A 56,306-nucleotide genomic window follows, 5' to 3' on the forward strand; every position below is an offset into this window, starting at 1 on the left:
AACTGCTCAGCAGCGGGAGGCCGTAAATATCTACCCCAGACCCCAGGGTCAACACCCGATCATAAAAAAATCCGCCAGCACCAACACAGCGCAGCCTTCCAGCCCAGCAGGGCAGGAGATTATTGTTCTGTTTACGCTCTGTAGGCAGGCATAGCTGTCCACCGGAGAGCCAGAACAGGCGGGAGCTTGGCGTGGCTTGACCTTAGCAAAACGCCCTACCTCCTACTGTGCAGCCTTGCTAATGCCCCAGAAGACCGGGACTGTCGTGGGCCGGATACCCCGCAGGTTCGAACGGAAGGCCGCGCGGGTACGGAACTGCCCTGAGGGTGCGTAAGGCACACTCTGATAGGCCTGCCGCTGAATGTCATCGACCAGTTCGCGACGCTTGCCGGGATCCTGCTCCTGATACCAGGCGCGTCGCAGCTCCTCCAGCTTCTCGTCGCATGGCCAGCCACTCAGACCACCCTGGCACGGGGAAGCCAGATAGAGGCTGGAGAGCGGGTCGCCGCCATCCAGCACATTGCCCACGGTGATGAAGAGGTTCCAGCCCCCCTGCTCCACCGGCTCACGCTTGTTGCGGCGGGCGGTCAGGGTCGCGAAGTCAGTCGTCACCACATCCACATTGATGCCGATCTTGCGGAAGGCTTCTGCCATCACAAGCGTCGCGGCATGGTTGGTGAAGAGGTCGGCCGCGTCCAGGAAGACCACGCGCCGGCCGTCATAGCCGGATTCTTTCAGAAGGGCGCGGGCGGCGTCGAAGTCAGGGCTCTCCAGGCCTTCGGTCCCCGCCCGGCTCTCCAGAGGGGTGCCGCAATAGAAGAAGGCGTTGCACTGCTCCACCCGGTCCTCCGGCGGCATACCGGCGGCATCCAGCACATCCTTCTGGCTGATGGCGCGCAGCAACGCCCGGCGGGCACGTGGGTCGTTGAAGGGGGGCTGCTGGTGGTTCATGCGCAGCCAGACCTGCGAGCCGACCGGGTCGATCGGCTCCAGACGCACATTCGGCATGGTCTCCAGCACCGGAACGAGGTCAGGCGGCGGCAGCTCCCAAAAGTCGATCTCGCCCGAGGACAAGGCGCCCATGGCCGTCGCCGGATCTGGGATGGAGAGCCATTCGATGCGGTCCACGCTCGCGACCTTGGCGCCCGCCAGGCCATCGGGGGCTTCCTCACGCGGCTTGTAATCGGGGTTACGCCGATAGGTGGCGCGGTCGCCCACCCGCCATTGGTCGCGCTCAAAGATGAAGGGGCCAGAGCCGACGGCGCTGGTAATCTGCTCGGTGGCCGGGGTTTGCGCCACAGCCTCGGGCATCACGAACAACGCACTCGCGGTGGGGCGGGCCAGGGCCTGCTTCACCAGCGCGAAGGGGCGCGACAGCTCAATGATAAAGGTCTGGTCGTCCACCACCTCCATCTTCGCGGTCGCGGCGGCCAGGGCGCGGCCCACCACGTCGCGCTGCGCCCAGCGGCGGATGGAGGCAACGGCATCCGCAGCACGGACAGGGGCACCGTCATGGAAGCGCAGGCCAGGCCGAAGCGTGAAGCGCCACTGCCGCCCATCGGCCGAGACTTCCTCGCTGCCGATCATCTGCCGACGAGGCTCACCCTTGGAATCCAGGGCATAGAGCTGGTCATAGACCAGAAAGCCGTGGTTACGGGCGAAGGTTGCCGTCGAGGACACCGGGTCGATGGTTGCCAGATCGTTCCGCAACACCATCCGCAGGGTGGTTTCCGCCTGTGCGGAAGCCGTGCCAGCCAACAGCGGGAGTGCCAGCAAGGCAGCCGCCAGCCTGAACCTGAAGCCACCGCGGGCAATCTGGTCCGTCTGCTGCATCGACATGAAAATAATGTCCTCCCGTCTTGAAGGGGCGAAAGCTTGCGCCAAAGGCCGTTATGAAGAACAATTTGACATGTCCTGACGGCGGAGCAAGGCATGTCCCTGCATAGCTCCCTCCCCCTCTTCGCCGTCCGGTAACCGCGGCCAGAGGGTACCAGCAGGTTCTCTCCCCTGCGGAGGCCATTCCCTTCGATGGCGGAATCATCCCATCCTGGCGGCGCAGCTTGCTGCCAAAACAGCCCCGCGTCCCAGGAGGATCCACCGGATGAGTGCCAACAGCTTCCACGTCTGCGTCGTAGGTCTGGGGTCCATGGGCATGGGGGCGGCCCGCTCCTGCCTCGCCGCCGGCCTCAAGACCTATGGCGCCGACCTCAACCCTGCTGCCCGCGAGGCTCTGCAGGCGGCGGGCGCGGAGGCTGTGGCTGAGAGCGCGGCGGCTTTCGCGGACAAGCTGGATGCGGTGCTGTTGCTGGTGGTGAACGCCGCCCAATGCAACGCCGTGCTTTTCGGAGAGAACGGCCTGGCCGCGAGGCTGCGCCCCGGCACAGGCGTCATGGTCTCCGCCACCATCTCGGCCGCCGATTCACAGGCGATCGCTTCCGGGCTGGCCCAACACGGCCTGATGATGCTGGATGCCCCAGTCTCCGGCGGCGCGGCCAAGGCCGCCGAGGGGCAGATCACCGTGATGGCCGCCGGCTCCCGCGCCGCCTTCGACAAGCTGCGGCCTGTCCTGGATGCGGTGGCTGGCAAGGTCTACGAGGTTGGGGAGGAGATTGGCCAGGGCGCGACGGTCAAGATCATCCACCAGTTGCTGGCGGGTGTACACATCGCGGCAGGGGCCGAGGCCATGGCCCTGGCGGCCCGAGCCGGCATCCCTCTGGACACCATGTATGATGTCGTCACCCACGCCGCCGGCAATAGCTGGATGTTCGAGAACCGTATGCGGCATGTGGTCGACGGCGACTACACGCCGCATTCCGCTGTCGATATCTTCGTGAAGGATCTGAGGCTGGTTACAGAGACCGCGCTCTCCCTGAACTTCCCGCTGCCTCTCGCCACCACCGCCTATACGATGTTCGCCAATGCCAGCAATGCCGGCTTCGGGCGCGAGGACGATGCGGCGGTGATCAAGACCTTCGCCGGCATCTCCCTGCCGGAGAAAAAGGCAGTCTAGTCCCGCCGCGCACCGGAGGATGCCGTTACCGGCGTGCCGCCTCAGCCACACGCCGGTTCAAGCCACCACAGCGATCCGTCGCCACGCGGAGCCATGAAGGCGCCGCGGTGGCACCGTCAGATCCGCTTGCCCGTCTCCGCGTCGAACACATGGATCGAATGCGTGAAGGAGACGGGCATGGAGCCACCATTCACCGGGGCTGCGCCCTGCACCCGCACCGCCATGGCCTCGCCACTAGGCAGGGTGCCATGCAGGACAGTCTCAGAACCCAGCGGCTCGACCAGCTCGATGGCCACCGGCAGTTCGCCGCCCAGGGTAACATGTTCAGGGCGGATGCCGATGATCACCGCTTGCCCGGCAGGGCCAGGACGAGGCTCGTCGAAGCTGACGCTGCCACCGGCGGCAAGGGTCGCACTCCGCCCGCCGTCGTCCAGCGTCGCCCGCAACAGGTTCATGGACGGGCTGCCGATGAAGGCGGCGACATAGGTATCGGCGGGCTTGGCGAAGATCTCCATCGGCGTGGCGATCTGCGCCGCGCGGCCCTGGTTCATCACCACCAGCCGGTCACCCAGCGTCATGGCCTCGACCTGATCATGCGTGACGAAGAGTGAGGTGACGCCCAGGCGGCGCTGCAGGCGGCGGATCTCCGCCCGCATCTGCACGCGCAACTTTGCATCGAGGTTCGACAGCGGCTCATCGAACAGGAAGAGCTTGGGCTCCCGCACGATGGCGCGCCCCATGGCGACGCGCTGCCGCTGGCCACCGGAGAGTTCACGCGGCCGCCGGCTCAGCAGCGGCGTGATGCCCAGCAGGCCCGCCGCTTCCTCCACGCGCTGCCGGATGGCGTCGCGCGTCATGCCGCGGATCTTCAGGCCATAGGCCATGTTATCGAAGACCGTCATATGCGGATAGAGCGCGTAGTTCTGGAACACCATGGCGATGTCCCGGTCCGCCGGCTCCAACTCCGTCACGTCCCGGTCGGCAATGCGCACGGTGCCGCTGGTTGGCGTCTCCAGCCCTGCCGCGATGCGCAGCAGGGTGGATTTGCCGCAGCCGGAGGCACCGACAATGACCACCATCTCCCCTTCGGCGATATCGAGGTTGATACCGTGCAGCACGGTCGTGCTGCCGAAGGACTTACGGATGTCGTTGAGCGTGAGGGTGGCCATTATTTCTCCGTCTCGGTCAGGCCCTTGACGAACCAGCGCTGCATCAGGACGACGACGGCGACAGGCGGCAGCAAGGCCAGGATGGCCGTGGCCATGATGGCGTTCCATTCGTTCTGCGCGTCGCCACGGCCGATCATCTTGGACAGGCCGACCACGATGGTCTCGAGCGACGTGTCGGTGATGATCAGCAAGGGCCAGAGGTACTGGTTCCAGCCGTAGATGAACAGGATGACGAAGAGGGCCGCGATATTCGTGCGCGACAGCGGCAGGACCACGTCACGGAAGAAGCGCAGTGGCCCGGCGCCGTCGATCTTCGCTGCTTCGACATATTCATCGGGAATGGTCAGGAAGAACTGCCGGAACAGCAGGGTCGCGGTGGCACTGGCGATCACGGGGATCACCAGCCCGGCCATGCTGTCGGTCAGATGCAGGTCCACCATGACCTGGAAGGTCGGGATGATACGCACCTCGATGGGCAGCATCAGGGTGATGAAGATCATCCAGAAGAAGAGCATGCGCCCGGGAAAGGCAAAGAACACCACGGCATAGGCGGAAAGGATGGAAATGGTGATCTTGCCGACGGCGATGAGCGTCGCCATCACCATCGAGTTCCAGAGCATGGTGCCAGCCGGCACCGCGCGCGTGTTGCGCAACGCCGCGCTGCCACGCGACCAGGCGGCCAGATAGTTCTCGATGCCATGGGCGCCGAACCAGAGCGGCACATCGCCACGGCCAATGGTGTTCACGTCATGCGTGGAGCCGACCAGGGTGATCCAGATTGGCAGGGCGAAAATCAGGACGCCGAGCAGCAGGGCGCCATGGGCGAACCAGCGGCTGCGCCGCTGCCGCGCCCGGCTGGCACGGAGCGCGGGGTCCGTCATTGGCCCGCGCCTCCCTGCCCGAGCGGTGGATGCATCCGCATCATCAGTAATGCACCTTGCGTTCGATGAAGCGGAACTGCACCACGGTCATGGCGATGACGATCAGCATCAGGATGACGCTCTGCGCCGCCGAGGAACCGAGGTTGAGGTTCTCAACACCGTCGATATAGACCTTGTAGATCAGCGTCTCCGTCGCCTTGGCCGGCCCGCCCTGGGTCAGGGCATGGATCACGCCGAAGGTATCAAAGAAGGCGTAAACCAGGTTCACCGTCAGCAGGAAGAAGCTGGTGGGCGACAGCAGCGGGAAGACCACCGTCCAGAAGCGCCGCACCGGGCGCGCACCATCGATGGCCGCCGCCTCCAGCACCGACTTCGGGATGGATTGCAGCCCGGCCAGGAAGAAGATGAAGTTGTAGGATACCTGCTTCCAGGCACTGGCGACGATGACCAGCAGCATCGCCTGGCCGCCATTGAGGCGGTAGTCCCAGGCGATCTGCGCGGTGCTCAGCGCCCGGCCGATCAGGCCGATCTGCGGATGGAACAGGAACAGCCACAGCACCGCCGCGACAGCCGGAGCCACCGCATAGGGCCAGATCAGCAGCGTCTTGTAGAGGCTGCTGCCCCGGATCGCCTTGTCCGCCTGCACCGCCAGCAGCAGCGCCACGGAAAGTGCCAGGATGGCGACCGAGAAGGCGAAGACGGCGGTGGTGCCGGCCGCCGCCCTCCAGGTCGGGTCCAGGATGACATCGGTGAAGTTCTCCAGCCCCACGAAATTGCTGCTGAGGCCAAAGGCATCCTCACGCAGCATCGAGGACCAGATCGCCTGCCCCGCCGGCCAGAAGAAGAACAGGCCGGTGATGACAAGCTGGGGCAGCAACAACAACAGCGGCAACAGCTTGCCCCGGAAGATAACGTTCTTGCGCATACCCTCGCCTAGTCTGCTTTCATTTGTCCAAACCGCATCGGCTGCCTCAGCGGATCAGCCGTTGCGGTTGGCACGCTCGAAGTTGCGCAGCACCACATTGCCGCGGCGGGTCGCATTCTCCAGCAACGTCTTCGCGTCCTGCTGGCCCTGGAAGGCCTTCTCCATTTCTTCCTGGATGATGTTGCGGATCTCCGCGAAGCCACCCAGGCGGACGCCGCGTGAGTTCTCGGTCAGCGTGCCGCCGCCGCGCAGCATCTGCTCGATGGGAATATCGGCGCCGACATTCTCCTTGTAGAAGCCGCTCGCCTTGACGCGCTCGTAGCCCGAGCGGGTCAGCGGCAGGTAGCCAGTATCGGTATGCCACTTGGCGGCGACATCCGGCTTGGCCAGCCAGGCGAGGAACTCGGCGATGCCTTTCCACTCCGCGTCGCTGCGGCCGGTGGAAGCGCCCTTGTTCATCGACCAGAGCGAAGCACCGCCGATGATGGAATTGAGCGGCGCCTTCGGCACGTCGTCATAGTAGGGCAGCATGGCGGTGCCCCACTCGAAGCGCGCCTCCTTCTTGATGCGCGCGCGTGTGCCGGAGGAGGCGAAGGTCATGGCGCATTCGCCCGCCGACAGCATCCCGTCGGCCGCGCTGTCGCGCCCGCCATAGCGGAAGAGGCCTTCCTTGTGCCAGTCGATCAGGTTCTGCATGTGCCGGACCATCAGCGGGTTGTTGATGGTCAGTTCCGTGTCCAGGCCGCTGAAGCCATTGCCCTTGGTGGCCAGCGGGATGTCATGGATCGCGCTGAACTGCTCCACCATCAGCCATGTGGGCCAGGAGGTGGTCATCGGGTTCGCGATGCCGGCGGCCTTCAGCTTGCGGGCGGCCTCGGCCACGGCGGGCCAGGTGGTCGGGAACTTCTCCGCGTCCAGCCCCGCCTTGCGGAACATGTCCTTGTTGTAGAAGCTGACGGAGGTCGAGCTGTTGAAAGGCATCGAGGCCATGCGGCCGTCCGGCAGGCTGTAGTAGCCGCGGATGCCGGCCAGGACGTCGTCGAAGTTGATGTTGACGCCGGTCTGCTGCAGCAGCTCCCACAGCGGCTTAGTGGCGCGGCTGGCCGCCATCATGGTGGCGGTGCCGACCTCGAACATCTGCACGATATGCGGCGCGTTGTTGGCGCGGAAAGCCGCGATGGCCGCGACCATCGTCTCGCCATAGCCACCGCGATAGGTGGCATTGACGCGGTAGCGCTGCTGGCTGGCGTTGAAGTCGGCGACGACCTGCTCCAGCATCCCGCCCAGCGGCTGGGTCAGCCCATGCCAGAACTGGATTTCGACAGGGTCCTGCTGGGCCACTGCCTGCCGGCCGCCGATGACGCCTGCTGTGGTCAGCGCAACCGCGCCCTTAGCCAGTGTGCGACGCAACATGCCAGTGATCCTCCCTGAGAGACGACGATGCTCATTTTTTGCGGCAGCCGTGTCACAGCCCCCCACCGATTCGGCCTGGGGGCTCGAAGGACCGTCGCAAATTTCGCCCCAATTAGCACAAAAAGGGTTCTTGTCAGCTTCCTGGAAGCGCTGAGACGCGCCATGCTGATGAAGCGCCGTGCCAGGGGCCGGCTGCCATTGCCGGCCCTCGATCAGGCAGCCTGTGCTTCGACCTCAAGCAGCTTGGCGCCCAACATCTCCGCCAGCCCCGGCCCGATCTCCGGCGTGGCCGCGATCACCAGATTACCGCGCGCCAGGCCGCCATCGGCCAGAAAGTCGTTCACGCAGCCACCTGCCTCCTGGACCAGCAGAAGGCCTGCCATGACGTCCCATGCATTCGTATGGAGTTCCACATAACCATCGTTCAGCCCAGCGGCAACCTCGGCCATGCCCAGGGCACCGGAGCCATGCCGGCGGAATTCCATGTTACGCGCCGTCAGCGCCTCCAGTAGCGTGAGGTACCGCTGCATCGGCACGCGGTTCGACCAGCCTGTCTCCACCACCGGCGCCGCGCCATGCGCCAGATGGCTGACCTGCATGCGCCGCCCGTTCAGGAAGGCTCCCTGCCCCCGCCGTGCCGAGAAGAGCCGGTCGTTCGTGGGATCGTAGATCACGCCGAGCTCGATCACGCCCTTTAGCATATAGGCCATGGAGACGCACCAGCGCCGGGTGCCATGGATATAGTTGGCGGTGCCATCCACCGGGTCCACCACCCAGACGCTGTCGCTGGCCTCGCCGCCGTCCTCCTCACCGATCATGCTGTCGCCGAAGGTATCCGTGACGCGGGCGCGGATCAGTTCTTCCACCGCGTGATCAGCGGCGGTGCAGAAGTCGATGGGGTTCTTCACCTCCACCGGGCCCAGCCCGTCACGCATCCTCAGCGCCAGGCTGCCGGCCTCCACGGCCAGGGCAATGGCGAAGGCCTGCCGGCGATCCAGGCCGGCGCTCATGCCGGCACCACCACGGCACCGGCTGGGTCCAGGGCGACAGCGACGGCCGCGCCCTCCTGTAGCGGTTTCGCCATGGCAGGGTCTTCCACCAGCAGCTCCGTTCCCAGTTCGTCCAACACGACCTCGTATTCCATGTGGTCGCCGAGATAGGCGGCCTTGCGGATGCGGCCCGGCAGTTCCCCCTGCCCGGGCGGCCGGGCACGAAGGGAAAGACATTGCGGCCTCACTGCCAGTTCGGCGGGGCCATCCGCCACGTCCCGATGCGGCAGGCGCAGGCTGGCACTGCCGACGCGGACCTCCGCCATCACCGCGTCCGTCCGGCGAATGGTGACAGGCAGCAGATTCGCGTTGCCGATGAAATCGGCAATGAAGCGATTGCTCGGGCGCTCATAAAGATCGCGCGGCGTGCCGTCCTGCACGATCACCCCGCTCCGCATGACGATGATGCGGTCGGACACGGCCAGCGCCTCCTCCTGGTCATGCGTGACATAGACGACCGTCAGATCCAGCTTCCGCTGCAGCTCACGGATGTCAGCCCGCACGCGTCGGCGCAGCTTCGCGTCGAGGTTGGAGAGGGGCTCGTCGAACAGCAGCACCTTGGGTTCCAGCACGATGGCACGGGCCACCGCCACGCGCTGTTGCTGGCCGCCGGAGAGTTCGGACGGGAGCCGCTTCTCGAAGCCCGCGAGGCCCACGGTGGCCAGCTTCTCCGCGGCCATAGCCTCAGCCTCGGCACGCCTGATGCCGGAGGCGCGGAGGCCGTAGCAGACATTCTCCATCACCGTCATATGCGGAAAGAGCGCATAAGACTGGAAGACCATCGAGACATCACGCTCCGCAGCGGAGAGATGCGTGACATCCTGGCCGTCGATCAGGATGCGCCCCTCGCTGGGATGCTCCAGCCCCGCCACCAGCCGCAGCGTGCTGGTCTTGCCGCATCCGGATGGCCCCAACAGCGTGACGAGCGTGCCGCGCGTGATGGAGAAGCTGACATCCTGAACCGCCTTTACGGGGCCATAGCGCTTGCTGACGGCACGGAACTCTACTGCCGCTGGGGCCTTGCTCCGGCCCGTGGCCGCCGGCTGCGGCCGGTCCTGCAGGATCTGGTTCATGCTCATGCTCCTGACACCACTGGCCGGGCGGCACCGCCGGCCTCGGTGATCCTGCGCCGGCCGATCCGGCGTTCGCCCACCAGCGCCTGGATCGCCACCAGGGCCGCGACCATGATGAGGATCAGCACGGCGGAATAGACGATGGCGATCCCATATTCCCCGAACTCCGCGCGCCCCACGATGTAGACCGTCGCGAGGTTGTACTCGCCGCTGACCAGGAAGATGACGGCGCTGACGGAGGTGATGGCCCGCACGAAAGCATAGACCATGGAGGTGGCGATGGCGGGCCGCAGGATCGGCAGGATCACCTTCCGCAGCGTGCCGGCCGAGCGGGTGCCCAGGGTCAGCGAGGCTTCATCCAGCGAGCGGTCCACCTGGCTGAGGCTGGCGATGCTGGCGCGGATGCCGACCGGCATGTTCCGGAAGACGAAGGCCACCACCATGATCAGCGCCGTGCCCGTCAGTTCCAGCGGCGGCACGTTGAAGGCCAGGATATAGCTGATGCCAATGACAGTGCCTGGGATGGCGAAGCTCATCATCGTCAGAAACTCGAAGAGGCCGCGCCCGGCGAAGCTTTGCCGGTTGAGCAGGTAGCCGGTCAGCATGCCCAGCGCAGCCGTCAGCGGCATGGCCATCACCGCCACCATCAGCGTCGTCGTCAGCGAGTTCCAGGCCGAACCTGAGAGGAACCAGCCAGCGGCACCATGCTGGATGGCGAAGGCGGTCAGGAAGTGCTGCAAGGTGAAGCTGTTGTCGTTGCCGATGGCCTTTACGAAACCGCCGGCCAGGATGATGCCATAGACTGCCGCCGTCAGCACCAGCCAGGGCAGCACCACGCCAAGGCAGGCTAGGCGCAGCCCCGGAGACAGCGGCAGCGGAATGCCGGCATCCCCCTTGCCGGAAACGGTGACGTAGGAACGACGGCCGATCCAGAACCGCTGCAGCAGGAAGGCCGAGAGGGTGAAGGCCAGCAGCACGATGGCCAACACCGCCGCCTGCCCCTGGTCATGCGCCGCCCCCACAACCGCGAAATAGATGCTGACCGAAAGGACGTGGAAGTTGCCGCCGATCATGATCGGGTTTCCAAAATCGGCGAGGCTTTCGATGAAGGCGATCAGAAAGGCATTGGCGAGGCCCGGGCGGATCAAGGGCCAGGTGACGCAGCGGAAGGTGCGCCAGCGGCCGGAGCGCAGGGTCTGCGAGGCCTCCTCCATGCTGGGACTGACGCCCTGGAGCACCCCTTGCAGCACCAGGAACGAGATCGGCGTGAAGGCCAGCAGCTGCGCGATGGTCAGGCCCGGCATGCCATAGATCCAGCGCGAGCGCGGGATGCCGAAATGCTCCAGCAGGAAGTTGGTCACCATGCCGGCGCGGCCGAAGAGCAGGATGAGCGAGAGCCCAATGACGAAGGGCGGCGTGATGACCGGCAGCACCGACATGATGCGCAGCAGGCGGGGGAAAGGAAACCGCATGCGCGTCGCCACCAGGGCGAAAGCCAGGCCCAACAGCGTACTAAGCACGCCGACCACCAGGGCCTGCACCAGCGAGTTCCAGGCCACGCCGCAGCTGCGCTCGCCGGCCAGACAGCCCAGGCCCCAGATGGAACTGTCGGTGATCTTGCGGGCGAAGAGCCGCAGGTCCATGGCGCCGTCATTGTCCTGGAAGGCCGAAACCAGCACGCAGGCCACCGGATAGCCGACAAAGACCAGGATCGAGCCGCAGACCAGCCCGATGGAGCCGACGATGAACACCTCGCCTTTGCACCAGCCCTGCCAGGCAAGGCCGTAGGCCAGCAGCATCATCGTTGCCGTGGCATAGACCATCGCGCCCCAACCCAGCGCCGGCTGCGCCGCGCTCCCTCGCCAGACCTCCGCCAGGCCTTCCAGGCGGAGGCCGTGGCTGCGCAGGCCGAAGGCCTCGAACAGTAGCCAGGCCAGCGCGGCGGCGCCGCATGCCACGAGCAGCCGGGGCGTACGGCGATGCAACGCCCAGGCCGCCGCCAGCAACGGCAACAACAGCGGCAGGAGCCAGATGCGGCCACCGGCAGTGGCCTCGACCACCGCCGGAACCGGCCATCCGCCGCGCAGCACGCCGCCTTCGACACCGTACCAGGGCAACAGCAGCACCGAGACCGCCGCCGCCCCTAGCCAGAGCCATGCGCCATGATCCGAAGCCTGGGCCGATCCCTTGCGCATGGCCCTGCCCTCAGCGCGCGTTCTTGACTTCGCGTGTCCAGCGCTGCAGCAGCCGGGACCGCTCCGCCGGCGATCCATATTTCTCAAAGTCATAGTTGATCAGCTTGATGCGGCTGACATCCGGTGCTTCGGGCGGCACCGGCGTGGCATTGTTGGAAGGCATCTGGAAGGAACCGTGCTTCGGCGCGATCGCCTGCGCGGCCGGCGTCAGCGCCCATTCGTAGAAGCGCCGCGCTTCCTCCATGTGCCGCGCGCCCTTGATGATGCTCATCGAGCCGATCTCGTAGCCGGTGCCTTCACAGGGAGAGACAACGCGGACATTCGGGTTCTGCTTGGCGGCGTCGATCACGTCATGCTGGAAGGCGATGCCGACCATGATCTCGCCCCGCGCCGTCGCCTGCGATGGAGCGGCACCGGCGCTGGTATATTGATCGACATTGGCATTGAGCTTCTTCAGGTAATCGAAGGCCGGCTCCTCCCCCATCAACTGAACCAGCGTTGCCAGCATGGTCCAGCTGGTGCCGGAGGCATTGGGATCGGCGACCTGGATCTCACCCTTGAAATCCGGCTTCAGCAGATCCGCCCAGCAGGTGGGGGCAGCGATGTTACGCCGGCGCAGCTCGGTTTCGTTATAGCCATAGCCCAGGGCGCCCATGTAGATGCCCACGGTGCGGAACTGCGAGCGCTCCGCCTGATTGCGTGCCCAGTCCCGCAACTGGCCCAGCATCTCGGAACGGTAGGATTCCGTCAGGTCTTCCGCGGCGGCCTGAAGATGCGGGTCACCAGTGCCGCCGAACCAGATGTCGCCGCGCGGGTTGTTCTTCTCGGCCCGCAGCCGGGCGTAGATCTCGCCGGCGCTCTGGCGCGTCATGTCAACGCGAACGCCGGTCTCCGCCTGGAAGCCGGTGGCGGCGGCACGGCACCATTGCTCATTGACACCGCAATACATGACGAGGCTGTTGCCCTGCGCATGCGCGTGGCCACCTGCGGCAATCAGCCCACCCAGCAGCGCCAAGGCCTTCAGTACACTGCGCTTCTTCATGATCGTTCCCTCCTCGTTGAGCCTCGTCAGCCGGGCAGACGCTTGAGCATCCATTCGTGGGCGGGGTCGTTGTGAAAGCGCCAGGCGCGCCGCGGCCCTGCCATGACATTGAGGTAGTAAAGGTCGTAGCCGTGCGGCGCGCCCACCGGGTGATATCCGCGCGGCACCAGGATGCAGTCGCCATCCTGGACCAGCAGCGCCTCGTCGATGTCGCGCTCGTCCGTGTAGACGCGTTGCAAGGCGAAGCCTTGCGGCGGATTGATGCGATGATAGTAGGTTTCCTCAAGCAAAGTCTCGGCCGGAAACGCGTCGCGGTCATGTTTGTGCGGCGGGTAGGAAGACCAGTTTCCGGCAGGAGTGATGACCTCGACCACCAGAAGGCTCTCAGCCGGCTCGCTTTCCGGCAGGATATTGTGCACGAGGCGGCGGTTACTCCCCTCCCCCCGCATCTCTGGCTGAATGGTGTCGGAGCCGATCAGGCGCGGCGACCGTCCTGGCTTCCCTGGCGCGGAACACACCGCCAGCACGACATCATCCCTGGCTTCGACGCGCCATTCGGTGCCGGCCGGCACGTAAACTGCGCTGGGCCGACCCTCAAAGGGCGAGACACGGCCGCCCAAGCCATCCGCGCGAAGAGCATCAGCCCACACCGCCACGGTGCCGCTGACAGGAACAAGGCAGAACTCACGATCCGCGGCCCCGCCCGCAACCTGTTGGGCGGCGGTAAGATGATGCAGGTCGAAGCCGACATAGGTCCAGCCAGCATTCTCCGGCGTTACATGCAGCACCCGTCCGGTCTGGCCCTCAGGGCGGCGCAACAGGCTGGAGGCGGCGCTCACGCGACCAGCCCTGCCTCTTGGGCAAAGCGTGCGAGATTGGCGCAGCCCATGGTGGCGTAATGCAGCGGGTTGGCCTTCTCCGGGTCCTGCTCCGCTTCAATGACAAGCCAGCCGCGATAATCCGGCAGTTCCGCCAGCACGGCACGAAAGTCGACCATTCCATCGCCCGGCACGGTGAAGACGCCTTCAACCACGCTGTCCAGGAAGCTCCAGTCCTGCTGTCGGGATTCAGCCATGACCGCCTGCCGGATGTCCTTGGTGTGGACATGGCCGATGCGCTCGCGATAGGCATGCGCCAGCCGCACCGGATCGGCCCCGCCGAAGGTAGCGTGGCCGGTGTCCAGCAGCAGCTTCACCTCACAGCCGGTGTGCTCCATCAGGCGGGCGATATCTTCAGCGCTCTGGACCACGGTACCCATATGGTGGTGGTACACCAGGGACAGCCCAGCATCTTCGACGGCCTTGCCGGCCTCCGTCAGCCGCGCGCCGAACTGCTTCCAGTCTCCTGCATCCAGCTTGGGCCTGCGGGAGAGCGGCACCGCGCGGTCGCCGTGAATGGCATTGGATGTCTCGGCCAGGATCAACACCTCCGCCCCGGCGCCTTTCAGCAGCTCTAGATGCGGCTGCATGGCGGCGATCTCGGCCTTGGCGTCGCGCAGCAACAGTTCGGAGGAATACCACCCGGAAACAAAGGCAAGATCATGCGCGCCGAGCACGGCGCTCAACTCTGGTGCGGTGCGCGGGAACTTGTGCCCCAGCTCGATGCCTTCAAAGCCTGCCTGCCTCGCCTCCGTCAGACAGGTTTCCAGCGGCGTGGCGCCACCCAGGCTGGGCAGGTCGTCGTTGGACCAGGCAATGGGATTCGTGCCGAGGCGAATGCGGTGGCCAATCTGGTTCATGGGCTTTATCAAACTCCCAGGCTCTGCGCGGCACGGGCGGCTTCGTAGCGCGCCCGGGCGTCGCGGACTTCCTGGCGTGCCGAAACTTCCGGGACGCCGACATCCCACCAGTGCCCACCGGCCTCGGTCGATTGCAGCGGGTCTGTCTCAATGACGATTACCGTGGTGCGCGACGCCTGCCGCGCGCGTTCCAGGGCAGCCTCGAGCCTGGCGGTGGAGCAGACCTGCTCGGCAATGGCCCCCAGGCTCTCGGCATGGGCCCGGAAGTCGATGCGCGGCAGTGCCGCATGCCTTGCGTCAGAGAGAAGATTGTTGAAGGCGGCGCCGCCGGTGGCTGCCTGCAGGCGGTTGATGCAGCCGAAGCCACCGTTATCCAGCAGCACGATCGTCAGCTTCAGCCCCAGCATCACCGATGTCGCGATTTCGGAGTTCAGCATCAGGTAGCTGCCGTCCCCGACCATGACGACCACCTCGGTCTCCGGCCGGGCCATCTTGACGCCCAGCCCGCCCGCAATCTCATAGCCCATGCAGGAGAAGCCGTACTCCATGTGGTAGCCACCCGGCATGGAAGCCCGCCAGAGCTTGTGCATTTCGCCGGGCAGGCCACCAGCGGCGCCGACCACCACGGTCCGCTGGTTCGCCTGCCGCTGCACCGCGCCGATCACCTGCGCGTCGGAGGGCCTTGGAGCATCCGTGGGGGCTGTGGCAGCCGCCGAGGCCTGCGCCCACTCGCCCTTCCGGGTAGCGGCGAGGGAAGCCCAGGCGGCGTTGGCGCGGTAATCCGCCACGGCCTCGGACAATGCTTGCAGCCCTTCCCGCGCATCCGCCACCAGGGGATGTGCCAGATGCTTCGCGGCGTCGAAAGGCTGTACGTTGAGGCCGAGGATGCGCCGGCCCTGCTGGCGGAACAATGACCAGGAGCCCGTGGTGAAATCCTGCAGCCGGGTACCCACCGCCAGCACCAGGTCCGCTTCCGCGGCCAGATGGTTCGCGGCGGCTGTGCCGGTCACGCCGATGGCACCGAGATTCAATGGATGCTCGTCGGCCAAGGCCGATTTGCCCGCCTGAGTTTCCACTACCGGAATACCGTGGTCCTCCGCGAAATTCGTGAGGACCGCCGTGGCATCAGCATAATGCACGCCGCCACCGGCAACGATCAATGGGCACTTGGCGGCCCGCAGCAGTTCCGCTGCCTGCGCCAGCTCCTGCCGGTCCGGACGTGGGCGCCGCGGCGACCAGCGGCGCGAGGCGAAGAAGGCCTCGGGGTAGTCATAGGCTTCAGTCTGCACATCCTGGCAAAGCGCCAGGGTGACGGGGCCGCATTCGGCGGGGTCGGTCAGCACCGCCATGGCGCGCGGCAGTGCCGTCAGCAGTTGCTCGGGGCGAGTAATGCGGTCGAAGAAGCGCGAAACAGGCCGGAAGCAGTCATTGGCGCTGACGGTGCCGTCGCCGAAGTCCTCCACCTGCTGCAGGACCGGGTCCGGCCGGCGGTCGGCGAAGACATCGCCCGGCAGAAGCAGGACCGGCAGGCGGTTGACATGCGCCAGCGCGGCTGCCGTCACCATATTCGTGGCGCCGGGTCCGATGGAAGTCGTGCAGGCCATCATGCGGCGCCGCTGGCTGGCCTTGGCGAAGGCGACGGCGGCATGGGCCATGGCCTGCTCGTTATGCGCCCGGAAGGTCGGCAAGGTGTCACGGATGCCGTGCAGCGCCTCGCCTAGCCCGGCCACGTTGCCATGCCCGAAGATCGCCCAGACGCCGGCGAAGAGCGGCGCGCCATCACCCGCCGCCTGTGCAGCGAGATAGCGCACCAGCGCCTGCGCCATGGTCAGCCGAATGGTGCTCATGCCGCTTCCCTCGCCCGCACGCCACGCCAGGCATCCACCAGCATGGCGAAGTTCCTCGCCAGTTGATCCGTCGCCGCATTATCCTCGACCCGGCCGGCCAGCCACTCCTCGGCAATGTCGGCGAAGATGCTGCGGCCGACAGCAAAGCCACGGACCCAAGGGTTGCGCGCGGCCGTCGTGAAGGCTTGTGCCAGCGTCGGAAGCGGCGCCTCCAGCCCCAGCAGCAGGATACCCCGGCAGAGCGGGTCATTCGCCTCGATCACCGCCGCGATCCCGGCCCAGGCCGCGTCGCTGAGCTGCGCCTCCAGCTTCCACCAGTCGGGCCGAATGCCGATCTTGTAGAGGCGGCGCAGCACGGCGGCGGTGGTGTCCTGTTCCAGCGATCCATGTCTGCTGACAATGATTTCCAGCAGGCATTCCCTGCCCGTCTTCCGGCAGGCCTCGTAATAGGTCAGCAGCGCCTCTTCCTGCTCCGCCTTCAGTTCGGCAGGGTCATCAAGATGATAGAAGCAGAGGCATTTGGCGGTCTGCGTTGCCGGCCATTCCAGCAACGTGGCGGCCGGGTTGCGGTCCAGTTCGAAGCGCAGCGGGCGCGAGCCGGGCTGCTCGATCGGACGGCAAAGCCAGAGGCCGCTGCCTTCGGCCTCGAACAGCGCCTGGCGGCCATGGGTGCCATCGAGCAGCATGCCGAATCCCGGCGCGCCATTAGCCACGCGCAGAGCCGCCCGCACCGCCAGCCGCTTGAAGTCGCTGATGCGGGCGCGGTCGGCGCCGACCTTATCCGCGATGGCCTCCAATTGCTGACGATGATCAACCGCCATGGCCATGATGCCGGGCGGCTGTGGCCGGCGCGTCGTGGCATGATGCAGGTGGTTGAGCACCGGGTCGCGGCGCAGGGCGCGATAGGGGCTGCCGCTGCTTATGAAGTGCTGCAGTTCCGTCCAGGTGGCATATTCAGGCGCGCAGAGCAGGCGGGAGACCGCAATGGCGCCGCAGCCATTGGCCCAGGTGCAACATGTCTCCCAGGGCTCATCCCGCAGCCAGCCGCGCAGGAAGCCGGCCATGAAGCCGTCCCCGGCGCCCAGCACGTTATAGACCTCGATCGGGAAGCCCTGGCCGCGCAGCCCTTCCTCCAGCCGCTCCGGGATCGCGCCGTCGAACACCGTGCAGCCCATCGGCCCCTGCTTGAGCACGATGACAGCCGTGCTGCGGGCGCGAATGGCCAGCAACGCCTCCCGCACATCCTCGGCACCGCCTGCGATGCGGATTTCTTCCTCGGTACCAACAATCAGGTCGCAGAGGAGCAGGATGTCCTGCAATCTCTCGGTGACCCGCGCGGAGGCGATATAGCGCTCCTCCCCCGCCCCCAGATGCGTCAAACCCCAGAGATTGGGGCGGTAGTCGATGTCGAGCGCAATGCGACGGCCGGCGGCACGCGCCGCGGCCATGGCAGCGCGGCTGGCGCCCTCGACGCCCGGCGTGCTGAGATGCGTGCCGGTCAGCACCAGGGCACGGGCGCGGGCGATGGCGGACGGGTCGATATCCTCGGCGCAAAGCGCCATGTCAGCGCAGTTCTCACGGTAGAAGACGAGAGGGAAGCTGTGGTCGTCCCGCACCCCGACGATGGCGAGCGCCGTCAGCCGTGAAGGGTCGGTGATGACCGATCGCGTGTCCACGCCTTCGCGTTCCAGTTGCTCGCGGATGAAACGGCCAAAGGCCTCGTCACCCACCCGCGTGATCAGGCCGGCGTGGAGCCCCAGCCGGGCTGCGCCAACTGCGATATTGGTGGGGGAGCCACCGACGGCCTTGGCGAAGCTGGCCATGTCTTCCAGCCGCCCGCCAATCTGCTGCCCATAGAGATCGACCGAGCTGCGGCCAAGCGTGACGACGTCGATCTCTGGCGCTTCTGTCATCGCCTGTCTTCCTTGATCGGCCGCGCCGTTCGGCGCTTGCCTGCTCCCTTGCGGGAACCATCGGCGTGCCATAATGGATTGTCAATTCCATTTTCCGCCGCATCCAGAACACACATATCAATACGATGGCGGAAGCGCAGAGGAAACGTCCATGCTCAGCATCGCCGTCATCGGCGCTGGCCGGATCGGCCGCATCCATGCCCGCAATATCGCGCTTCACCCGCGGGCGCGGCTCGCCGGGGTCAGTGACACCGATAGCCAAGCCGCCAGCAGCCTGGCGGAGAGCTGTGGCGCCGGTGCCATCCCGTTGGAGGAAGCCTTCAAGGCCGATGCGGTGCTGATCGGCTCCCCAACCCCGACCCATGCGGATTATATCGAGCGCGCCGCCGCCGCCGGCTGCGCGGTGTTCTGCGAGAAGCCGATCGATCTTTCCATTGCCCGCGTGCGCGATTGCCTGGCTGTTGTCGAGCGTGCCGGCACGCCGCTGATGGTCGGCTTCAACCGGCGCTTCGATCCCAGCTTTGCCAGCCTGCGGCGCCGGCTGTCCGCCGGCGAGATCGGCAACCTTGAGTTGTTGACCATCACCAGCCGCGACCCTGCCCCGCCTCCGGCCAGTTATGTGGCGCAGTCGGGCGGGCTGTTCCGCGACATGATGATCCACGATCTCGACATGGCTCGTTTCCTGCTGGGCGAAGAGCCGGTCGAACTCTACGCAGCCGCCTCCGCTTTGGTCGACAAGGCGATCGGCGAGGCGGGGGATGTGGATACGGCGGTGGTCACCCTGAAAACCGCAAGCGGCAAGCTGTGCCAGATCAGCAATTCACGGCGCGCCACCTATGGCTATGACCAGCGCATCGAGGCACATGGGTCGGAGGGGCTCCTCCGCGCCGGCAACATGACCTCCACCACGGTCGAAGCAGCAGGCAGGAACGGCTTCACCACCGAGCCCGCCCTTCCCTTCTTCCTGGAACGCTACGACGCGGCCTATCGCGCCGAACTGGATGCCTTCGTAGCCGCAGTGCTGGACGGAACCCCCGCCGGGCCAGGTGGAGAGGACGGGCTGCGCGCGCTGATCCTGGCGGATGCCGCGACGGAATCTGCCCGCAGCGGAAGGCCGGTTTCGCTTTGAGCCTCAACCACCCCGCTTCTCGGCGGCAAGCACCGCCAAGGTGAGGACCGCGGCGAAGCTGGCCGCGAGGGAGCGGAAGGCACCATTGTCAGCCTCCGCCACCTCCAGCCAGGCCTTCGCCAGCGGAACCAGGGGACTGAAGGTTGAGTCTGTGATGGCCACCACTGGCACGCCCCGGTGGGAGATAGCGCCTGCGACATCGACGGTGCTCGGGGTATAGGGCGTGAAGCTGACCACCAGCAGCGCATCGCCGGCCTGCACCAGGGCGGCCTGTTCCGCCAACATCCCGCCGGCATTGTCCAGCAGCACGGCGCGAATGCCCAGCTTGCCAAGCGCATAGGCCAGATAGCTCACCACCGCGAAGGCACGGCGCTGGCCCAGCAGGTACAAGGTCTCGGACTGCGCGAGGATATTGGCCGCTGCCTCCAGTTCCTCCTCTCCCACCGTCTCGCGGAGGCGGCTGAGCGAAGCGATGGAAGCATCGACGAAGCCGTCCAGCAGCATCGCCGGGCCACCGGTCGCCGTCGCGGTCGCGCGCAGTGTCTCAAGGCGTTCCCGGTAATCGGGCCAGCGGTCCCGCAGCCGGGTCCGGAACACCTGCTGCATGTCGGAGAAGCCGCCATAGCCGAAGGACTGGGCAAAACGGACCAGGGTCGAAGGCTGCACTTCGGCGCTCCGGGCAACCTCGGCCACGGTTCCAAGGGCCATCTCATCCGGATGGTCCAGCGCGAAGCGGGCCACCTGCTTCAGGCGGCGGGGGAGGCCGGCATGGCGCCGCGCCAGTTCCTCGCGCAGTGCCTTGAACTCCCGGACTGGCTCCGACGTCATGTACTTGCTGGTTCCTGGCCTTGGCACGCGGGGCTGATGAGGACGGCTTGCCGTCCCATACCCCAGACCGCAGCGAGTGAACAATTCCATTAAAGCGAGATCGCTGCCCGCTATAGAATTTTTATTCCAGATACCGGTCTGCATCACGTGCCAGCCCCGAAGCGGCAGAGCCTGCCGTGATGCCGCAGAACAAGCTGCTGTTTTTCTGGCATTCTGGAACTGATACGCTTCCTTGAACGCTGATAGCGGCACCTGCGCCCGGAAGGCCCTGGCAGGCCGCATCTGCCAGAGCTTGCCATTCCTGCAGGCCGGAGCCCTGAGGCTGGCGCAGCTGCTGGCAGAACCTGCTTTGGCGGCCCGCCTAGAGGGCCGCTTCGAGTATGCGGCGCGCGAGGCGGAGGTGCAGGCGCTCCACCATCTGCCCATCCAGCGAGATGACCCCCGCTTCAGGCTGGGCCGTGAAGGCTGCGGCCACCTTCCGCGCCCATTCCAGCCGCGCCGCATCCGGCGTGAAGGCCGCGGCTACCGGGCCGAGCTGGTCCGGATGGATGCACAGCTTGCCGGCGAAACCATCCCGCGCGGCCTCGGCAGCCTCGCGCACCAGGGCTTCCGGCTGGCGCGGGTCGGGAAAGGGCGTGTCCATGGCGGGCAGCCCCGCCGCGCCGGCGGCCAGCAGAAAGGCCGCGCGTGCCTGGCGTACCGGCGCGGCGTAGCGACCCTGCGGATCCCGCGCCACCACACCCAGATCGGATGAGAGATCCTCCGCCCCAAAACACAGGGCCTTCAGGCGCGGCGGCACATCGCGGTAGTCGAGCCCGTGCAGCGAGGCTGCCGTTTCCGTCACCAGCGCCAGCACGCCGATCTGCCCGGCTTCCAGGCCGGCGGCGGTCTCCAGCGCTTCCAGGTGATGATCCAGGGCCCAGACATCCTGCGGCCCCGTGCACTTCGGCAGCATCACCGCCAGGGGCGCGCCGGGCACCACGGCCGCGAGGTCACGCAGATACCAGGACGTGGTGCGCGCATTGATCCGCACCACCACCTCGCGCCTCGTCCGTCCAGGCAGCAGGGCCGCGACTTCCGCACGCGCGGCATCCTTGTTCTCGGGCCCGACCGCGTCCTCCAGGTCCAGCACTACGGCATCGGCCGCGCTGGCCAGGGCCTTGTCCCGCTTGCGCGCGGAATCGCCAGGCGCGAAGAGCAGGTTGCGCAGCCGCATCACGCCGCCTCCGCCGGGCGGCGATGCACCAGCACCGCACGTTCGCAACGGGCGACCACCTCGTCACGCTGGTTATAGGCCTCGTGCAGCAGCGTCACGATCCCTGCGTCGGGGCGGGATTTGCTGGCCCTCGCGCCGAGCACCGTGGTGCGCACCCCGAGTGTGTCACCTGCAAAGACCGGCACAGGGAAGCGCACGTCCGTCATGCCCAGGTTGGCCACGGCCGTGCCATTGGTGGTGTTGTGCACGCTCATGCCGATCATCAGCCCGAGCGTGAAAAGCGAGTTCATCAGCGGACGGCCGAACTCACTGTCCTTCATGTATTCGGCATCCAGATGCAGCCGCGCCACATTCATGGTCATGCCACAGAAGAAGGTATTGTCGGAGTCCGTCAGCGTGCGCCGCCACTCGGCATCCACCACCAGGCCCTCGACCAGTTCCTCGAACCACAGACCAGCCATGCCGGTTCTCCTTTGTTGCCAGCTCAATAGGATTTCGGCAGGCCCAGCACCTTCTCCGCGATGAAGCAGAGAATGAGCTGCGGGCTGACGGGCGCGATACGCGGGATCATTACCTCGCGCAGGAAGCGCTCCACATGGTATTCGCGGGCGTAGCCGAAGCCGCCATGGGTCATTACCGCCTGCTGGCAGGCCTTGAAGCCGGCTTCGGCAGCGAGATACTTGGCCGCATTGGCCTCGGCACCGCAGGAGAGACCACGGTCGTAGCGCCAGGCGGCTTGCAGGATCATCAGCTGCGCTGCCTGAAGCTCCATCCAGTTGGCAGCCAGGGGGTGCTGGATGGCCTGGTTCTGCCCGATGGGCCGGCCGAAGACGCGGCGCTCCTTGGCGTAGTTCGTCGCGCGCTCCAGCGCGACAAGGCCGAGCCCCACGGCCTCGGCGGCGATCAGGATGCGTTCCGGGTTCAGGCCGTGCAGGATGTATTCGAAGCCACGGCCTTCCTCGCCAATGCGGTCCTCCTCCGGCACTTCCAGGTTGTCGAAGAAAACCTCGTTGGAATCGACGGCCTTGCGGCCCATCTTGTCGATCTCGCGCACATCGACATGCCTGCGGTCGAGGTCGGTGTAAAAAAGACTCAGCCCCTCGGTGCGGCGCTTCACCTGATCGAGCGGCGTGGTGCGTGCCAGGATCAACACCTTTTCCGCCACCTGCGCCGTCGAGATCCAGATCTTCTGCCCATTCACCACGTAGCGGTCGCCACGCTTCTCGGCGCGCGTGCGCAGCTGCGTGGTGTCCAGCCCGGTATTCGGCTCGGTAACGGCGAAGCAGGCACGCTCCTGGCCCGCGATCAGCGGCGGCAGCATGCGGCGCTTCTGCTCCTCGGTGCCGAAGACCACCACCGGGTTCAGCCCGAAGATGTTCATGTGCACCGCCGAGGCCCCGGTCATGCCGGCGCCGGACTGCGCGATGGCCTGCATCATGATGGCCGCTTCGGTGATGCCGAGGCCGGCGCCGCCATATTCCTCCGGCATGCAGATGCCGAGCCAGCCATCCTTCGCCAGCGCCGCGCAGAACTCGCGCGGGAAGGCACCGTCCTTGTCGCGCTGCAGCCAGTATTCGTCGCCAAAGCCCGCGCAGATACGGACGATAGCCTCGCGGAGTGCATCCTGCTCGGGGGTGAAGGTGAAGTCCATCAAGTCGTCTCCCATGCGGCGGTGCCGGGTGCGGGCCAGGCAGGCGGTGGTCCGGGCGGCGCGGGCGGCGTCGCCGACCAGCGGCCGAAGGGCGCGGTGGTGTGAAGGGTGCGGCCATCGGGCAGCGCCACGTCCTGCCAGAAGCCGGTGGCATTCAGGTGCGGGTCCTGGCGCAGCGCGGTGATGTCATTGACCGGCGCGGCGGGGATATCGGCTTCTGAGAGAAGCTGCATCCATTCCGCCGTGTCGCGATGCGCCAGCGCCTCGGCCACCTGGGCATAGGCGTGGTCAATGCCCGCCTGCCGCGCCGCATGGGTGGCGAGGCGCGGGTCCTGCAGCGCATCCTCCCGCCCGATCAACGCGAAGAAGCGGCGCCAGTGGGCGTCGGTGTAGAGCAGCACGGCGATCCAGCCATCCCGCGTGCGGTAGGGCCGGCGCTGCGGTGACATCAGGCGCGGGTAATAGGGCTCGCCCTCGGGCGGGTCGAAGCTCATCCCGCCGAGGTGGTCGCCAGCCACCAGGCCGGCGAAAGTCTCGAACATCGGCACCTCCACCTGCTGGGCCACGCCGGTGCGTTCCCGGCAAGCGATGGCGGCGACGATGGCGAAGGCCAGATGCGTGCCGACCACGCGGTCGGCCAGGGTCAGCGGCACGTAGCGCGGCTCGCCATCGCCCGCGGCACGGCCGATGGTATCGGCCAGGCCGCTCGCCGCCTGGATCAGGTCGTCATAGGCCGGGCGGGCGGCATAAGGCCCTCCGGCGCCATAGCCATAGGCGCAGGCAACCACCAGCCGGGGGTTGAACGCCGCCAGGTCGTTCTGGCGCAGGCCGAGGCGTGCGGCCGCCTCGGGGCGCATGTTGTGCACCAGCACATCGGCTCCCGAGGCCAGGCGGCGGAATTCCGCCTGCCCTTCCGGAGCCTTCAGGTCCAGCGCCACGCTGCGCTTGCCACGGTTCAGATGCGCGAAGATCGCGCCGCCCTGCCCGGCCCGGCGCATCACGTCGCCCTCGGGCGGCTCGACCTTCAGCACCTCGGCACCGAGGTCGGCCAGCAGCCGCGTGGCATAGGGGCCCATCACCACCGTGCTGGCATCCAGCACGCGCAGGCCGGCGAGTACGGTCATTCCTTCTCGATCCCGGCGGCCTCGATCAGTTCCCGCCACTTCACCAGCTCGGCGCGGACGAAGCTGTCCAGCGTCTCCGGTGGGCCCGAGAAGGCCTCGAAGCCGATGGCAGCGAAGCGCTGCTTCACTTCCGGCCGATCAATGGCCTGGCGGATGGCTGCATTCAAGGTCGCGACGATCTCCGGCCGCATCTTCGCGGGGCCGAAGACGCCGTTCCATGAGGTGATGTCGAAGCCCTCGAGCCCGGCCTCGGCCATCGAAGGCGACTCCGGCATCAGTGCCGAGCGCTCCTTCGTGCTCATTGCCAACACGCGCAGCTTGCCGGCCTGCACATTGGCCAGGCCCGCCGCGATATCGACGAACATGCAGGTCACGCGCCCGGCCATAACATCGGTCATGGCCGGCGGGGTGCTACGGTAGGGCACATGCAGCATCTCGGCGCCGGCCATCCGCGCCATGGTGGCACCGGCGACGATGCCGGTGCTGTTGCCGCTGGCATAGCTGACCTGGCCCGGGGACTTGCGCGCCATCTCCAGCAGGTCCCGCAGGCTGCGCGCCTTCACCTCCTCGCCCACCACCAGCATGAAGGGCAGGTTGCCGACGCGGGCCACGGGCGTGAAATCCGCCACGGGGTCATAGTCGATGCGCTTCATCAGCGACGGATTGGCGGAATGGGTGGTGTTGGTGGTGACAAAGAGCGTGGTGCCATCCGGCGCCGCACGGGCCGCCTGCACGGCGGCGATGGTGCCATTGGCGCCGGCGCGGTTGTCCACCACCACCGGCACCCCGATCCGCGCACCCAGCAGTTCGGCGAGGATACGGGCCACCGCATCCGTGCCGCTGCCGCCGGCGAAGGGCACCACCAGCGTGATGGGGCGGTCCGGCTTCCATTCGGCGCCCTGCGCCCGCGCCAACCCGGGAAGGGCCGGCAGCGCCATGGCGGCGCCAAGCAGGCTGCGGCGGCGGATCATGCGTGCATGTCCCCGGCGCGGCGGACGACCTTGGCGGGGTCCTCGCCATAGGGCGGCGAATAGATGACCAGCAGCTTCACCGGCTCCGTGCCGACGACGGTGAAGATATGTTCCTCCCCGGCCGGAAAGAAGCACATCTCGCCAGGCCCAATCTCGCGGCTCTGGCCGCCGATCTCGGCGCGGGCGCGGCCGGACAGGATGTAGCAGGCCTGTTCCATGCCTGGATGCGCATGCGGCAAGGCGCCCTGCCCTGCCTCGATGCTGCCGAGCAGCACCTCCATGGTCTTGGCGCCCACCGTCTCCGGCCCGATCAGCCGCCGGTTCACCGTGCCGGTGTGGTTGGCGGGGCTATAGCCCGGCACATCCTCCGGGCGGACGAAATAGCGGCGTTCCGTTGTCGTGGACATCGGCTTCTCCCTGGGTTCCGCCTTCAAAGGGGCGATTCACCAGGGAATTCGGGGCGCCCAGACCCTATAAATCAATTGAAATAAATTGCTCATGCCATAGAAAACAATTATGTCCGTTACACTCAAAGGGCTGCGTGCCTTCAACACGGTGCTACGTTACGGCAGCTTCACCCGCGCAGCCGGGCTGCTGAACATCACGCAGCCCGCGCTGACCGTGCAGATCCGCCAGTTGGAGATGGGCCTAGGGCTCAAGCTGCTCGACCGCACGCCGCGTGGCGCCGAGCCGACAGCCGCTGGGCGGGAACTGGCGCGCTCGTTGGAGCCCCTGCTGCAGGAACTCGACCACACCATTGCCAGCCTGCAGGACCTTGCCGCGCGCCGCCGTGGCGTGGTGCGGCTGGCGGTTCTGCCTTCCGTGGCTTCCGGCCTGCTGCCGGGCGCCATCGCGCGGCTTCATGCCAGCCACCCGAACCTCCAGGTGCGGGTGCGCGAGGCGGTGACCGGCGAGGTTTATGAGCAGGTCCGGTCCGGGCAGGTGGACTTCGGCATCGCGACGGATCTGCAGCCGGGCGGCGAGCTATCGCTGCAGCGGCTGTTCCAGGACCAGATCATGGCCATGCTGCCCCCCGGCCATGCCATGGCGGCGATGCCATTGATCCCCCTTCCCGCCCTGGCGAAAGAAAGGCTGCTGCTGCTGGAGACCAATAGCTCCATCCGCCAGCTGGTGGACGATGCTTTCGCCAGGACCGGGCATATCGTCGCTCCGGCCCAGGAGGCCGTGCACACAGGTACGTTGGTCAGCATGGCACGCGCCGGGCTCGGGATCGTGCTGATCCCTTCCTCCGCCGCTGAGATCGCCATGGCGCCGGAGCTGGCGGTGCGCCCGATCGGTCATCCACACATCTGCCGCACGGTCAGCCTGATCTGCCGCAGCGACCGCTCCCTCCCGCCCTCGGCCGAAGCACTGGTTGAGACGCTGCGAGAGGTGATCGACCACTCCGCCGATGGAGGCCGAGCTGGAGCCTAGGCCTGACTACGCAGCCTTGCGGAACAGGTTAGCCTGGGCGCTGTGAAGGAAGGGGCACAGCTTGTAGGCGTCCCTCACCGCGCCGCCTTCATACCGCCCCCTAGCAGGCCGTCGCATCATAGGCGCGAAAGAAGCGGTTCCCGTAGAGCGGAACGGCCGTGCTGCCATCCAGAGGCGGCATTTTACCTGGGCGAAGGTCAACAATGACGTAGTCCAGCCCATGGGCGCGGGCATAAGCGCAACGCTCAGGCAGGCGACGAAGCGTGCGGATCTCATCCACGCGCTGCCGCCACTCGGCATAGGTTTCCGGCGCCCACATAGCGGTGGCACCTTGCTTGAAATCGACCCAGACCGAGCGTTGCGCGCCGATCCGGAAGCCGCTGGGCCACGGCGGCAGCAGAAAGCGCGCTTCAACAGGCGTGTTCTGCCTCGCCCATCGCTGCATGTCGAGCCACTCCGGGGTACCAGGGCGCGCGCCTTCGAGATCGGCTTCGTCGGGGATGGCGTCGGCGGCCAGGCTCTGGCGTAGCGAGATGCCCTGATGCAAAGCCGCGCCGAGCAAGATGACGATGCAGACCACCGGAACGGTTGTTCGCAACGGGCCAAGTGCCGGGTCAGCCGCCTTACCTGCCCTCGCTAGCCTTAGACCTGCCAGGGCTGCCGCGCTCATAAGCCAGATGCCACTGAGCAACCCTATCAGGGCCAGCAGAGCGGCCAGGGTGTGCCTGTTCCAGGCGGGCTGCAACAGCAGCGCCACAGCGGCAGCCACATATGCGGCAGACAGCATCATGAGCAGGGCATCAACGCGGAGCAGGTGCAAGTTGAGGATCAGCCGCGCACTGGCGCCGAGCCCGACCACGGCGCCCACTGCCAGCACCAGCAACAGTCCGGCCATAGGTAGCACGGCCCTGCGCCAGTTCGGCAGCATCAGCAGCGCGGCCAGCCCCGCCAGCACTGCCGAGCCGGATTCTAGAATCTCCTTCGCGCTCGACGCCTGCACGAAGAAGTGCTTACCGAAGTAGAAGTAGAGGTACTCGCGGTAGTTGAAGGGATCGCCAGCCGCCTCTCCGGCGCCGGAGCGCAGCACCCATATCGCCACCGGGAGGGCAGGCACGGCAAAGGCCAGCCCGGCCAACAGCACCCTGCGCAACCAGGAAAGCAGCCTGGGGCGTGGCTCTTCGCAGCCGGACAATGGCGCGAGCAGGCCCAGCCCCACGGGCACCAGCATCCAGATGCCGACGAAGGCATTGAGCGCGAAGGCGATGCCCGAGAGTCCAGCCGCGAGCACCAGTCGCCCCCGCAGCAGCCCGGCTATAGCCAGCAACGCGAAGGCGCCGGACAATTCACTATGGGTGAAATAATTCAGTAACAGCCCACCGCCGCCCATCGGTGAAAAGCCGTAGAGGCCCCCTGCCAGTACCAGCGCCGCCAGCGCCAACAGCAACCGCCAGCCGCCCCGTACTCCCGAGGCAGTGACGATCAGGATCAAGCCCAGGAAAGTCAGAACACGGGTGAGGATGTGGCAGGCCAGGAAAAGGCCTTCGATGTTGCCCTCGTCAGCCACGAGCGCCAGAGCAGGATAAATAGGCGAGGCGAAGCGGTTTAACGACTGGATGGCAGGGTCGCCAGCGAACTGCGCGAGGTGCTGGTATCCCAGCACAATGGGGATATGGAAAACGTTGTTGTTGATGCCAAAGGCAAAACCCTGCAGGCCGATTGAGATTGCCCCTGCCAGTGTTGCCAGCACCAGGGGATGCATCGGAAGGCGGGAACTGACGACACTTTTAACTCTGCGAAACAAGGACCACCCCAACCACGATCAGGGCAATGCCGGAGATACGAAGCATCCCGAGTCCCTCATTGAACAACAGAGCGCCGGCCACGGCCGTCAGCACGAAGCCGAGGCTGACGAAGGGATAAGCCTTGGAGAGTTCCGTGCGTGCCAGGGCGCCAAGCCAGAGCACCGCCCCGAGCCCGTAGAGCGCCAGACCGCCGATCACCAGGGGATGGAAGAGCGTGCGGAACAGCGCGGCCAGCAAAGACAGTTCCGCCCCCGGTGCCGGCCGCGCTGCCTGCACCCCGAACTTGAGCAAGACCTGCGCCGCTGCCGACATCGCGACACTGATCAGGATGAGCGCCAGAGTGGACGAATTCATGCCAGGAGACCCGTCACGACCCGAACCAGCTGACCGACTTGGCCGCCATGAGTACGATGAAGACGCAGAGGGCAACCACCCAGGATACCCAGTCGCGGGCCGCGTAGATGATCGGGTCGTCATGCATGTATCCACGCGCGGCTGACAGCCAAAGGCGGCACTGCCAGAAGAGCACCAGCGGCACCACAGCCCAGAGCAGAGCCGGCGAGGCGTAATGCTGCTGTTGCAGGGCTTCTGACTGCACGAACAGCGCCAGGACGAGGCTGGCCGCGAAGGACGAGGCGCAGCCGAAGCCGCGCAGAATGGGGGCATCCTCTGGCGTATAGCCGCGGCGGGAGATGGAGCTTTTACCTTGCCCTGCCGCGGATTGCAGCTCCTCCACCCGCTTCACCAGCGCCAAGCTGAGGAAGAGGAAGCTGGAGAAGCAGATCAGCCAGAGGGAAATGGTGTGCCCGGTCGCTTCGCCACCTGCCACGATCCGCACGGTGTAGAGCGCCGCCAGCACGAAAACATCGACCAGCGGCAATTCCTTAAGCTTCATCGAATAGGCGAGGGAAAGAACCGCGTAGAGCAACAGCACCAGCAGCGCCCCTGCCAGCGCGGCCAGCAGCAAGCCGGTGCACAGCAATGCTGCCCCTGCCAGGAAGCCTGCGGTCAGCGGCACCGCGCCGCTGGCAAAGGGGCGCATCCTCTTGCGCGGATGCCGGCGATCTGCGGCAAGATCGGTCAGGTCATTGAAGAGGTAGATCCCGGAGGCTGTGGCGCAGAAAGCCACAAAGGTGATGAGCGCGGATATCCAGTTGCTCAGGTCCGTGGCGGCATGGGCGGTGAAGACCGGAACGATCACCAGCACGTTCTTGGCCCATTGATGCGGCCGCATGGCACGTAGCAGCGCCATAGGTATTGGGGCTTCTCGCCTGAACTCGGCCTCGACCTTTGTCGCCAAGCGCGCGGCGGCGGCGGTGCGGCGGCTCGCATTGACCAGGATACCGGCTTGAGCGACACGCCAGATGGCTACGTCTGTCGCGTCATTGCCGATATAGACAAACTGCTTGGCACCGAAACGCTCCACCAATGCCTGTGCCTTGGCCTCGCCCTTGAGGTTGAGGCTGCCATCGGAGGCGAGGACTTCATCGAAGAGCCCTGCATGGTGCTCGGCCACGCTGCGTGCCACGCTGGCGTCAGCGGCCGTGACCAGCACCAGCCGGCGGCCTCTGCGCTTCTGCTCCTGCAAGTAGGTCAGCAGGTTGGTATTGTAGGGCAGCAGGGTGGCATCCATCAGGCTGACTTCCGCTACCCGCTGCTTCAGGAGCGCGCGTCCACCTTTCAGCAGGCCATGCAAGGCCCAGAACAGATGCCTGCTGCCCAAGAGCGCCAGTACGCCCTCCACCAGCGTATCGGACGGGGTGAGCGTGCCATCGAGGTCAACACAGAGCGGGGAGGCTGGCGTGATATTCCGCAGATCCTGTGGAGCCACATCAATGGGCGCATCGGCGGCTGCATGGTGGAGCACGGTATCGGCCTCGCTTTTGCCTCTGTGAACTGATCCGACCATATTCTGTCTGGTTGCGCAATTTCAGGGCAGCTGGCCTGTGTCAGCCTCGCTACCTCTGCCGACCAAATGTTGAGGCAGCGGCTTCATGAGCGAATGAGGCGGATCCATGATTTATTACCTTGAGCGTAAGTTTACCCTTGAAGGCGGTACAGATGCCGAGCGGCAGGTGGACACTTCGAGAAACCTCGCTGCTGAGACGCGAAACTGATTCACTATCGCCTACAACTTCAGCCGCCTGGCGTGGCTCAGCACCCGAACTGCGCCCGCATAACCCCACAGCGCCCAGGAAGAGCGGCACCCACCGCCCAACGCCGGCGACCCGGCTCCATCAGCAGGGGCACGTCACAGCCTGAGGCCGCGATCCTGCTCGCAGAGGATGCACCGCACCGGGCACTTCGAGGTGTCCGGATGGTGGGGAGCAAGGCGCGCTGCGGACCAGCCTCTGGCTGAACAGCGGCTGAGCCTCCGCATCGCCCTGCACGTCCGCGATGCCTACCCTCAAGGAAGATTGACCGGACCGCGTGGTAACTGGCGCCCGCGCCCCTTATGTCAAACCAGGGCACAACGATGCAGAATGGTCACCGCAACATCGCGCATCAGTACAAGGCCGGCGCCTGCAAGCGTTGACGTCGGGCATGGAAGCAGAATTTGCGCCCCGGGTGGCAGGGCTCAGCCACAGGCGCGGAGCGTGAAAGGTCCAGAAGATTGAAAGCCGACCATCTGCTGCTCCTTGCCGGCAGAGGTTGGCGGAACGAAGCTCGTGATGCACGGGCGCTAGTCTAGCTTGCGCGCCGCCGCCACATCCGCAGCGGTGATGGCAGATTGCTTACCGCCGAAATGGCCGATGACGTAGTTGGCCAACGCGGCGATCTCGGTATCCAGATAGGCATGGCCGAAAGAGGGCATGAAGACATCACCCTCGTTAGTCTTCATGTGGCTGCCATGCAGGATGACCTGCAACAGATTGGTGCCCCTCGGGTCGTTGACGGACTGGCCGCCGATCAGCGCCGCATGCGGGCGCTGCAGCCCCTCGCCATTCCAGCCATGACAACTGGCGCAGGCGCCCTGGAAAAGCGCCAGGCCCAGTGACGCCTCCTTCAACTCCTCAGGCAACGGGCTGAAGGCATTGGGGGCGCGAACGGCTGGCGGGTCCAGCATAACAGGCACATCGCCTTCACCACGCTGCGGCGGGATGCTACGCAGGTAGGTCACCATGGCGTGGATATCTTCCGGGGTCAGGAAGCGCAGACTGTATTCCACCGCCTCCGCCATGCTGCCGGAAGCGGCGCCGCGTCCTTCTGCATAGCCCTTGGAAAGGTAGTCGGCAATCTGCTGGTCCGACCAGCCACCGATGCCGAATTCCTTGTCTGAGGTCAGGTTGTAGGCTTTCCAGCCCGCAGTGATGGCACCGGAGAAGTTCTTGCTGCTATCCAGCGCGTACATCAGGTTGCGCGGCGTGTGGCATTCGCCGCAATGCCCCAACCCCTCGACCAGATAGGCACCGCGGTTCCACTCCTCCGACTGATTCGGATCTGGCTTAAAGCCGGGCGCAGGCTTGAACAGCAGGTTCCAGGCGCGCATCACGTAGCGCTGATTGAACGGAAAACTTAGTTCGGGAGCGGGCGTGACCGATTGCGCCGGCGGCAGGCTGAAGAGGTAGTCCTTCAGCGCCAGGGCATCCTCGGTGCTCATCATGGCATAGGCGGCATAAGGAAAGGCGGGATAAAGGTTCCGGCCATCGCGGCTGACGCCATGGTGCAGAGCGCGGACGAACTCTGCATCGCTCCACTCGCCAATACCGGTTTCCTTGTCGGGCGTGATATTGGTGGCATAGATGGTGCCGAAGGGCAGGTGGAACGGCAGCCCGCCCGCGTAGCGCGTGCCATTGCCCAGCGTATGGCAGGCCTCGCAATCGGCCGCGCGGGCGATGTATTCGCCCCGGCGGATGGTGGCCTCGCCCGCTGGCACGCGCGACCTTGCTTCGCTGACATCCTCCAGCCGCGCCGGCCAAAAGAAGAACGCTGCGGCACCCACAGCCACGACGACGATCACGGCCAGGATGGCCAAACCTATGCGGCGCATCGGTGCTTCTACCGCCCGGCCGGCGCGAGCGCCGCGACATCACGGCCCGGTCTGAGCGAGAGGGATGAGGTGCGCGTGCTGTTATCGGTGCGGATCAGTTCCCGCCGGTCGATCGGGTAGCGCCGAAGCCGCTTGCCGGTGGCCGCGAAGACCGCATTGGCCAGGGCCGGCGCCGCCGAGACGGTGCCATTCTCGCCGATGCCGCCTGGATTCTCGTTGTTGCGGATCTGGTGGACCTCGATCGGCGGCGTCTCATTGATGCGCATCATGCGGTAATCGTTGAAATTGCTCTGCTGTACACGGCCACCTTCAAAGGTGATGTCACTGTAGAGCGCGGCGGAAAGCCCGAAGACGAGCCCGCCCTCGATCTGCGCCGCGACGGTGTCGGGATTGACGATCTGGCCGCAGTCCACCGCCGCCACCACGCGCCGCAGCTTGACCTCGCCCAGGTCGGAGACAGCGACTTCCACCACCACCGCGAGATAGCTGCCGAAGCTGTCATGCAGCGAGACACCGCGCCCGTAGCCGGCCGGGAGTGGTGTGCCCCAGCCGGATTTCTCGGCGGCGAGGTCGAGCACCGCGCGGGCGCGTGGCAGCTTTCCCAGCAACGCCGGCGGTAATCGACGGGATCGCGGCCAGCGGCATGCGCCAGCTCGTCCATGAAGCATTCGACGACATAGACGTTATGGGCCGGCCCGACGCCGCGCCACCAGGTGATGGGCACCGGCGGGTCCTCCCGCGTCCAGTCCACATGCACGGCGGGCAGGTCGTAGGGCGGTTGCAAGGCGGCTTCGACGGCATCCGCATCTAGCTTGCCCTCCGGCAATCCGCCCGGGAAGTAGTTGCCCATCACCGAGCCGCCGATGACATGGTCGACCCAGGCAACCGGCAGCCCGTCCGGCCCTAGCCCGGCGGTCAGCCGGTCGTAATAGGCGGGGCGGTAGAAGTCGTGCTGGATATCTTCCTCGCGGCTCCAGACGATCTTCAGCGGGTAGCTGACCTGCTTGGCGATGACAGCGGCCTGTCCGATGGAATCCGCCACCAGCCGGCGGCCAAAGCCGCCGCCGATCAGCTGATTATGGATTGCGGCTTTCTCCGGCGGCAGTCCCAGCACCTTGGCGGCGATGCTCTGCGCCACGGTCGGCACCTGCATGCCGACCCAGATGTCGCAGCCGTCAGGACGGACATGGATGCTGGTATTGATCGGCTCCATTGTCGCATGGGCCAGGAAGGGCAGCTCGTAGGCAGCTTCCACGCGCTTCGTGGCGCGGGCCAGGGCACCATCGACATCGCCATCATGCCGCGCCTGCACCGCAGGGCGCTTGCCATAGGCCCCGCGCAGCTTCCCGATGAGCTCGCGGCTCGACAGCTTGGCGTTGGGGCCGTTGTCCCAGTCGATCCTCAGGGCGCGCAGGCCCTGGTTCGCCGCCCAGTAGTGGTCGCCCACCACCGCCACGGCGTCCTCGATGCGGATGATGTCCCGCACGCCCGGCGTCGCAAGGGCGGCGGCCTCGTCCAACCCCCTCAGCTTGCCGCCGAAGACCGGACAGGCGGAAACAGCCGCCACCTTCATATCCGGCAAGCGGATGTCGATGCCGAAGACGGCGCTGCCATCGGTCTTGCTCGGCGTATCCAGGCGCTTCACCGGCTTGCCGATGATCTGCCATTGTGCCGGCTCCTTCAGCGGCACGTCCTTCGGCACCGGCTGGCGCCCGGCGTCTTCCACCAGCTCGCCATAGCGCAGGCTGCGGCCGCTAGGGCCGTGGGTGATCACGCCGCGCTGCGCCGTGCATTCGGCGGCTGGCACACCCCAGCGGGCGGCAGCGGCGCCGATCAGCATGGTGCGCGCCGCGGCACCGGCCTGCCGCAGCGGCACCCAGGCGCCGCGCACGGAGGTGGAGCCGCCGGTGGATTGCGATTTCAGCAGCGGCTGCTGTAGAGTTCCTCATTGGGGGGCGAGGCTTCCAGCGTCACCTGGTCCAGCCCGACTTCCAGCTCCTCGGCCAGCAGGGTGGCCTCGGCGGTGTAGATGCCCTGGCCCATCTCGACATTCGGCATGATCAGCGTCACGCCGCCATCGGGGGCGATGCGGATGAAACCGCCGGGTGAGAAGCCCTGGAATGCATCCCCTGTCTTGCCGCCGCCAGCTTCGTTCTGCAGCGATTGCAGCCCAGGCTGCTCGCCCGCCGCATGCGCCTTCCTGCGCCCGAGGGCGGCGAAGGCCAGCACGAGGCCGGCGCCCAGCAGGCCACGTCGCGGCATCGCAGCCGGTTCCACCCGGCCATAGGATGTGCCTGTCATCATCGGCGCCATCTCCTTGCCCGCGCCCGTCATGCCTGCGACGCCTGCGACGCCTGCGACGCCTGCTTGATGGCGGCGCGGATGCGCGGAGCGCGGATGCGCGGATAGGTGCCGGAGCGGCAAATATTGCCCGACATGGCGGAATCGGTATCGGCGTCGCTGGGCTGCGGCACACGCTCCAGCAGCGCCGCCGCCGACATGACCTGGCCCGACTGGCAATAACCGCATTGCGGTACATCGAGCCCGATCCAGGCTTCCTGGATCTTCTTGCCCGCCGGGCTCTGCCCCACGGCCTCCACGGTCGTTACCGTTCGGGTGCCGACGGAACCCACCGGCAGGATGCAGGCACGGACAGGCTTGCCATCCAGATGCACCGTCCAAGCGCCGCATTGGCAATGCCACAGCCGAACTTGGTACCCGTGAGGCCAATGACGTCACGCAGAACCCACAGCAGCGGCATGTCCGGTGGGACATCGACCTCATGGTTGGACCCGTCACCGCGAGAGAGATCATGACCACCTCGTAACCAGCCGGTCCGGCGCATCACGGCGGCTAGGCGGCAGCCGGCAAGGGCCTTGCCGCGACCCGCGGCCTTGTTCTGGCTGAATGAAATAACGAGGCTTCGGCTGCGGCGGCGCAGTGCACGACTGAGTGTAATGCGGCAGACACCCCTGCCGTTACGGCAGCTGGTGCGCGGCCTGCTCAGTAGAGCATCATGCCCACTGGAATGGCGCCGGGCGGCTGGCCTGCCTTCACGCGGGCGGCGATACGAATGGCATCCCCCACCGCGCCGGGGCGAAAAGGCTTCACGACGCAGCCGATGGCCAGCCCCTGCCCCACTTCCGGCGCCGGGCAATTGCCGCTGATGAAGATACAGGGAATGTTCATCGGCTTCAGCGCCGCCGCGACATCCAGCCCGCTGTCGCCGCCCAGCAGCTTGATGTCACACAGCGCGAGGTCCGGCTGCTCACTGCTGGCGAGTTGAATGGCATCGGCCATGGTATCGGCGATGCCGGCCACCACATGCCCGATGCATTCGATGACATCGCCGATCAGCATGGCCACGATCGCCTCGTCCTCGATCACGAGGATGCGCAGGGGTCGGTCCGCGCCTGTGGTCACGCAACGTCCAATCGCTCACCTAGGGAGAGTTCGAGGATGCAGCGCTGGTCCTGGGCCGGATGCCCCGTCAGCTTCGCCCGTAGCTGGTGGATCAATGCCTTGAGCACCCGGCCCGCGGCCCTGGCCGGCGGCTGCCCGGCCGCGCTGGCGGGTGCGCTGCCTTCCAGCCGTAGGCGCAGACGGTTGTCGGACAGTTGCTCCAGCGCGCAGATGACGGGGGAAAGATCAGCCTCGGGCTGCGCAGCCAGCCGTGTCCGCAGCAGGTCATCGAAGATCAGCGCCAGCGCCACGGCGCGTTCCACCGGCAGCACGCAAGTGCCGTCGATCTCGCATTCGACAGGCACGGGGCCGCTGCCGGCGCTGGCACTGGCGGCGAGATCCCGCAGCAGGCCGCCGATCTCGATGCCTTGCAGCCGCGACCTGCCGTAAAGGCGCTGATGCACCGAGGCTATCACCAGGATCCTCTGCCGCGCCCCGGCAATGGCCATGCGGCATTCGGGCTGGGCGTCGCTCTCCTCCATGGCGAGCACGCCGATCACGAGCTGCAGCGAGTTGCGGACGCGGTGGTTCAGCTCCTGCAACAGCCCTTCCTGCACCGCCAGGGCCTGGCGGAGCTCCTGTTCCGTCCTCAACCGGTGCTTGGCCAGGGCCACGTACTGGCAGACGGTATGCAGGAAGCTGAGCTCGTCCTCGTCGAACCGTTCGGCCCAGCGGCGGCCAAAGCCCAGCGTGCCCAGCAGTTCATTGCCCTGCACCAGCGGGGTGCAGGCATAGGCATCCAGCCCGACCTGGCGGACAAAGGCGACCATGGGGTCATCGGACCTCTGCACCGCCACCGCATGGCAGGGCTTCCGGTTCCGCGCCACCTGGCCGCAGATGGCCTGGCCGATGTCCAGCGTCGCACCGGCCGCGGCCTCGTCCGGGGTCAGGCCGCCATGGGCTTCCAGTTCCAACCGCCCGTCTTCCGTGACGCGGTAGTTGAAAAAGACATCCAGCCGCAATTCCCTCTGAATCAGGCGGAAGAGGTCATCCACCATGCCCGAGGAGTCCTCGGCCGCGAGCAGTTGCGCGGCGGCCTCGGCGATCAAGGCCAGAAAGCGCAAGGGGCGGCCTTGCGTGAGGGCGGTGACCTGGCTGGCCACGGGTTCCGGGCTGGCAGCGGCCGCCGGAGGGGCTTCCATGGTCATCTCGAGCCGATTCATCCACCGATTATGGCGAAAAACAGGCCGCAGGTCCACCTTGGTCTTGGCGGAAATACGCCCTCTGTGCCTTGTAAGTTTCTGTTTCCAAATCGAAAAGAACCACCACTGCCCACCGCCCGGGCGGTTTTCCTCGCTGTGCATGGTATCCGTGCTAAGGTGTTCCATGGTTTCCGAAGCGCGGCTTATCCCTGAACCATCGGTCATCACCGCGGCCAGCCTGGCATCTTGTGACCGAGAGCCCATCCATGTTCCTGGGGCCATCCAGCCCCATGGCCTCCTCCTTGTCGCTGATGCTGCTTCCCTCGTGGTGGTGGCCGGGGCCGGGGAACTGGAAACCCGGCTCCGGCCCGAATGGCTGGGCCACGCGCTGAGCGTGGTGCTAGGCCGGGACCTGGCCCGGATGCTGGCTGAGGTGCAGCCCGGCCCTGGTGGCCTGCTGCACCTGACCGGCCTGCGCGGCCCCATGGAAACCTTCGATGCCTCGCTGCACCGCAGCGGCCCCTTTATCGTGGTGGAGTTGGAGCCGGCCTCGCCGGAGGTGATGTCGGCCACCGAGACGCTGCTGTCGCTGGACCGCGCCGCCACGGCCTTCGAGCGTGCCAGCAGCCTCGCCTCGCTCTGCGACCATGCCGCCCTGACTTTCCGCCAGATCACCGGCTTCGACCGGGTGATGATCTACCGCTTCCTCGACGATGGCAGCGGCGCGGTGATCGCCGAGGCACGGGACCCCGGGCTGCCGAGCTTCCTGAACCACCACTTCCCTGCCTCGGATGTGCCGCAGCAGGCGCGGCGGCTCTATATCCGCAACCGGGTGCGGGTGATCCCGGACGTGCATTACACGCCCGCGCCGCTGCGCACGGCCTCGGGCACCATGGCCGACCTGGACATGAGCGACCTGACGCTGCGCAGCGTCTCGCCCATCCACCTGCAATACATGAGGAACATGGGACTGGATGCCAGCGCCTCCATTTCCATCGTGCAGGATGGCGTGCTCTGGGGGCTGATCGCCTGCCACAACCGCAGGCCGCGCGGCATGAGCTATGAGGCGCGCGCCGCCTGCCGCGCCCTGGCCGGCGGGCTGGCGCGGCAGATCCGCGCCCGCGAGGAAGCCGAGATCTACCGCGAGCAGCTGCGCCTGCGCTCCGCCGAAGATGCGGTGTTGGCCCGGCTGGGCCGCCAGGGCGTCACCGCGGAGGTCATGCAGGACCTCTCCGGCGACCTGATGCAGATGCTCGGCGCCAGCGGCTTCCTGGCCCTGATGGCGGATGGCCATGCCTCGGCGGGCCATGTGCCGGACCGGCAATACTGGCCGGGGCTGGTCGAGCGGGTGCGGCACCACGGGGCCCAGACCCCGTTCCGCAGCCATGAACTGGCACGGCAGCATGCCCCGGCGCGTGATTTCACGGCGATCGGCAGCGGGCTTCTGGCCATTCCGCTGGGCGGCGCCCTGGAGGGCACGCTGCTGTGGTTCCGGGCGGAGAAGGTGGAATTGGTGAACTGGGCCGGCAATCCGCACAAGGGCGTCGATCTGCCGCCCGGCGCCATGCTGACCCCCCGCGCCTCCTTCGCGGACTGGCACGAAACCGTACGCGGCCGCTCCGAGCCCTGGAGCCTGGCGGATGTCGCGGCCGCCGTGCGGCTGCGCGACGGCATCGCGGACACTTACCGCCAGCGTGAACTGATGCGCCTCAACCAGGAGCTGGACAGCGCGTTGCGCGAGCGTGACCACCTGCTGCTGCAGAAAGACTACCTGATGCGGGAGGTCAACCACCGCGTCCAGAACAGCCTGCAGCTGGTTTCCTCCTACATGGCCCTGCAGGCGCATGAGAACGACGACGCCCGCCTGACGGCCTATCTCTCCGAGGCGCGGCGGCGGCTTGCGGCCGTCTCCCTGGTGCATCGCCGCCTTTATCGCGACGAGCAGATGGAGACGGTGGACCTGGGCCGCTACCTGAATGAGCTGTGCAACGACCTGGCGCAGTCCATGGGCGATGGCTGGGTCCGCCAGATGCGGGTGGACCTGGCGCCGGTGCTGATGTCCGCCGACCGCAGCATCCATCTCGGGCTGATCCTGACGGAGTTAGTGATCAATGCCGGCAAATATGCCTATGACGGCGCGGAGGGTCCGATCTCCATCAGCGTCGAACAGCATGGCAGCCGCATCCGACTTGTGGTGGCGGACCAGGGAACCGGGTCGGTGAAGCCGGGCAAGGGCTTCGGCAGCAGCATGATCGAGATGCTGACCTCCGGGCTGGACGGCGAGCTGGAATTCGCGCCCAACCACCCCGGCCTGCGCGCCATCGTGATGGTCCCGATCGACGCCCTGGCCTGATGGTGGCCCGGGCGCCCTGAAGCCGCCGTAACCATGTGCCCGGCTGGCCGTTAACCCCGCGACCCGGGTCGTGAAGCCTCGCATCACACGGCCGAAGGCAGGCTGTGGAGGTGACGAGATCATGGCAGACGCTGAGCCGAGAGGTACGCAGGTCCAGGTCGCGAACGCCCGACCCGAGGATGTCGGCAAGGGCATCGCCCGCATCAGCCGCAAGGTGATGCAGAACCTGGGCATGCAGCAGGGCGACGTGCTGGAAATCATTGGCCAGCGCCATACCGCCGCCATCGCCGTCGTCCCTTTCGCGGAGGACGAGGACCTCGAGATCATCCGCCTCGACGGGCTGCAACGGGCCAACGCGGGTGTCTCGGCCGGGGAGCGGATCGAGGTGCGGCGCGTGCAGGCCCGGCCGGCAGCGCGCGTGACGGTTGCGCCGGCGCAGAAGAACCTGCGGCTTTCCGGCTCAGGCGATGCCCTGCGGCGCACCTTTGTCGGCCGGCCGGTGGTGGCGGGAGATGTGGTCTCCACCTCCGTCTATCAGCGCGGCGCGCCCGGCGGGCAGCCCGATGAATTCTTCCGGCAGTTCTATGACCGCCAGGCTTTCGCCTTGCAGGAAATCCGCCTGAGCATCGTCGGCACCGCGCCCAAGGGCATCGTGCGCATCGAGCCGGAAACCGAGATCGAGCTGCTGCCGCAATATGTGGAGCCCAAGGAGACGCGCCGCGCCGATGTCACCTACGACGATATCGGCGGCCTGGGCGACGCGGTGGACCAGGTGCGGGAGATGGTGGAGCTGCCGCTGCGGCACCCCGAACTGTTCCAGCGCCTCGGCATCGATCCGCCGAAAGGCGTGATCCTGCATGGCCCGCCAGGCACCGGCAAGACGCTGCTGGCCAAGGCGGTGGCCAATGAATCAGAAGCCACCTTCTTCAGCATCGCCGGCCCCGAGATCATGGGCAGCCATTACGGGGAGTCCGAGCAGCGGCTGCGCGACATCTTCCAGGATGCCGGCAAGCGGGCGCCCTCGATCATCTTCATCGACGAGATCGACAGCATTGCCCCGAAGCGCGAGGAAGCACGCGGGGAAGTGGAGCGCCGCATCGTCGCGCAGCTGCTGACGCTGATGGATGGGCTGGAGCCGCGCCAGAACGTCGTCGTCATCGCCGCGACCAACCGCGTCGATGCCCTGGACGAGGCCCTGCGCCGCCCCGGCCGTTTCGATCGCGAGATCATCATCGGCGTGCCGGACCAGGATGGACGCCGCCAGGTGCTGGCGATCCACACGCGCGGCATGCCGCTGGGCGAGGATGTGGACCTCGATGCCCTGGCACGGATGAGCTACGGCTTCGTGGGCGCCGATATCTCCGCCCTGGCGCGGGAGGCCGCGATGGATGCGGTGCGGCGCGTGCTGCCGCAGATCAACCTGCGGGAAGGCATCCCGCCTGAGGTTCTGGCCGGAATGCGCGTCTACCGGGCCGACTTCGAGAACGCCCTGAAGCGCATCCAGCCTTCCGCGCTGCGCGAGATCATGATCCAGGTGCCGAATGTCCGCTGGGAGGATATCGGTGGCGTCGCCGCCGCGCGGGAGCAGTTGCGCGAAGGCGTCGAGCTGCCCTTGCGGCACCCGGAGGCCTTCCGCCGGCTGGGCATCCGCCCCGCCAAGGGCTTCCTGCTGTTCGGCCCGCCGGGCACGGGCAAGACGCTGATGGCCAAGGCGGTGGCACGGGAGGCGAATGCCAATTTCATCGCCACCAAGTCCTCCGATCTACTGTCCAAATGGTTCGGTGAATCGGAACAGCAGGTCAGCCGCCTCTTCGCCCGTGCGCGGCAGGTAGCGCCCACCGTCATCTTCATCGACGAGATCGACAGCCTAGTGCCCGCACGCGGCGGTGGCCTGGGCGAGCCGCAGGTGACGGAGCGGGTGGTGAATACCATCCTGGCGGAGATGGACGGGCTGGAAGAATTGCAGGGCGTGGTGGTGATCGGCGCCACCAACCGGCCCAACCTGCTGGACCCGGCGCTGCTCCGGCCCGGGCGTTTCGATGAGCTGGTCTATGTCCCGGTGCCGGATGAAGCCGGGCGGGAGCAGATCCTGCGCATCCAGACCCAGGGCATGCCGCTGGCCGAGGATGTGGACCTGGCGGAGATCGCCCGCCGCACCCATGGCTATACCGGCGCCGACCTGGGCGACGTGGTGCGCCGCGCCGGCCTCTCGGCCCTGCGACAGGATCTCGGCATACCGGCCATCCGGCAGGCGGAGTTCGAGAAGGCCCTGTCGGATTCACGTGCGTCGGTGACGGCGGAGATGGAGCAGCAATATGAGGAACTGCGCACCAGCCTGAAGCGGCAGGCGCCGATGCAGCGGCGCCGGATTGGTTTCGATATCGACGGTACGTGAGGGTATCATCGGCCAGCCCCTGACATGGGAATGGAACATACCGGCATGGCACGCCTCCGGGGCACGGTAGGATGGCAGTGGCCATGAGCGAAGAGCCCGGTTCCGCCAGCAGACAAGGTCGTCTTCTGGCACGACCAGGGTTGCAGCCGCCATGCCGCAACCCTGGAACACGCCGGCTGGGCCTGGGCCTGCGCCGGGACGGCCTGCTGATGCTGCCGGAGGTGGGGCAGCACCAGCGCCTGCCGCTTCTGGTGTTGCTGCACGGCGCGGGCGGGCACGCGCAAGGCATGCTGCGGATGTTCGAGGCGCAGGCACGGCAGGCCGATGTAGCGCTGCTGGTGCCGGAATCCCGTGGTTCCACCTGGGACGTCATCATGGGCGGCTTCGGGCCGGATGTGGCTTTCCTTGACGAAGCCTTGAGCCAGAGCTTCGGGGACCATGCTTTCGACCCGGACCGGATCGCGATCGGCGGTTTTTCCGATGGCGCTTCCTATGCGCTGTCGCTGGGGCTGGCCAATGGGGATCTCTTTCGTTGGATTCTTGCTTTCTCGCCGGGCTTTGCGGCGGCACCCAGCGCAGCCGGGAACCCGTCGATCTATATCTCGCACGGCACGGAAGACAATGTGCTGCCCATCAACCGTTGCAGCCGCCGCTTGGTGCGCGCCTGCGCGATGCTGGCTACGACCTGCGTTACAAGGAGTTCGAAGGCGGCCATTTCGTGCCCGACCATTGCATCCCTGCCGCACTGGCGCTGCTCGCATCGGGCAGTCAGGCGGGGCCTTGACAACCGCCAGTAGAATGCGAAAGGCTTTGTGCCCGCTGCGGTGGCCTGCTGAGGCTCCCTGTGCGAAGATGGCGGACAGCCCATCACAGCGACCGCGGGTTTCGCAACTCAGCGGCGCAGCACATCGGACATCCTGCCAGCGTGGCTTCGTAACATGATCTCTTCCGGTCCCGGCGTCACGCCATCAAGCAGATCCGCTTCGCACGGGCAGAACCGGTGAGCGGACTTGCCATGCAGGCCGCGGCCATCGCCGGCCAGGACACGGCCAGGCATGAAGGGCGGCTCCGTTGCTGCGATGATTGTGGGCTGATGGTGCGGATGCCGCATGTCAGCGCCGGCGTCGATTCTCGCTGCCCGCGATGCGACGCCGTTCTCCGCCGACATCGCGAGAGCCCGCTGCACACGCCGCTGGCCCTGGCGTTGACCAGCCTGATGCTGTGCATCGTCACGCTCACCACGCCTTTCCTGACGGTCCGGCTGCTGGGGCAGTCGCGGGAGAGCCACGTGGAATCAGGGGCCTGGGCCTTCGCGGATGACGGGCTCTGGATTCTGTCGCTGGTGCTGATGGCAACGGTGGCGCTGGTGCCGGTGCTGCGCCTTTCCCTGCGCCTGACGGTGCTGGGCGGCCTCCTGACGCGGCAGCCGCCACCCTGGCTGGGCGCGCCGCTGCGCTGGCACGAGCATCTCGGCGCCTGGAGCATGTTGGAAGTCTTTCTGTTCGGCGCGCTGGTTTCCTATACCCGGCTGGTGGACCTCGCCGATGTGCAGCTTGGCCCCGCCGTTTATGGGCTGGCGGCCGTGGTGGTCGCCATGGTCGCGGCCGATGCGAGTTTCGAACCGCAGGCGGTCTGGGATGCGCTGGAAAGCCGTGGCATCATGGCCCCCTCTCCCCCAATCAAGGCGCAGCGGCCTTCTGCCGCCAGGAAGCCGCAGCGCCTCATCAGTTGCCATTGCTGCCGCCGCGTGGCCCCCGCCCGGGAAGGCGAAGCCTGCCTGCGATGCGGCACACCCCTGCACCACCGCAAGCGCAACAGCACCGGGCGCAGCTGGGCGCTGATCATCGCGGCCTCCATTCTTTATGTGCCGGCCAATCTTTATCCGGTGATGAACATCGTCACCTTTGGACAGGGCGGGCCGCATACCATCATGGGCGGCGTGGTGGAGTTCATCGAGACCGGCTTCTGGCCGCTGGCGCTGATCGTCTTCACCGCCAGCATCGCGGTGCCCGTGCTCAAGCTGGTTGGGCTGGCGGTCATGCTGATCTGCATCCGGCAGGGCTCCACGCGCGGGCTGCGGCTGCGGACGCGGCTGTTCCGCTGGATCGAGATCCTGGGCCGCTGGTCCATGATCGATGTCTTCGTGGTGGCGGTGCTGATCGCGCTGGTGCGCTTCGGCATCGTGGCCTCTATCACCGCGGAGGTCGGCGCCGCCTGCTTCGGCTGCGTCGTCATCCTGACCATGCTGGCCGCCGAGGCTTTCGACCCCCGCCTGATGTGGGATGCCGCCGCGCCGCAGCCTGCCCATGCCGTGCCAGGAAACGACCGAACCGAATGAGCGAGACTGAACCCGAAATCGCCGAGGCCAAGCCGCATCGGCGACGTTTCTCATGGATCTGGCTGATACCGATCGGCGCCGCCATGGTGGCCGCCTATCTGGGCTATTCCACCTTCCGCACGCGCGGGCCGCTGATCACCATTGAATTCTCCACGGCCGACGGGCTTTCAGCCGGGCAGACGCAGGTGCGCTTCAAGTCGGTGCATATCGGCACGGTGGAATCCATCCGGCTCAGCGATGACCTGTCCCGCGTCGCCGTGCGCGTGCGCATGCAGCGGGACATAGCGGGCCGGCTGACCGCCAATGCGCGCTTCTGGGTGGTGCGGCCACGGCTGACGGCGGGTAGTGTCTCCGGCCTCGAGACCATCGTCTCCGGCGCCTATATCGAATTCGATCCCGGCGCGCCGGGCGCCGAGGAGCAAAGCGAGTTCAAGGGCCTCGATGACCCGCCCGGCATCCGCCCCGGCGAGCCGGGGCGGGTCTTCATCATCCACAGCCGCCGCCTGGGTGCGTTGGAACGTGGCTCGGTGGTCTTCTTTCGTGATGTGGCGGTGGGCGAGGTGCTGAGCTACGACCCGCCCCCGCTGGATGGCGATATATCGCTGCGGGTCTTCATCCGCGCGCCTTACGAGAGCTACCTGCGTCGCGGCTCACGCTTCTGGAATACCTCCGGCATCACCTTCGGCTTCGGCCCCAATGGCCTGAAGGTGGAGGTGGCCAGCCTGCGGGCGGCACTGGCCGGCGGCATCGCCTTCGACACCCCGCCCGAGCTGCGGAACGCGCCCCCGGCACCGGATGACACCACCTACGAACTCTACGACAACTTCGAAGCGGCGATCTCCGCTACTTCGGCCGAGCGGCTGGAATTCGTGACCTATCTGGACGGCTCGGCCAGCGGGCTCTCGGCGGGCTCGCCGGTGGAGATGCGCGGCATCCGCATCGGCAGCGTGCTGAAGGTGGAGCTGGCCTATGACCGGACATCCGATCGTTTTGTCGTGCCGGTGCGCATCGCCATCGAGCCGCGCAACATCGCCTTCCCCAACGGCCGCCCGCAGGAGGAGGTCATGACCGCCGCGAAGCGGATGGTGGCCGAGGGCTTCCGCCTGCAACTGCGCAGCGGCAACCTGCTGACGGGGCAGAAGTTGCTCTCCTTCGACCAGATCAAGGACGCGCCGCCGGCCAGCGTGACAATGGAGGACGGCACCATCGTGCTGCCCAGCACCGGCGGCGACAGCGACGACATCATGGCCGCCGTGGGCGCCGTGGCCGGCAAGCTGGAGCGATTCCCGCTGGATGAGATCGGCAGCAACCTGAATGCCGCCCTGGCCTCCATCAACGGTGTGGTCGGCGGGCCGGAGCTGAAGGATGCGCTGGGCAGCCTGTCCGGCGCCCTGGGGCAGGTGCAGGAGCTGGTGCGCAAGGCCGATGAAGGCGCCACCCCGCTGCTGCGCCGCCTGCCGGAGATCGCCAACAACCTCGATCAGGCGGTGCGGCGCGCCAATACCGCCGTGGGCTCCATCGAGCGTGGCTATGGCGGCGATTCCTCCTTCAACCGTCAGCTCGACCGCACGCTGCAACAGGTGAATGATGCGGCACGTTCCATCCGCCTGCTCGCTGATTTCCTGGACCGGCACCCGGAAGCGCTGATCCGTGGCCGGGATTGACCACGCGATGGATGGAGACCGCATGACCGCACCGACCCGCCGCCGCCTGACCGGTTGGCTCGCCCTGCTGCCTGCCCTGGCGGCCTGTTCCTCGCCGGACGCGAAGTTCTACCGGCTGGCAGCGGTGCCCGGCACGGTGCGCCCGGTGCCGCGGCTGCGGGTGGAACTGCGGCAGGTGACCCTGGCGCGTTACCTCGACCGTTCCGAGATCGCCTGGGGCACCACCTCGCTACGCCTTGAATACCGGGACGTGGAACGCTGGGCGGAACCGATCGGCGACATGGTGACCCGCGTGCTGGCCGAGGATCTGAGCCAGCGCCTGCCCCAGGCCCTGGTGGTGCCGGAGTTCAGTGCCATAGGCGGCGACCCGGATACCCTGGCGGAAGCCGATATCTCCCGCTTCGAGGCCAATGGCGCCGGGCAGGTAGTGCTGGAAGGCCGCTTCCAGGTCCGCCGCCTGGGCGGCCGCGCCGCCGAGCGCAACCGTCAGGTCACCGAGACCGTGCCGCTGGACGGCCCCGGCGCCGATGACCTGGCCCGCGCCATGAGCAAGGCGCTGGGCCTCTTCGCTGACCGGATGGCGGAGGCGCTGGCGGAACTCGGCGCCCTGCGCCGCACCGCCTAGAGCGCCGCCAGCCAGGATTTCGCCAGCGCCAGGTCCATCTGCGTCAATCCGTGGCCCGTGGGCAGCACCCGGTGCGTCACATTGGCGCCGGACAGCACCAGCACCGGCGTGCCTTCCAGCTGCGCGGGCGGTGGGGACTGGAAGGGCACCATGGGGCGCAGCAACGCCGCGCCGCGCAGCACGCCCGGGCGCCGCAGCAGCATCGCTGCCGCAATGTTCGCACCGTTGGAAAAGCCCAGTGCCACCGGTGCCGGCAGTTGGTAGGCCTCGCGCGCCGCCAGCACGAAATCGGCCAGGGCATCGGTCTGGCGGCGCAGGTCCTCCTCATCGAAGACCCCTTCCGCCAGGCGGCGGAAGAAGCGCGGCATGCCATGCTCCAGCACCTGCCCGCGCGGCGAGAGCAGCGCCGCCCCCGGCGCCACGGCCTCGCCCAGCGGCAGCAGGTCGTTCTCGTCGCCGCCCGTGCCATGCAGCAGCAGCAGCGGCGGCAAAGCGGCATCGGCGCCCGGCTGGAAGCGGTGCCGGAAGCTCAGGGTCTCGGTCGTCATGATCTGGTCCTCCATGGCGGGCTTCAGCCCAGCGCGGGCAGCGCGGCCTCGATGGTGGCGCGGTGGTCCTCCAGGAAGCGCGGCAGCTTCAGCGCCTGCCCCAGTTGCTCCGCCGGCTCATCCACCGCGAAGCCGGGAATGTCGGTCGCGATCTCGAACAGGACATGGCCCGGCTCGCGGAAATAGACCGAGCGGAAATAGTCGCGGTTCTTCTGCTCCGTGGTCTGGATGCGGTGGTTCTCCGCCAGCTTGCGCACCATCTCGGCCTGCGCGGCGTCATCGGCCGCGCGGAAGGCCAGATGGTGCACCGAGCCACGCCCCAGCCGCGCCGGCAGGAAGCCGCCGACCGAGCGCAGGTCCACGATGCCGCCCAGGCTGGTGCCCGGCACCTGGAAGCGCGTCACGCCATCCTCCTTCGCGGCCTCGGTGAAGCCGAAGACATCGGACAGGATCGCACCCGTGGCCGTGCCATCCTCCAGCATCAGGCTGACGGAGTGGAAGCCGCGGATGGCGCATTCCGCCGCAATGCCCTCGCTCTCCCAGGCCGGCTCGGACTCGATGCCGGGCAGCCCGATCAGCGCCAGGCGCATGCCATCCGGGTCGCGGAAGCTCAGCACCGTTTCGCCGAAGCGGGTGGAGCGTTCCGGCGCCTGGGCCATCAGCCGCTGCGTCCAGAAGCCCAGGGCGGCCTGGGGAATCCGGAAGACGGTTTCCTGTAGCTCACCGATGCCGGCCCGGCCGGGCGCGGCGTGTTCCCAGGGGAAGAAGGTCAGGATGGTGCCGGGGCTGCCGGCGGCGTCGCCGTAGTAGAAATGGTAGGCGCCGGGGTCGTCGAAATTCACCGTCTTCTTCACCAGCCGCAGGCCGAGGGTGCGGGTGTAGAAGTCCAGGTTGCGGCGGGCATGGCCAGCAATCGCGGTGACGTGGTGGATGCCGTTGCGGATCATGGAGCTCTCCTGTGGAGCGCGTGTGGCGCCCCGTTGGAGACAGAAAATAGGATGCGGGCCCCCGTGAGCCAGCGAAAACCGATTGCACCCGCGCAATGCCGGTCGTGCATTATCAGGAAGTAATTGCGGCGGGAGCCTTGTGCAGGCCATCGCGGCAGCGCCAAGCTGGAGCTTTCTGCCAGGGACCGAAGATCGTGAAGGATGCCGTCAAGACATTGGCTTGGGACGATTTCCGGCTGATCAAGGCCGTGGCCGAGGCCCGAAACCTGCCGGCCGCGGCCGCCAGCCTGGACGTTAACCACTCCACCGTCTTCCGCCGGCTGCGGCAGATCGAGGCGATGCTGGGCTTTCCCCTCTTCGAGCGTCACCGCAGCGGCTACGTGCTGACCCAGGCGGGGGAGGAGGTGGCGGCGCTGGCCGCGCGGGTGGATGAGGACATCACCGCCGTGACCCGCCGCCTGGCCGGCCAGGCTCCCGCCCCAGCCGGCGAGGTGCGCATCGCCACCAGCGACAGCCTGCTGACGGATCTGCTGATGCCCATGCTGGCGCGCTTCCGGCTGGCACATCCCGCCATCCGGCTGGATATCGCGACCGGCAATGCGGCGCTGAACCTGTCCCGGCGCGATGCCGATCTCGCCATCCGCGCCACGGATGCACCGCCGGAAACGTTGGTGGGGCGCCGCATGGCCCGCATCGCCTGGGCGCTGTACGGCACCGCCGCTGCGGTGCCGGCGCCGGCGGATCTGCTGGCGGAAGGCCAATGGCTCTCGCTCTTGGACAGTCTGGGCCAGTTGAAGGCGGCGCGCTTCCTGCGCAGGCAGGTGCCGCCGGAGCGCATCGCCTGCAAGTTCGATTCCGTCCATGCGCTAGGCCAGGCCGTCGAAGCCGGGCTGGGACTGGCGCACCTGCCCTGCTTCCTGGGCGATACACGCCCCGGCCTGCGGCGGCTGGCACCGCCGGAGCCCGACTTCGCCGCCGATCTCTGGCTGCTGACGCATCCCGACCTGCGCCACACGCCGCGCATCCGCACGCTGATGGATGCCCTGGCGGCCGAGATCGCCCGGATGCAGCCGCTGATCGAAGGCCAGCGGCCGCTCGTGATGGAAAGCTAGATCAGTCCCTTCAGCCGCAGCATGCCCAGCGCCGCGATGGACATGGCGTCCTTGATGGTGCCGTCGCGCACCATCTCCTCCACCTCGGCCAGCGTGAAGCTGCGGCAGATCAGGTCCTGCTCGCTCGCCTCGCGCGCCGTGTCGCCCTGCGTTAGCTCGGTGGCCAGGAAGACATGACCGCGCTGGTTGCAATAGCCGGCGCCCTGGAACATCTCGCCAGCGTAAAGCATCTTGCCGGCCACCAGCCCCGTTTCTTCCCGCAGTTCCGCCGCGGCCAGCACGGCGGGGTCGGTGCCCGGGGTATGCTCCCACATGCCCATCGGCATTTCCCAGAGGCGGGTGCGGACGGGATAGCGATACTGCTCCACCAGCGTCACGCGGCCATCCTGCAGCGGCACCACCACCACGAAGTCCGACCGCTCGACCACGCCGTAAAGGCCCTGCGAGCCATCGCGGCGGCGGATGATATCCTCCCGCACCCGCGTCCAGGGGTTCTCGTAAACAACACGGCTCGTGAGGGTAACGATATCCTCGCTCAACCCCGGCTCCTGTTCTGGTGGCGATGCCCTATTTGATCAGGCATCGCCCCAACTGTCGAATATGGCCGGGGTTGCCGGCTCAGCGGCGCCCCTTGCGGGAGCCCACCAGCTCATCCCAGCGCCGGAAGGCCAGCACCATCTGCTCCGGCTTCAGGGGCAGCTCGATCGGGTTGTCGGCGATCAGGGCGGCATATTCGGGCCGGCCGAATTCCTCGATGACCTTGCGGCTCTCCGGCGGCGCCAGGTCGAGGCCGACATTCTTCACCGCCGGGCCAGGATAGAGGTAGCCCTCGTCATAGGCATAGGCCTGCATCTTCGGCTGCAGCACGAAGGCCATCATGTCCAGCACCACGGCCAGGCGGTCCGCCGGCAGGCCCTTGGGCACCACCATGTAATTGGCGTCGGAAACCCAATGGAAGCCCTTCAGCGTGCCGATTTTCGCTTCCTTCGGCACGATGCCGAGGGCGCGCGGATTGATGTCCCAGCCGGTGGTGGAGACGATGATGTCGCGCGAGCCGTCGCCCAGCTCCTTCATCGTGATGCCGGTGCCGGAGGGATAGGTCTCGATGTACTGGCCGATCTCCTGCAGGTATTCCCAGGTCTTGTCCCAGCCGTTGATCGGGTCCTTCGGGTCCTTGTCCCCTAGCAGGTAGGGCAGGCCCATCATGAAGGTGCGGCCAGGGCCGGAATTGCTCGGGCGAGCATACATGAAGCGGTTGGGATTGGCCTTGGCCCAGGCCAGCAGTTCCTCGGCGGTGGTCGGCACCTGCTTCACGCGGTCCGGCAGGTATTCCAGCAGCGGGCCGGAAGGATAATAGGAACAGACCACGCCATAGCCCGCGCCCTGCGCGCGGTGCAGGTTCAGCGCGGCGGGTTCGTAGTTCTCCTCCAGGCCGGGAAACTTCTCGTTGTATTCAGGCAGGATCTTCTGCCACAGGTCCATCGCCATGCCGGCGGAAAGCCCGTCGCTGGCCGTCAGGATCAGGTCGAGGTCGGAGCGCCCGGCATCCTGCTGCGCCTTGATCTTGCTGGCCAGTTCCGGCGCCGGCGCCTTCACGAAGGTGATGCGCGAGACTACGTCGCGGCGCGCGGCGCGGTAGTCCTCGAAGGCGCGCTGGTGCAGCGCCAGGGCGCCGGAGACATCCATGATGCTGATGGCGACGGGGGATTTCGGCAGCGGCGGCACGGCCGCGCGCGCCGGCAGCGCACCCGCCAGGGCCGTCGCGGCGAAACCGCCGACAATGGCCCGGCGCGGCAGGGGAAGGTCACGCATCTTGGCAAGGCTCCCGTTGTTCGGTGGGTCAGTCGGTAAATCGCCGCTCGGCGGAGCCGATGCGGATACGCGTCAGGCGCAGCGCGGAAGACCACTCGGCCTCGCCATGCGGCAGTGCGATGCCATGCGCGGCCAGGGCCGGCGCCAGAAGGCCGGCTTGCACGGAGGAGGCCATGCCGAGCGCTTCCTCCGGCGTGGCGATGCCCCATTCCACCAGATTCCGCACCGCCGCGTCCATGCAAAGCGAGGAGCCGGCCAGGTAACGGCCGCCCGGCGTGCGGACGGTGCCATCGGCACTCCGCTCCACCCGCATGCCCGCGAAGGGATAAATGCCGGCCGGCACGGCGGCGGCGGCGGTGGCATCGGTGACCAGGAAGGCGCGGCCCGGCCCCTTGGCGCGGATCATCGCCTTCAGCGCGGGTGGCGGCAGATGGATGCCATCGGCGATGAAGCCGGCGCTCAGGCGGTCTTCCGCGAGCTGCGCGAAGATAGGGTTGGCCAGCTTCGGCATCACCTGCGGCAAGCCATTGCCAAGATGAGTGGACAGGCTGGCACCGGCGGCCACCGCCTGCGCGACATGCCGGAAGGTCACGTTACTATGGCCGATCGCCACCAGCTTGCCGGCCGCATGCGCGGCTTGGATGCAGGCCTCGGCGCCCGGCAGTTCGGCGGCAAGCGTGAGCAGCAGGATGGGGCGGCTCAGCCCGGCTTCCAGGCTTTCCAGCAGCGCGTAATCCGGCGGGATCATGGCTTCCGGCGGATGGCAGCCGGCGAAGCCATCCGTGGCATTCAGGAAGGGGCCTTCCAGGTGGTAGCCGGGGCACATCAGCGGCCCGAGCCGGCTGCCGGCCACTGCGGCATCCAGCGCCTGCAGGCGGGCCCGCAGCGTCTCCGGCGCGGCGGTGATCACCGTGGGAAGGCAGCAGGTGACGCCGGTGGCCAGCATGGCTTCCAGCGCCACGTCCAGCGCCGCGGCCGACAAGGGCCCGGCGTCGGCAGCGGCATTGAAATCCACGCCGCCGAAGCCGTTCACCTGCAGGTCAACCAGCCCGCCGGAGATCATGCCTGTCACCGCGACAACAGAGAGGCGGCCGGCGGGTCAATGAAGAGCAGCGTGTTCGGATGCTGCTGCAAGATGGAGCCGGGGTGCGAAGGCGTCACCGGGCCTTCCACCGCGTCCTTCACCGCCTGCGCCTTGCGGGCATCCGGCACGGACAGGACGATCAGCTCGCTCCGCATCATCTGCGGCACCGTCATGGTGATGGCGCGCTGGGGCACGGCCTCCGGGCTGGGGAACCAGCCCTCCCCCATCTGCTGCCGGCGGCAGGCTTCGTCCAGCCTCACGACCATATAGGACAAGTTCGTTTGAAAATCAGCCGGCGGATCATTGAAGGCGAGATGACAGTTCTCGCCGAAGCCGGCGAAGCAGACATCCACCCGCCGGCCGGCGATCAGGGCACTGAGCCGAGCCGCCTCTGTCTCCGGGTCCGGCGCTTCGCCATCCACCTCGATCAGCGTGGGGCGGTTCCGCAGCGGCGCCAGGAAGCGCTGGCGCAGGTAACCACGGAAGCTCGCCGGGTGGCTGACAGGCAGGCCGACATATTCGTCCAGATGGAAGGCGGTGACGCGCTCCCACTCGATATCCGGCGCGCTGGTCAGGGCTTCCAGCATCTCGAACTGGCTGGCACCGGTGGCCACAATGATGGTGGCCTCGCCATGCTTGGCGATGGCGGCGCGGATGGCATCGGCCCCGGCTTCGGCAGCGGCGCGTCCGAGCGCAGCCTTATCAGGACAGATCCGAGGATCAAGCATTCGCGCCATGCACCTTGTTCGTTTATGAGCGGCCAGAAGTGGCCCTGCGCACAGGAGACCTGAACCGCCTTGCCCTGGCAACTTGATTTTGAAAGATCCCGTTCGGAAAAAGACGGAGGCTCGCCGCCATGCTGATCCGGCTGGAGGAAGCACGCTTCTCCGACCCCACGGAGCGTGACCGGGCGCGGGTGCTGACGGCGGTGCTGGATGGCGCCGCCGCTTCCCGGCCGCAGCTGGTGGAGCAACTGGGGCTGCGCTCCACCACCGTCTCGCACCTCGTGGGCGAGCTGGTGGCGCAGCGCCTGCTGCTGGAAGCCTCCGGCGAGAAGCTGGGGCGCGGCCGGCCGGCCGCCACGCTGCTGGCCAATCCGCGCGGCCTGGGCGTTTCGGTGCTGCATGTGGCCAGCCGCAACGTCGTGGGCGTGCTGGTGGACATGGCCGGGCGCGTGCTGGAACGCCACGTCACACCGGTGGCGCCCGAAGCCGACAATGCCGCCATGGCGGCTGTGCTGGTGGACCTTGCCAGGCGCCTGCGGGCCGCCGTGCCGCGCGGCATGATGCATGCCGGCACCAGCGTCGCTGTCTCGGGCGTCGCGGATCTGCGTGGAGGGCGCTGGCTGGTTTCCTCCCGCTGGCCCAGGATCTCCGGGTTGGACATCACGGCGGCGCTGGAGCCGGTGGCGCCGCCGGTGCTGGTGGTGCGCCACCTGGAGGCCGAGTTGCGGGCGCGGCTGCTGGCCGACTCCGCGCAGCAGCCTGGTGGCTCCCTGCTGCTGCACTGGGGCTGGGGCATCGGGCTCGCCTATGCCATGGATGGCCAGACCTTCAACGCCGCCGGTGGGCCGTTCGGGGAGATCGGCCACTGGCGCTTCAATGCCTTAGCGGGCCGGCGCTGCGGCTGCGGCAATACCGGCTGCCTGGAAACCGGCGCCGCCTTGTGGTCGCTCCTGCCGGAGCTGCGCGGCCAGTGGCCCGACCTTGTGGAAGACGAAGCCGTCCTGGCGGCGCAGTTGCGGGACCGCGACCTGCTGGCCCTGCCCGCCATGGCGGAGGCGGCGGAACTGGTCGCACGCGCCCTGGCCAATCTCTGCCGCCTGCTGTTCCCGCAACGGGTCATGGTATCAGGGCCGCTGGCCAGCAATCCGGGTTACTGGGCGCATTTCGACGCGCTGTTCCGGCAGGAAGGGCTCCTCGGCGGGCTTTCCCTGCCCCCCTTGCTGCACGAGCCGGCCAGCGAGGCCCTGGGCATCCAGGGCGCCGCCGAGCCGCTGTTGACCCGGGCGGTGGAGGGATTGCTGCGCGGCAGCTAGGGCGCTTGCAGGGCCTACCAGCCCTGCAAGCCTAGGCGTGAAGCTCAGACCACCTGCGCCGCCCGCAGCGCCGCAATCTCCTCGGCTGAGAAGCCGAACTCTCCCAGCACGGCATCGGTATGCTGGCCACGCTCCGGTGTCGGAACACGCGCTGGCGCCACGCCTTCGAGCTGCATGGGCGGCCGCACCAGCGCGATCTCCCCCAGCTTCGGGTGCTGCACGGGCCAGGCGAGGCCGAGATGCTTCACCTGCTCATCCGCGAAAACCTGATCCATGAAATAGACAGGGCCGCAGGGCACGCCGGCCTCGTTGAACTTGCCGACCCAGTGGGCGGAGGTATCCGTTTCCAGCTTCGCCTGCAGCACCGCATTGGTCTTGGCGCGATTCTGCGAGCGCAGCGCATCGGTGGCGAGGTCGGGGTCCTTTGCCTCCTCCTCGATGCCGAGCACCTTGACGATGCGACGCCACATCTCCCCGCCGCCGCCGGCGATGTTGATGACGCCGTCGCTGGTGCGGAACAGGCCGGTCGGGATCGTGGTGGGATGGTCGTTGCCGGCCTGCTGCGGCACCTCGCCCTTCATGGTCCAGCGCGTGGCCTGGAAGTCCATCATGGCCACCATGGCTTCCAGCAGGCTGGTATGGACCCAGCGGCCCTTGCCGGTCTGCTCCCGCTCCAGCAGCGCCACCAGGATGCCGATGGCGCAGTAGAGCCCTGCCGTCAGGTCCGCCACGGGAATGCCGGCACGCACGGGGCCCTGGCCGGGCAGCCCGGTCACGCTCATCAGCCCGCCCATGCCCTGGGCGATCTGGTCGAAGCCCGGGCGGCGGGCATAGGGGCCGTCCTGACCGAAGCCGGAGATGCTGCCCAGCACGATGCGCGGGTTGATGGCGGCAAGCGAATCGTAGTCGATTCCCAGCCGCGCCTTCACGTCGGGGCGGTAGTTCTCCACCACCACATCAGCCTTCTCCACCATGCGGCGGAAGGCGGCAATGCCTTCCGGCGTCTTCAGGTTCAGCGTGATGCCGCGCTTGTTGCGGTGGACGTTCTGGTAGTCCGGGCCCAGCGTGTCGCCGCCCAGGCCCTTGCCGGTATCGATCGCCTCCGGCGCCTCGATCTTGATCACATTGGCACCCCAGTCCGCCAATTGCCGCACGGCGGTCGGGCCGGAGCGGACGCGGGTGAGGTCGAGCACGGTAAAGCGGGACAGCGGCAGCATGGTTCCTCCCTTTCCTCTCCGCCGGCACCTTCTGGGGCCGGCGAGGGCTGGTGCGCCAGAGTAGCGCGCATGGGGCGGGTGGGAACCCCACTCCGGCGGTCAACCGCGCGGGGTGTCGGACAGGCGGGCGAAGGGGCCGTAGAGGTCGTTCAGCTCGATGCCCTGGGTCAGCTTGCTGTAGCGCAGCGCCGAGGTTGGCTCCTGCGGCTGCACCGCCAGGATGTGGCGCCCCTGCCGGTCCAGGAACAGCAGGTGGCGGTGGCTGTCCCCGCGGTGGATCACATAGACCTGCCGCATCTCGGCCACGCGCTCATCCAGGTCGGCCAGGGCGCGCTGGCGCCAGGCCAGGGACCAGTGCTCCAGGCTCTGCGCCATGCTGAGGGCCGAGGCTTCATCCGGTGCCCCGGCACGCCGCGTTGGGCCGGGGCCGTCGGGCACTTCATCCAGCAGGCGGTCCAGGTCCTCCCGCAGCCGGGCGATGATGGGGTTCAGCGCCGGCGAGAGGGATTGCTGCACCTCCGATAGCTGCGCTTCCAGTTCCATCTGCCGGCGCGCGGCGTCGTTCGAGCCGCCATAGCCGGTGAAGCGGCTCTGGTAATAGCCGGCTGGCGGGTCGGAGGGTGGAGTGCGGTCGTTGCTCATGGCGGCATGCCCCGTGGCGCCGGGAAAGGCCCGGCCTGCCACGATTCCTGCCACCATAAGGGTGAAGAAAGCGTGCAGGCCGCCGGTCAGCGGGCCACGCCGTAGCCTTCCTCCTCGATCGCCGCCACGACCTTGTCGCGAGGCAGGGCCGTCACGGCGCGCACAGTGCCGCCGGCCAGGTCCACCCGCACCTCAGCGCCCGGGTCCTCGGCGCGAATGGCCTGCGTGATGGCGCGGGCGCAGTGCTCGCAGCTCATGCCCGTGACCTTCAGTTCGATGGTGTCGTTCACAGCGTCTTCTCCAGTTCGTCCAGGATGGGGCAGTCGGGCCGCGAATCGTCGCAGCAATGCTCGGCCAGGTGGCGCAGGCTGCTGGCCATGGCCTGCATGGCCTGCGCCTTGGCTTCCAGCGCCTCCACATGGTCCAGCGCGATGCGGCGCACATCGGCGCTGGCGCGGTTGCGGTCGGCCCAGAGGGCCAGCAGCTTCCGCACATCCTCCAGCGGAAAGGCCAGGGCACGGGCGTG

50 protein-coding genes and 3 pseudogenes (1 of these 53 running past the window's edge) are annotated in these 56,306 nt (G+C 67.1%); 11 read left to right on the forward strand and 42 right to left on the reverse strand.

Annotated features, from left to right (window positions below):
• Positions 1 to 222: 222 nt before the first annotated feature.
• Positions 223 to 1,839: an ABC transporter substrate-binding protein gene (locus EBE87_RS19595; protein ID WP_120636477.1), complete on the reverse strand. Its 1,617-nt coding sequence runs from the start codon at positions 1,837 to 1,839 to the stop codon at positions 223 to 225.
• A 262-nt stretch (positions 1,840 to 2,101) separates the two neighbouring features.
• Here EBE87_RS19595 and ltnD point away from each other — a divergent pair, with 262 nt between their 5' ends.
• Positions 2,102 to 3,010, forward strand: coding sequence for an L-threonate dehydrogenase (ltnD, locus tag EBE87_RS19600; RefSeq protein ID WP_120636478.1), 909 nt, complete (start codon positions 2,102 to 2,104; stop codon positions 3,008 to 3,010).
• 116 nt (positions 3,011 to 3,126) lie between these two features.
• On the opposite strand, the gene ugpC is transcribed toward ltnD, so the two are convergent.
• The 12 genes from ugpC to EBE87_RS19660 all read right to left on the reverse strand — a co-directional run bounded on the left by ugpC (position 3,127) and on the right by EBE87_RS19660 (position 18,255).
• The gene (gene ugpC, locus EBE87_RS19605) at positions 3,127 to 4,179 is read right to left on the reverse strand and encodes a sn-glycerol-3-phosphate ABC transporter ATP-binding protein UgpC (RefSeq protein WP_120636479.1); all 1,053 of its coding nucleotides are present in this window, start codon (positions 4,177 to 4,179) and stop codon (positions 3,127 to 3,129) included.
• Positions 4,179 to 5,060, reverse strand: coding sequence for a sn-glycerol-3-phosphate ABC transporter permease UgpE (gene ugpE, locus EBE87_RS19610; protein WP_120636480.1), 882 nt, complete (start codon positions 5,058 to 5,060; stop codon positions 4,179 to 4,181). Before ugpE ends, ugpC begins: the two co-directional genes overlap by 1 nt.
• A 43-nt stretch (positions 5,061 to 5,103) precedes the next feature.
• Complete coding sequence (gene ugpA / locus EBE87_RS19615) at positions 5,104 to 5,985, reverse strand: sn-glycerol-3-phosphate ABC transporter permease UgpA (RefSeq protein WP_120636481.1); 882 nt, start codon at positions 5,983 to 5,985, stop codon at positions 5,104 to 5,106.
• A 54-nt stretch (positions 5,986 to 6,039) separates the two neighbouring features.
• Positions 6,040 to 7,398: a sn-glycerol-3-phosphate ABC transporter substrate-binding protein UgpB gene (gene ugpB, locus EBE87_RS19620; protein WP_120636482.1), complete on the reverse strand. Its 1,359-nt coding sequence runs from the start codon at positions 7,396 to 7,398 to the stop codon at positions 6,040 to 6,042.
• 212 nt (positions 7,399 to 7,610) lie between these two features.
• A complete protein-coding gene (locus EBE87_RS19625; protein ID WP_120636483.1) occupies positions 7,611 to 8,408 on the reverse strand; it encodes an inositol monophosphatase family protein in 798 nt (265 codons plus the stop codon).
• Positions 8,405 to 9,520, reverse strand: coding sequence for an ABC transporter ATP-binding protein (locus EBE87_RS19630; RefSeq protein WP_120636484.1), 1,116 nt, complete (start codon positions 9,518 to 9,520; stop codon positions 8,405 to 8,407). The genes EBE87_RS19625 and EBE87_RS19630 overlap by 4 nt, the downstream gene beginning before the upstream one ends.
• Positions 9,521 to 9,522: 2 nt before the next feature.
• Entirely contained in the window at positions 9,523 to 11,715 is a 2,193-nt protein-coding gene (locus EBE87_RS19635; RefSeq protein ID WP_120636485.1) for an ABC transporter permease, read from the reverse strand.
• Between the two features lie 10 nt (positions 11,716 to 11,725).
• The gene (locus tag EBE87_RS19640; RefSeq protein WP_120636486.1) at positions 11,726 to 12,757 is read right to left on the reverse strand and encodes an ABC transporter substrate-binding protein; all 1,032 of its coding nucleotides are present in this window, start codon (positions 12,755 to 12,757) and stop codon (positions 11,726 to 11,728) included.
• Between the two features lie 26 nt (positions 12,758 to 12,783).
• Complete coding sequence (iolB, locus tag EBE87_RS19645) at positions 12,784 to 13,596, reverse strand: 5-deoxy-glucuronate isomerase (protein ID WP_120636487.1); 813 nt, start codon at positions 13,594 to 13,596, stop codon at positions 12,784 to 12,786.
• Positions 13,593 to 14,495: a myo-inosose-2 dehydratase gene (gene iolE, locus EBE87_RS19650; protein WP_120636488.1), complete on the reverse strand. Its 903-nt coding sequence runs from the start codon at positions 14,493 to 14,495 to the stop codon at positions 13,593 to 13,595. Before iolE ends, iolB begins: the two co-directional genes overlap by 4 nt.
• Before the next feature lie 8 nt (positions 14,496 to 14,503).
• Positions 14,504 to 16,342: a 3D-(3,5/4)-trihydroxycyclohexane-1,2-dione acylhydrolase (decyclizing) gene (iolD, locus tag EBE87_RS19655; RefSeq protein ID WP_120636489.1), complete on the reverse strand. Its 1,839-nt coding sequence runs from the start codon at positions 16,340 to 16,342 to the stop codon at positions 14,504 to 14,506.
• Entirely contained in the window at positions 16,339 to 18,255 is a 1,917-nt protein-coding gene (locus EBE87_RS19660) for a bifunctional 5-dehydro-2-deoxygluconokinase/5-dehydro-2-deoxyphosphogluconate aldolase (RefSeq protein ID WP_120636490.1), read from the reverse strand. Before EBE87_RS19660 ends, iolD begins: the two co-directional genes overlap by 4 nt.
• Positions 18,256 to 18,406: 151 nt before the next feature.
• Here EBE87_RS19660 and iolG point away from each other — a divergent pair, with 151 nt between their 5' ends.
• On the forward strand, positions 18,407 to 19,384 hold the full coding sequence (gene iolG / locus EBE87_RS19665) for an inositol 2-dehydrogenase (RefSeq protein WP_120636491.1): 978 nt from the start codon (positions 18,407 to 18,409) through the stop codon (positions 19,382 to 19,384).
• Between the two features lie 3 nt (positions 19,385 to 19,387).
• On the opposite strand, the gene EBE87_RS19670 is transcribed toward iolG, so the two are convergent.
• The 7 genes from EBE87_RS19670 to EBE87_RS19700 form a co-directional block, all read right to left on the reverse strand.
• A complete protein-coding gene (locus tag EBE87_RS19670; RefSeq protein WP_120636492.1) occupies positions 19,388 to 20,212 on the reverse strand; it encodes a MurR/RpiR family transcriptional regulator in 825 nt (274 codons plus the stop codon).
• A gap of 361 nt (positions 20,213 to 20,573) precedes the next feature.
• Positions 20,574 to 21,428, reverse strand: coding sequence for an HpcH/HpaI aldolase/citrate lyase family protein (locus EBE87_RS19675; protein ID WP_120636493.1), 855 nt, complete (start codon positions 21,426 to 21,428; stop codon positions 20,574 to 20,576).
• Positions 21,428 to 21,889, reverse strand: coding sequence for a MaoC family dehydratase (locus tag EBE87_RS19680; RefSeq protein ID WP_120636494.1), 462 nt, complete (start codon positions 21,887 to 21,889; stop codon positions 21,428 to 21,430). The genes EBE87_RS19675 and EBE87_RS19680 overlap by 1 nt, the downstream gene beginning before the upstream one ends.
• A 23-nt stretch (positions 21,890 to 21,912) precedes the next feature.
• The gene (locus EBE87_RS19685) at positions 21,913 to 23,094 is read right to left on the reverse strand and encodes an acyl-CoA dehydrogenase family protein (protein WP_367605095.1); all 1,182 of its coding nucleotides are present in this window, start codon (positions 23,092 to 23,094) and stop codon (positions 21,913 to 21,915) included.
• Positions 23,079 to 24,203: a CaiB/BaiF CoA transferase family protein gene (locus EBE87_RS19690; protein ID WP_120636496.1), complete on the reverse strand. Its 1,125-nt coding sequence runs from the start codon at positions 24,201 to 24,203 to the stop codon at positions 23,079 to 23,081. Before EBE87_RS19690 ends, EBE87_RS19685 begins: the two co-directional genes overlap by 16 nt.
• Positions 24,200 to 25,174 (reverse strand): Bug family tripartite tricarboxylate transporter substrate binding protein, encoded by a 975-nt coding sequence (locus EBE87_RS19695; RefSeq protein WP_120636497.1) that lies wholly within the window; start codon positions 25,172 to 25,174, stop codon positions 24,200 to 24,202. The genes EBE87_RS19690 and EBE87_RS19695 overlap by 4 nt, the downstream gene beginning before the upstream one ends.
• A complete protein-coding gene (locus tag EBE87_RS19700) occupies positions 25,171 to 25,581 on the reverse strand; it encodes a cupin domain-containing protein (protein WP_120636498.1) in 411 nt (136 codons plus the stop codon). Before EBE87_RS19700 ends, EBE87_RS19695 begins: the two co-directional genes overlap by 4 nt.
• A gap of 109 nt (positions 25,582 to 25,690) precedes the next feature.
• On the opposite strand from EBE87_RS19700, the gene EBE87_RS19705 reads away from it, so the two are divergent.
• On the forward strand, positions 25,691 to 26,608 hold the full coding sequence (locus EBE87_RS19705; protein ID WP_120636499.1) for a LysR family transcriptional regulator: 918 nt from the start codon (positions 25,691 to 25,693) through the stop codon (positions 26,606 to 26,608).
• A 100-nt stretch (positions 26,609 to 26,708) separates the two neighbouring features.
• Here the strand turns inward: EBE87_RS19705 and EBE87_RS19710 are convergent, their stop codons facing one another.
• From EBE87_RS19710 to EBE87_RS28695, 11 genes and pseudogenes are all read right to left on the reverse strand, one after another.
• Positions 26,709 to 28,367, reverse strand: a complete 1,659-nt coding sequence (locus tag EBE87_RS19710) for a DUF6798 domain-containing protein (protein ID WP_120636500.1) — start codon at positions 28,365 to 28,367, stop codon at positions 26,709 to 26,711.
• A gap of 25 nt (positions 28,368 to 28,392) precedes the next feature.
• Positions 28,393 to 28,764 carry a DMT family transporter gene (locus EBE87_RS19715; protein ID WP_147425916.1) on the reverse strand — a complete coding sequence of 124 codons (372 nt, stop codon included), beginning with the start codon at positions 28,762 to 28,764 and terminating at the stop codon, positions 28,393 to 28,395.
• A gap of 13 nt (positions 28,765 to 28,777) precedes the next feature.
• Positions 28,778 to 30,319: a UbiA family prenyltransferase gene (locus tag EBE87_RS19720; protein ID WP_120636502.1), complete on the reverse strand. Its 1,542-nt coding sequence runs from the start codon at positions 30,317 to 30,319 to the stop codon at positions 28,778 to 28,780.
• 774 nt (positions 30,320 to 31,093) lie between these two features.
• On the reverse strand, positions 31,094 to 32,401 hold the full coding sequence (locus EBE87_RS19725) for a c-type cytochrome (protein WP_120636503.1): 1,308 nt from the start codon (positions 32,399 to 32,401) through the stop codon (positions 31,094 to 31,096).
• An 8-nt stretch (positions 32,402 to 32,409) separates the two neighbouring features.
• The gene (locus tag EBE87_RS29800; protein ID WP_233553000.1) at positions 32,410 to 32,670 is read right to left on the reverse strand and encodes a hypothetical protein; all 261 of its coding nucleotides are present in this window, start codon (positions 32,668 to 32,670) and stop codon (positions 32,410 to 32,412) included.
• A gap of 36 nt (positions 32,671 to 32,706) precedes the next feature.
• A pseudogene (locus tag EBE87_RS29805) lies at positions 32,707 to 33,069 on the reverse strand (molybdopterin cofactor-binding domain-containing protein); the annotation flags it as partial.
• Positions 33,069 to 34,241 (reverse strand): annotated as a pseudogene (locus tag EBE87_RS29810) (xanthine dehydrogenase family protein molybdopterin-binding subunit); the annotation flags it as partial. The pseudogenes EBE87_RS29805 and EBE87_RS29810, both read right to left, overlap by 1 nt.
• A gap of 80 nt (positions 34,242 to 34,321) precedes the next feature.
• On the reverse strand, positions 34,322 to 34,705 hold the full coding sequence (locus tag EBE87_RS29815; RefSeq protein WP_233560137.1) for a molybdopterin cofactor-binding domain-containing protein: 384 nt from the start codon (positions 34,703 to 34,705) through the stop codon (positions 34,322 to 34,324).
• Positions 34,706 to 34,731: 26 nt separating this feature from the next.
• Positions 34,732 to 35,246: pseudogene (locus EBE87_RS19735) on the reverse strand ((2Fe-2S)-binding protein).
• A gap of 158 nt (positions 35,247 to 35,404) precedes the next feature.
• Complete coding sequence (locus tag EBE87_RS19740; RefSeq protein WP_147425918.1) at positions 35,405 to 35,824, reverse strand: response regulator; 420 nt, start codon at positions 35,822 to 35,824, stop codon at positions 35,405 to 35,407.
• Positions 35,821 to 37,026, reverse strand: a complete 1,206-nt coding sequence (locus EBE87_RS28695) for a GAF domain-containing protein (protein WP_158600787.1) — start codon at positions 37,024 to 37,026, stop codon at positions 35,821 to 35,823. Before EBE87_RS28695 ends, EBE87_RS19740 begins: the two co-directional genes overlap by 4 nt.
• A gap of 163 nt (positions 37,027 to 37,189) precedes the next feature.
• Between EBE87_RS28695 and EBE87_RS19750 the strand changes: the two genes are divergently transcribed.
• The 3 genes from EBE87_RS19750 to EBE87_RS19760 all read left to right on the forward strand — a co-directional run bounded on the left by EBE87_RS19750 (position 37,190) and on the right by EBE87_RS19760 (position 42,550).
• Positions 37,190 to 39,358, forward strand: a complete 2,169-nt coding sequence (locus EBE87_RS19750; protein ID WP_120636505.1) for a histidine kinase dimerization/phosphoacceptor domain -containing protein — start codon at positions 37,190 to 37,192, stop codon at positions 39,356 to 39,358.
• A 121-nt stretch (positions 39,359 to 39,479) separates the two neighbouring features.
• A complete protein-coding gene (locus tag EBE87_RS19755) occupies positions 39,480 to 41,753 on the forward strand; it encodes a CDC48 family AAA ATPase (RefSeq protein ID WP_120636506.1) in 2,274 nt (757 codons plus the stop codon).
• 209 nt (positions 41,754 to 41,962) lie between these two features.
• Positions 41,963 to 42,550 carry an alpha/beta hydrolase gene (locus EBE87_RS19760; protein ID WP_199707051.1) on the forward strand — a complete coding sequence of 196 codons (588 nt, stop codon included), beginning with the start codon at positions 41,963 to 41,965 and terminating at the stop codon, positions 42,548 to 42,550.
• Between the two features lie 95 nt (positions 42,551 to 42,645).
• Here the strand turns inward: EBE87_RS19760 and EBE87_RS29430 are convergent, their stop codons facing one another.
• Positions 42,646 to 42,810, reverse strand: coding sequence for a hypothetical protein (locus EBE87_RS29430; protein ID WP_199707061.1), 165 nt, complete (start codon positions 42,808 to 42,810; stop codon positions 42,646 to 42,648).
• A 36-nt stretch (positions 42,811 to 42,846) separates the two neighbouring features.
• Between EBE87_RS29430 and EBE87_RS19765 the strand changes: the two genes are divergently transcribed.
• The 3 genes from EBE87_RS19765 to EBE87_RS19775 are packed head-to-tail and all read left to right on the forward strand — an operon-like array spanning position 42,847 to position 46,380.
• Positions 42,847 to 44,091 carry a paraquat-inducible protein A gene (locus EBE87_RS19765; RefSeq protein WP_233552988.1) on the forward strand — a complete coding sequence of 415 codons (1,245 nt, stop codon included), beginning with the start codon at positions 42,847 to 42,849 and terminating at the stop codon, positions 44,089 to 44,091.
• Positions 44,088 to 45,755, forward strand: coding sequence for a PqiB family protein (locus EBE87_RS19770; RefSeq protein ID WP_120636508.1), 1,668 nt, complete (start codon positions 44,088 to 44,090; stop codon positions 45,753 to 45,755). The genes EBE87_RS19765 and EBE87_RS19770 overlap by 4 nt, the downstream gene beginning before the upstream one ends.
• 22 nt (positions 45,756 to 45,777) lie before the next feature.
• Complete coding sequence (locus EBE87_RS19775) at positions 45,778 to 46,380, forward strand: PqiC family protein (RefSeq protein ID WP_158600788.1); 603 nt, start codon at positions 45,778 to 45,780, stop codon at positions 46,378 to 46,380.
• On the opposite strand, the gene EBE87_RS19780 is transcribed toward EBE87_RS19775, so the two are convergent.
• Entirely contained in the window at positions 46,377 to 46,928 is a 552-nt protein-coding gene (locus EBE87_RS19780) for an alpha/beta hydrolase (protein WP_120636540.1), read from the reverse strand. The two genes, EBE87_RS19775 and EBE87_RS19780, sit on opposite strands and share 4 nt — an antisense overlap.
• A 23-nt stretch (positions 46,929 to 46,951) precedes the next feature.
• On the reverse strand, positions 46,952 to 47,875 hold the full coding sequence (locus EBE87_RS19785; RefSeq protein WP_120636510.1) for a ring-cleaving dioxygenase: 924 nt from the start codon (positions 47,873 to 47,875) through the stop codon (positions 46,952 to 46,954).
• A gap of 194 nt (positions 47,876 to 48,069) precedes the next feature.
• On the opposite strand from EBE87_RS19785, the gene EBE87_RS19790 reads away from it, so the two are divergent.
• Positions 48,070 to 48,987: a LysR family transcriptional regulator gene (locus tag EBE87_RS19790; protein ID WP_120636511.1), complete on the forward strand. Its 918-nt coding sequence runs from the start codon at positions 48,070 to 48,072 to the stop codon at positions 48,985 to 48,987.
• Here EBE87_RS19790 and EBE87_RS19795 read toward each other — a convergent pair.
• The 4 genes from EBE87_RS19795 to EBE87_RS19810 form a co-directional block, all read right to left on the reverse strand.
• Entirely contained in the window at positions 48,984 to 49,526 is a 543-nt protein-coding gene (locus tag EBE87_RS19795; RefSeq protein WP_120636512.1) for an NUDIX domain-containing protein, read from the reverse strand. The two genes, EBE87_RS19790 and EBE87_RS19795, sit on opposite strands and share 4 nt — an antisense overlap.
• 79 nt (positions 49,527 to 49,605) lie before the next feature.
• Entirely contained in the window at positions 49,606 to 50,799 is a 1,194-nt protein-coding gene (locus tag EBE87_RS19800; protein ID WP_120636513.1) for an ABC transporter substrate-binding protein, read from the reverse strand.
• Positions 50,800 to 50,827: 28 nt separating this feature from the next.
• Complete coding sequence (locus tag EBE87_RS19805; RefSeq protein ID WP_120636541.1) at positions 50,828 to 51,862, reverse strand: N-acetylglucosamine-6-phosphate deacetylase; 1,035 nt, start codon at positions 51,860 to 51,862, stop codon at positions 50,828 to 50,830.
• A gap of 5 nt (positions 51,863 to 51,867) precedes the next feature.
• Positions 51,868 to 52,611 (reverse strand): glucosamine-6-phosphate deaminase, encoded by a 744-nt coding sequence (locus EBE87_RS19810; protein ID WP_120636514.1) that lies wholly within the window; start codon positions 52,609 to 52,611, stop codon positions 51,868 to 51,870.
• Between the two features lie 128 nt (positions 52,612 to 52,739).
• On the opposite strand from EBE87_RS19810, the gene EBE87_RS19815 reads away from it, so the two are divergent.
• The gene (locus EBE87_RS19815; RefSeq protein ID WP_120636515.1) at positions 52,740 to 53,921 is read left to right on the forward strand and encodes an ROK family protein; all 1,182 of its coding nucleotides are present in this window, start codon (positions 52,740 to 52,742) and stop codon (positions 53,919 to 53,921) included.
• A gap of 44 nt (positions 53,922 to 53,965) precedes the next feature.
• Here EBE87_RS19815 and EBE87_RS19820 read toward each other — a convergent pair whose 3' ends face one another.
• The 4 genes from EBE87_RS19820 to EBE87_RS19835 form a co-directional block, all read right to left on the reverse strand.
• Positions 53,966 to 55,138 (reverse strand): CaiB/BaiF CoA transferase family protein, encoded by a 1,173-nt coding sequence (locus tag EBE87_RS19820; RefSeq protein ID WP_120636516.1) that lies wholly within the window; start codon positions 55,136 to 55,138, stop codon positions 53,966 to 53,968.
• A 99-nt stretch (positions 55,139 to 55,237) separates the two neighbouring features.
• Positions 55,238 to 55,780, reverse strand: a complete 543-nt coding sequence (locus tag EBE87_RS19825) for a hypothetical protein (RefSeq protein ID WP_147425925.1) — start codon at positions 55,778 to 55,780, stop codon at positions 55,238 to 55,240.
• An 86-nt stretch (positions 55,781 to 55,866) separates the two neighbouring features.
• Positions 55,867 to 56,070, reverse strand: coding sequence for a heavy-metal-associated domain-containing protein (locus EBE87_RS19830; RefSeq protein ID WP_233552990.1), 204 nt, complete (start codon positions 56,068 to 56,070; stop codon positions 55,867 to 55,869).
• A protein-coding gene (locus tag EBE87_RS19835; protein WP_120636518.1) for a MerR family DNA-binding protein crosses the window boundary here: on the reverse strand, positions 56,067 to 56,306 show its 3' portion. The gene runs 150 nt beyond the window's last position; only the last 240 of its 390 coding nucleotides appear in the window; the start codon falls outside the window, past its right edge; the stop codon is at positions 56,067 to 56,069. The genes EBE87_RS19830 and EBE87_RS19835 overlap by 4 nt, the downstream gene beginning before the upstream one ends.

Source organism: Teichococcus wenyumeiae, from assembly GCF_003696345.1.
GTDB classification, from domain to species: domain Bacteria; phylum Pseudomonadota; class Alphaproteobacteria; order Acetobacterales; family Acetobacteraceae; genus Pseudoroseomonas; species Pseudoroseomonas wenyumeiae.

Coding starts and splice junctions, on each gene's coding strand:
- EBE87_RS19725 (WP_120636503.1), bottom strand. CDS start 32,401: ATGCGCCGCATAGGTTTGGCCATCCTGGCCGTGATCGTCGTCGTGGCT.
- ltnD (WP_120636478.1), top strand. CDS start 2,102: ATGAGTGCCAACAGCTTCCACGTCTGCGTCGTAGGTCTGGGGTCCATG.
- EBE87_RS19825 (WP_147425925.1), bottom strand. CDS start 55,780: ATGAGCAACGACCGCACTCCACCCTCCGACCCGCCAGCCGGCTATTAC.
- EBE87_RS19770 (WP_120636508.1), top strand. CDS start 44,088: ATGAGCGAGACTGAACCCGAAATCGCCGAGGCCAAGCCGCATCGGCGA.
- EBE87_RS19760 (WP_199707051.1), top strand. CDS start 41,963: ATGCTGCCGGAGGTGGGGCAGCACCAGCGCCTGCCGCTTCTGGTGTTG.
- EBE87_RS29815 (WP_233560137.1), bottom strand. CDS start 34,705: ATGATGACAGGCACATCCTATGGCCGGGTGGAACCGGCTGCGATGCCG.
- EBE87_RS19810 (WP_120636514.1), bottom strand. CDS start 52,611: ATGCTTGATCCTCGGATCTGTCCTGATAAGGCTGCGCTCGGACGCGCC.
- EBE87_RS29800 (WP_233553000.1), bottom strand. CDS start 32,670: ATGATGCGCATCAATGAGACGCCGCCGATCGAGGTCCACCAGATCCGC.
- EBE87_RS19640 (WP_120636486.1), bottom strand. CDS start 12,757: ATGAAGAAGCGCAGTGTACTGAAGGCCTTGGCGCTGCTGGGTGGGCTG.
- EBE87_RS19715 (WP_147425916.1), bottom strand. CDS start 28,764: ATGAATTCGTCCACTCTGGCGCTCATCCTGATCAGTGTCGCGATGTCG.
- EBE87_RS19675 (WP_120636493.1), bottom strand. CDS start 21,428: ATGCGGCTGCGCAACCTGCTCTTCGCGCCTGGCGATTCCGCGCGCAAG.
- EBE87_RS19820 (WP_120636516.1), bottom strand. CDS start 55,138: ATGCTGCCGCTGTCCCGCTTTACCGTGCTCGACCTCACCCGCGTCCGC.
- EBE87_RS19755 (WP_120636506.1), top strand. CDS start 39,480: ATGGCAGACGCTGAGCCGAGAGGTACGCAGGTCCAGGTCGCGAACGCC.
- EBE87_RS19785 (WP_120636510.1), bottom strand. CDS start 47,875: ATGATCCGCAACGGCATCCACCACGTCACCGCGATTGCTGGCCATGCC.
- EBE87_RS19765 (WP_233552988.1), top strand. CDS start 42,847: ATGGTGCGGATGCCGCATGTCAGCGCCGGCGTCGATTCTCGCTGCCCG.
- ugpE (WP_120636480.1), bottom strand. CDS start 5,060: ATGACGGACCCCGCGCTCCGTGCCAGCCGGGCGCGGCAGCGGCGCAGC.
- ugpA (WP_120636481.1), bottom strand. CDS start 5,985: ATGCGCAAGAACGTTATCTTCCGGGGCAAGCTGTTGCCGCTGTTGTTG.
- EBE87_RS29430 (WP_199707061.1), bottom strand. CDS start 42,810: ATGCCTGGCCGTGTCCTGGCCGGCGATGGCCGCGGCCTGCATGGCAAG.
- EBE87_RS19780 (WP_120636540.1), bottom strand. CDS start 46,928: ATGACGACCGAGACCCTGAGCTTCCGGCACCGCTTCCAGCCGGGCGCC.
- ugpB (WP_120636482.1), bottom strand. CDS start 7,398: ATGTTGCGTCGCACACTGGCTAAGGGCGCGGTTGCGCTGACCACAGCA.
- iolG (WP_120636491.1), top strand. CDS start 18,407: ATGCTCAGCATCGCCGTCATCGGCGCTGGCCGGATCGGCCGCATCCAT.
- EBE87_RS19630 (WP_120636484.1), bottom strand. CDS start 9,520: ATGAACCAGATCCTGCAGGACCGGCCGCAGCCGGCGGCCACGGGCCGG.
- EBE87_RS19685 (WP_367605095.1), bottom strand. CDS start 23,094: ATGGGAGACGACTTGATGGACTTCACCTTCACCCCCGAGCAGGATGCA.
- EBE87_RS19690 (WP_120636496.1), bottom strand. CDS start 24,203: ATGACCGTACTCGCCGGCCTGCGCGTGCTGGATGCCAGCACGGTGGTG.
- EBE87_RS19680 (WP_120636494.1), bottom strand. CDS start 21,889: ATGGCTGGTCTGTGGTTCGAGGAACTGGTCGAGGGCCTGGTGGTGGAT.
- EBE87_RS19695 (WP_120636497.1), bottom strand. CDS start 25,174: ATGATCCGCCGCCGCAGCCTGCTTGGCGCCGCCATGGCGCTGCCGGCC.
- iolD (WP_120636489.1), bottom strand. CDS start 16,342: ATGAGCACCATTCGGCTGACCATGGCGCAGGCGCTGGTGCGCTATCTC.
- EBE87_RS19670 (WP_120636492.1), bottom strand. CDS start 20,212: ATGACGTCGGAGCCAGTCCGGGAGTTCAAGGCACTGCGCGAGGAACTG.
- EBE87_RS19700 (WP_120636498.1), bottom strand. CDS start 25,581: ATGTCCACGACAACGGAACGCCGCTATTTCGTCCGCCCGGAGGATGTG.
- ugpC (WP_120636479.1), bottom strand. CDS start 4,179: ATGGCCACCCTCACGCTCAACGACATCCGTAAGTCCTTCGGCAGCACG.
- EBE87_RS19775 (WP_158600788.1), top strand. CDS start 45,778: ATGACCGCACCGACCCGCCGCCGCCTGACCGGTTGGCTCGCCCTGCTG.
- EBE87_RS19625 (WP_120636483.1), bottom strand. CDS start 8,408: ATGAGCGCCGGCCTGGATCGCCGGCAGGCCTTCGCCATTGCCCTGGCC.
- EBE87_RS19710 (WP_120636500.1), bottom strand. CDS start 28,367: ATGCATCCCCTGGTGCTGGCAACACTGGCAGGGGCAATCTCAATCGGC.
- EBE87_RS19805 (WP_120636541.1), bottom strand. CDS start 51,862: ATGATCTCCGGCGGGCTGGTTGACCTGCAGGTGAACGGCTTCGGCGGC.
- EBE87_RS19635 (WP_120636485.1), bottom strand. CDS start 11,715: ATGCGCAAGGGATCGGCCCAGGCTTCGGATCATGGCGCATGGCTCTGG.
- EBE87_RS19800 (WP_120636513.1), bottom strand. CDS start 50,799: ATGCGTGACCTTCCCCTGCCGCGCCGGGCCATTGTCGGCGGTTTCGCC.
- EBE87_RS19815 (WP_120636515.1), top strand. CDS start 52,740: ATGCTGATCCGGCTGGAGGAAGCACGCTTCTCCGACCCCACGGAGCGT.
- EBE87_RS19595 (WP_120636477.1), bottom strand. CDS start 1,839: ATGTCGATGCAGCAGACGGACCAGATTGCCCGCGGTGGCTTCAGGTTC.
- EBE87_RS28695 (WP_158600787.1), bottom strand. CDS start 37,026: ATGAATCGGCTCGAGATGACCATGGAAGCCCCTCCGGCGGCCGCTGCC.
- EBE87_RS19705 (WP_120636499.1), top strand. CDS start 25,691: ATGTCCGTTACACTCAAAGGGCTGCGTGCCTTCAACACGGTGCTACGT.
- iolE (WP_120636488.1), bottom strand. CDS start 14,495: ATGAACCAGATTGGCCACCGCATTCGCCTCGGCACGAATCCCATTGCC.
- EBE87_RS19660 (WP_120636490.1), bottom strand. CDS start 18,255: ATGACAGAAGCGCCAGAGATCGACGTCGTCACGCTTGGCCGCAGCTCG.
- EBE87_RS19720 (WP_120636502.1), bottom strand. CDS start 30,319: ATGGTCGGATCAGTTCACAGAGGCAAAAGCGAGGCCGATACCGTGCTC.
- EBE87_RS19750 (WP_120636505.1), top strand. CDS start 37,190: ATGGTTTCCGAAGCGCGGCTTATCCCTGAACCATCGGTCATCACCGCG.